The 55,336-nt window shown below is 65.6% G+C and carries 58 protein-coding genes (2 of these 58 running past the window's edge); 35 read left to right on the top strand and 23 right to left on the bottom strand.

Going from position 1 to position 55,336, the window contains the following annotated elements; genetic code table 11:
• Together lpdA and E5675_RS17325 are read left to right on the top strand one after the other, a co-directional pair.
• Positions 1–1,085 carry the 3' portion of a dihydrolipoyl dehydrogenase gene (lpdA, locus tag E5675_RS17330; protein WP_136175593.1) on the top strand. It extends 313 nt beyond the left edge of the window, so 1,085 of the gene's 1,398 nt are visible here — the last part of the coding sequence; the start codon falls outside the window, past its left edge; it ends in the stop codon at positions 1,083–1,085.
• Between the two features lie 23 nt (positions 1,086–1,108).
• Entirely contained in the window at positions 1,109–2,449 is a 1,341-nt protein-coding gene (locus tag E5675_RS17325; RefSeq protein WP_247594669.1) for an amidohydrolase, read from the top strand.
• A 4-nt stretch (positions 2,450–2,453) separates the two neighbouring features.
• On the opposite strand, the gene E5675_RS17320 is transcribed toward E5675_RS17325, so the two are convergent.
• On the bottom strand, positions 2,454–2,915 hold the full coding sequence (locus tag E5675_RS17320; protein WP_136175592.1) for a GFA family protein: 462 nt from the start codon (positions 2,913–2,915) through the stop codon (positions 2,454–2,456).
• A 53-nt stretch (positions 2,916–2,968) separates the two neighbouring features.
• On the opposite strand from E5675_RS17320, the gene E5675_RS17315 reads away from it, so the two are divergent.
• Genes E5675_RS17315 through E5675_RS17305 form a run of 3 tightly spaced genes read left to right on the top strand, consistent with a single transcriptional unit; the run spans position 2,969 to position 5,876 of the window.
• Complete coding sequence (locus E5675_RS17315) at positions 2,969–3,586, top strand: trimeric intracellular cation channel family protein (RefSeq protein WP_136175591.1); 618 nt, start codon at positions 2,969–2,971, stop codon at positions 3,584–3,586.
• Between the two features lie 54 nt (positions 3,587–3,640).
• Positions 3,641–4,951 (top strand): oxygenase MpaB family protein, encoded by a 1,311-nt coding sequence (locus E5675_RS17310; protein ID WP_210727555.1) that lies wholly within the window; start codon positions 3,641–3,643, stop codon positions 4,949–4,951.
• A gap of 22 nt (positions 4,952–4,973) precedes the next feature.
• A complete protein-coding gene (locus E5675_RS17305; RefSeq protein WP_136175589.1) occupies positions 4,974–5,876 on the top strand; it encodes an alpha/beta fold hydrolase in 903 nt (300 codons plus the stop codon).
• 120 nt (positions 5,877–5,996) lie between these two features.
• Here the strand turns inward: E5675_RS17305 and sppA are convergent, their stop codons facing one another.
• The 3 genes from sppA to proB all read right to left on the bottom strand — a co-directional run bounded on the left by sppA (position 5,997) and on the right by proB (position 10,078).
• Positions 5,997–7,979: a signal peptide peptidase SppA gene (gene sppA / locus E5675_RS17300; RefSeq protein ID WP_136175588.1), complete on the bottom strand. Its 1,983-nt coding sequence runs from the start codon at positions 7,977–7,979 to the stop codon at positions 5,997–5,999.
• Between the two features lie 78 nt (positions 7,980–8,057).
• On the bottom strand, positions 8,058–8,954 hold the full coding sequence (locus tag E5675_RS17295; protein WP_136175587.1) for an NAD(P)H-binding protein: 897 nt from the start codon (positions 8,952–8,954) through the stop codon (positions 8,058–8,060).
• Between the two features lie 17 nt (positions 8,955–8,971).
• The gene (gene proB / locus E5675_RS17290) at positions 8,972–10,078 is read right to left on the bottom strand and encodes a glutamate 5-kinase (RefSeq protein ID WP_136175586.1); all 1,107 of its coding nucleotides are present in this window, start codon (positions 10,076–10,078) and stop codon (positions 8,972–8,974) included.
• A gap of 969 nt (positions 10,079–11,047) precedes the next feature.
• Between proB and E5675_RS17285 the strand changes: the two genes are divergently transcribed.
• Positions 11,048–12,211: a helix-turn-helix transcriptional regulator gene (locus E5675_RS17285; protein ID WP_136175585.1), complete on the top strand. Its 1,164-nt coding sequence runs from the start codon at positions 11,048–11,050 to the stop codon at positions 12,209–12,211.
• 10 nt (positions 12,212–12,221) lie between these two features.
• Here E5675_RS17285 and E5675_RS17280 read toward each other — a convergent pair whose 3' ends face one another.
• The 3 genes from E5675_RS17280 to E5675_RS17270 all read right to left on the bottom strand — a co-directional run bounded on the left by E5675_RS17280 (position 12,222) and on the right by E5675_RS17270 (position 14,905).
• Positions 12,222–13,016: a MipA/OmpV family protein gene (locus E5675_RS17280; protein ID WP_136175584.1), complete on the bottom strand. Its 795-nt coding sequence runs from the start codon at positions 13,014–13,016 to the stop codon at positions 12,222–12,224.
• 64 nt (positions 13,017–13,080) lie between these two features.
• Positions 13,081–14,121, bottom strand: coding sequence for a GTPase ObgE (gene obgE, locus E5675_RS17275; RefSeq protein WP_136175583.1), 1,041 nt, complete (start codon positions 14,119–14,121; stop codon positions 13,081–13,083).
• 175 nt (positions 14,122–14,296) lie between these two features.
• Positions 14,297–14,905, bottom strand: coding sequence for a TetR family transcriptional regulator (locus E5675_RS17270; RefSeq protein ID WP_136175582.1), 609 nt, complete (start codon positions 14,903–14,905; stop codon positions 14,297–14,299).
• 58 nt (positions 14,906–14,963) lie between these two features.
• On the opposite strand from E5675_RS17270, the gene E5675_RS17265 reads away from it, so the two are divergent.
• The 3 genes from E5675_RS17265 (at position 14,964) to E5675_RS17255 (ending at position 17,111) form a co-directional block, all read left to right on the top strand.
• Entirely contained in the window at positions 14,964–15,854 is an 891-nt protein-coding gene (locus E5675_RS17265) for a metal-dependent hydrolase (RefSeq protein WP_136175581.1), read from the top strand.
• Positions 15,855–15,988: 134 nt separating this feature from the next.
• Complete coding sequence (locus E5675_RS17260) at positions 15,989–16,549, top strand: hypothetical protein (protein ID WP_136175580.1); 561 nt, start codon at positions 15,989–15,991, stop codon at positions 16,547–16,549.
• Positions 16,550–16,580: 31 nt separating this feature from the next.
• A complete protein-coding gene (locus tag E5675_RS17255) occupies positions 16,581–17,111 on the top strand; it encodes a GNAT family N-acetyltransferase (protein ID WP_136175579.1) in 531 nt (176 codons plus the stop codon).
• Here the strand turns inward: E5675_RS17255 and E5675_RS17250 are convergent.
• Entirely contained in the window at positions 17,108–17,554 is a 447-nt protein-coding gene (locus tag E5675_RS17250; RefSeq protein ID WP_136175578.1) for an NfeD family protein, read from the bottom strand. The genes E5675_RS17255 and E5675_RS17250 overlap by 4 nt on opposite strands.
• A 1-nt stretch (position 17,555) precedes the next feature.
• On the bottom strand, positions 17,556–18,470 hold the full coding sequence (locus tag E5675_RS17245; protein WP_037555968.1) for an SPFH domain-containing protein: 915 nt from the start codon (positions 18,468–18,470) through the stop codon (positions 17,556–17,558).
• 84 nt (positions 18,471–18,554) lie between these two features.
• On the opposite strand from E5675_RS17245, the gene E5675_RS17240 reads away from it, so the two are divergent.
• On the top strand, positions 18,555–19,376 hold the full coding sequence (locus tag E5675_RS17240) for a CoA ester lyase (protein ID WP_136175577.1): 822 nt from the start codon (positions 18,555–18,557) through the stop codon (positions 19,374–19,376).
• Between the two features lie 101 nt (positions 19,377–19,477).
• Positions 19,478–20,980 (top strand): M28 family peptidase, encoded by a 1,503-nt coding sequence (locus tag E5675_RS17235; protein ID WP_247594668.1) that lies wholly within the window; start codon positions 19,478–19,480, stop codon positions 20,978–20,980.
• A 114-nt stretch (positions 20,981–21,094) separates the two neighbouring features.
• Here the strand turns inward: E5675_RS17235 and E5675_RS17230 are convergent, their stop codons facing one another.
• Positions 21,095–22,468 carry a 3-deoxy-7-phosphoheptulonate synthase class II gene (locus tag E5675_RS17230; protein ID WP_136175575.1) on the bottom strand — a complete coding sequence of 458 codons (1,374 nt, stop codon included), beginning with the start codon at positions 22,466–22,468 and terminating at the stop codon, positions 21,095–21,097.
• Between the two features lie 268 nt (positions 22,469–22,736).
• Here E5675_RS17230 and E5675_RS17225 point away from each other — a divergent pair, with 268 nt between their 5' ends.
• Genes E5675_RS17225 through E5675_RS17210 form a run of 4 tightly spaced genes read left to right on the top strand, consistent with a single transcriptional unit; the run spans position 22,737 to position 25,819 of the window.
• Positions 22,737–23,414 carry a cyclic nucleotide-binding domain-containing protein gene (locus E5675_RS17225; RefSeq protein WP_136175574.1) on the top strand — a complete coding sequence of 226 codons (678 nt, stop codon included), beginning with the start codon at positions 22,737–22,739 and terminating at the stop codon, positions 23,412–23,414.
• Between the two features lie 55 nt (positions 23,415–23,469).
• Positions 23,470–23,820 carry an ArsC family reductase gene (locus tag E5675_RS17220; protein WP_136175573.1) on the top strand — a complete coding sequence of 117 codons (351 nt, stop codon included), beginning with the start codon at positions 23,470–23,472 and terminating at the stop codon, positions 23,818–23,820.
• Positions 23,817–24,893: a glycerophosphodiester phosphodiesterase gene (locus tag E5675_RS17215; RefSeq protein ID WP_136175572.1), complete on the top strand. Its 1,077-nt coding sequence runs from the start codon at positions 23,817–23,819 to the stop codon at positions 24,891–24,893. The genes E5675_RS17220 and E5675_RS17215 overlap by 4 nt, the downstream gene beginning before the upstream one ends.
• On the top strand, positions 24,890–25,819 hold the full coding sequence (locus E5675_RS17210; RefSeq protein WP_136175571.1) for an aldo/keto reductase: 930 nt from the start codon (positions 24,890–24,892) through the stop codon (positions 25,817–25,819). Before E5675_RS17215 ends, E5675_RS17210 begins: the two co-directional genes overlap by 4 nt.
• A gap of 59 nt (positions 25,820–25,878) precedes the next feature.
• On the opposite strand, the gene E5675_RS17205 is transcribed toward E5675_RS17210, so the two are convergent.
• The 3 genes from E5675_RS17205 to E5675_RS17195 are packed head-to-tail and all read right to left on the bottom strand — an operon-like array spanning position 25,879 to position 26,728.
• Positions 25,879–26,043: a helix-turn-helix transcriptional regulator gene (locus tag E5675_RS17205; RefSeq protein WP_348769830.1), complete on the bottom strand. Its 165-nt coding sequence runs from the start codon at positions 26,041–26,043 to the stop codon at positions 25,879–25,881.
• A 49-nt stretch (positions 26,044–26,092) separates the two neighbouring features.
• Positions 26,093–26,302, bottom strand: coding sequence for a hypothetical protein (locus E5675_RS17200; protein WP_136175569.1), 210 nt, complete (start codon positions 26,300–26,302; stop codon positions 26,093–26,095).
• Positions 26,303–26,305: 3 nt separating this feature from the next.
• Entirely contained in the window at positions 26,306–26,728 is a 423-nt protein-coding gene (locus E5675_RS17195; RefSeq protein WP_136175568.1) for a hypothetical protein, read from the bottom strand.
• A gap of 126 nt (positions 26,729–26,854) precedes the next feature.
• On the opposite strand from E5675_RS17195, the gene panB reads away from it, so the two are divergent.
• The 6 genes from panB to E5675_RS17165 all read left to right on the top strand — a co-directional run bounded on the left by panB (position 26,855) and on the right by E5675_RS17165 (position 32,126).
• Positions 26,855–27,718 carry a 3-methyl-2-oxobutanoate hydroxymethyltransferase gene (panB, locus tag E5675_RS17190; RefSeq protein ID WP_136175567.1) on the top strand — a complete coding sequence of 288 codons (864 nt, stop codon included), beginning with the start codon at positions 26,855–26,857 and terminating at the stop codon, positions 27,716–27,718.
• Between the two features lie 113 nt (positions 27,719–27,831).
• Complete coding sequence (locus tag E5675_RS17185) at positions 27,832–28,605, top strand: tetratricopeptide repeat protein (protein WP_136175566.1); 774 nt, start codon at positions 27,832–27,834, stop codon at positions 28,603–28,605.
• A gap of 1 nt (position 28,606) precedes the next feature.
• Entirely contained in the window at positions 28,607–29,941 is a 1,335-nt protein-coding gene (locus E5675_RS17180) for a PQQ-binding-like beta-propeller repeat protein (RefSeq protein ID WP_136175565.1), read from the top strand.
• A 46-nt stretch (positions 29,942–29,987) separates the two neighbouring features.
• Complete coding sequence (der, locus tag E5675_RS17175) at positions 29,988–31,373, top strand: ribosome biogenesis GTPase Der (RefSeq protein ID WP_136175564.1); 1,386 nt, start codon at positions 29,988–29,990, stop codon at positions 31,371–31,373.
• 13 nt (positions 31,374–31,386) lie between these two features.
• Positions 31,387–31,605 (top strand): sulfurtransferase TusA family protein, encoded by a 219-nt coding sequence (locus E5675_RS17170; protein WP_136175563.1) that lies wholly within the window; start codon positions 31,387–31,389, stop codon positions 31,603–31,605.
• 116 nt (positions 31,606–31,721) lie between these two features.
• On the top strand, positions 31,722–32,126 hold the full coding sequence (locus E5675_RS17165) for an Hpt domain-containing protein (RefSeq protein ID WP_210727554.1): 405 nt from the start codon (positions 31,722–31,724) through the stop codon (positions 32,124–32,126).
• On the opposite strand, the gene E5675_RS17160 is transcribed toward E5675_RS17165, so the two are convergent.
• The gene (locus E5675_RS17160; RefSeq protein WP_136175562.1) at positions 32,120–33,379 is read right to left on the bottom strand and encodes a DUF418 domain-containing protein; all 1,260 of its coding nucleotides are present in this window, start codon (positions 33,377–33,379) and stop codon (positions 32,120–32,122) included. The two genes, E5675_RS17165 and E5675_RS17160, sit on opposite strands and share 7 nt — an antisense overlap.
• A gap of 30 nt (positions 33,380–33,409) precedes the next feature.
• Positions 33,410–34,084 carry a nitroreductase family protein gene (locus E5675_RS17155; RefSeq protein ID WP_136175561.1) on the bottom strand — a complete coding sequence of 225 codons (675 nt, stop codon included), beginning with the start codon at positions 34,082–34,084 and terminating at the stop codon, positions 33,410–33,412.
• A gap of 112 nt (positions 34,085–34,196) precedes the next feature.
• Between E5675_RS17155 and E5675_RS17150 the strand changes: the two genes are divergently transcribed.
• Positions 34,197–34,976, top strand: coding sequence for a Coq4 family protein (locus E5675_RS17150; protein ID WP_136175560.1), 780 nt, complete (start codon positions 34,197–34,199; stop codon positions 34,974–34,976).
• A gap of 53 nt (positions 34,977–35,029) precedes the next feature.
• Here the strand turns inward: E5675_RS17150 and E5675_RS17145 are convergent, their stop codons facing one another.
• Positions 35,030–35,677 carry a flavodoxin family protein gene (locus tag E5675_RS17145; protein ID WP_136175559.1) on the bottom strand — a complete coding sequence of 216 codons (648 nt, stop codon included), beginning with the start codon at positions 35,675–35,677 and terminating at the stop codon, positions 35,030–35,032.
• A gap of 135 nt (positions 35,678–35,812) precedes the next feature.
• Here E5675_RS17145 and E5675_RS17140 point away from each other — a divergent pair, with 135 nt between their 5' ends.
• A complete protein-coding gene (locus E5675_RS17140) occupies positions 35,813–36,151 on the top strand; it encodes a helix-turn-helix domain-containing protein (protein ID WP_136175558.1) in 339 nt (112 codons plus the stop codon).
• A gap of 6 nt (positions 36,152–36,157) precedes the next feature.
• On the opposite strand, the gene E5675_RS17135 is transcribed toward E5675_RS17140, so the two are convergent.
• The 4 genes from E5675_RS17135 to E5675_RS17120 form a co-directional block, all read right to left on the bottom strand.
• Positions 36,158–36,895, bottom strand: coding sequence for a DUF72 domain-containing protein (locus E5675_RS17135; protein WP_136175557.1), 738 nt, complete (start codon positions 36,893–36,895; stop codon positions 36,158–36,160).
• Positions 36,896–37,028: 133 nt separating this feature from the next.
• Positions 37,029–39,272, bottom strand: a complete 2,244-nt coding sequence (gene purL, locus E5675_RS17130; protein WP_136175556.1) for a phosphoribosylformylglycinamidine synthase subunit PurL — start codon at positions 39,270–39,272, stop codon at positions 37,029–37,031.
• Between the two features lie 349 nt (positions 39,273–39,621).
• Positions 39,622–39,918, bottom strand: a complete 297-nt coding sequence (locus tag E5675_RS17125; protein ID WP_136175555.1) for a hypothetical protein — start codon at positions 39,916–39,918, stop codon at positions 39,622–39,624.
• Between the two features lie 131 nt (positions 39,919–40,049).
• On the bottom strand, positions 40,050–40,703 hold the full coding sequence (locus tag E5675_RS17120) for a metal-dependent hydrolase (RefSeq protein WP_136175554.1): 654 nt from the start codon (positions 40,701–40,703) through the stop codon (positions 40,050–40,052).
• A 73-nt stretch (positions 40,704–40,776) separates the two neighbouring features.
• Here E5675_RS17120 and E5675_RS17115 point away from each other — a divergent pair, with 73 nt between their 5' ends.
• The 5 genes from E5675_RS17115 (at position 40,777) to queA (ending at position 44,437) form a co-directional block, all read left to right on the top strand.
• Positions 40,777–41,040 (top strand): exodeoxyribonuclease VII small subunit, encoded by a 264-nt coding sequence (locus E5675_RS17115; RefSeq protein WP_136175553.1) that lies wholly within the window; start codon positions 40,777–40,779, stop codon positions 41,038–41,040.
• A gap of 6 nt (positions 41,041–41,046) precedes the next feature.
• On the top strand, positions 41,047–41,967 hold the full coding sequence (locus tag E5675_RS17110) for a polyprenyl synthetase family protein (protein ID WP_136175552.1): 921 nt from the start codon (positions 41,047–41,049) through the stop codon (positions 41,965–41,967).
• Positions 41,967–42,473 carry a pantetheine-phosphate adenylyltransferase gene (coaD, locus tag E5675_RS17105; protein ID WP_136175551.1) on the top strand — a complete coding sequence of 169 codons (507 nt, stop codon included), beginning with the start codon at positions 41,967–41,969 and terminating at the stop codon, positions 42,471–42,473. The genes E5675_RS17110 and coaD overlap by 1 nt, the downstream gene beginning before the upstream one ends.
• Positions 42,474–42,560: 87 nt before the next feature.
• Complete coding sequence (locus E5675_RS17100; RefSeq protein ID WP_247594667.1) at positions 42,561–43,367, top strand: peptidylprolyl isomerase; 807 nt, start codon at positions 42,561–42,563, stop codon at positions 43,365–43,367.
• Positions 43,368–43,390: 23 nt separating this feature from the next.
• Positions 43,391–44,437: a tRNA preQ1(34) S-adenosylmethionine ribosyltransferase-isomerase QueA gene (gene queA, locus E5675_RS17095; protein ID WP_136175550.1), complete on the top strand. Its 1,047-nt coding sequence runs from the start codon at positions 43,391–43,393 to the stop codon at positions 44,435–44,437.
• Here the strand turns inward: queA and E5675_RS17090 are convergent.
• On the bottom strand, positions 44,416–45,168 hold the full coding sequence (locus tag E5675_RS17090) for a MerR family transcriptional regulator (RefSeq protein ID WP_136175549.1): 753 nt from the start codon (positions 45,166–45,168) through the stop codon (positions 44,416–44,418). The genes queA and E5675_RS17090 overlap by 22 nt on opposite strands.
• 84 nt (positions 45,169–45,252) lie before the next feature.
• Positions 45,253–45,945, bottom strand: coding sequence for a helix-turn-helix domain-containing protein (locus E5675_RS17085; protein WP_136175548.1), 693 nt, complete (start codon positions 45,943–45,945; stop codon positions 45,253–45,255).
• A 525-nt stretch (positions 45,946–46,470) separates the two neighbouring features.
• On the opposite strand from E5675_RS17085, the gene E5675_RS17080 reads away from it, so the two are divergent.
• The 6 genes from E5675_RS17080 to E5675_RS17055 all read left to right on the top strand — a co-directional run bounded on the left by E5675_RS17080 (position 46,471) and on the right by E5675_RS17055 (position 52,921).
• Entirely contained in the window at positions 46,471–46,995 is a 525-nt protein-coding gene (locus tag E5675_RS17080) for a hypothetical protein (RefSeq protein WP_136175547.1), read from the top strand.
• A gap of 140 nt (positions 46,996–47,135) precedes the next feature.
• Positions 47,136–47,942, top strand: a complete 807-nt coding sequence (locus E5675_RS17075) for a hypothetical protein (protein ID WP_136175546.1) — start codon at positions 47,136–47,138, stop codon at positions 47,940–47,942.
• A 94-nt stretch (positions 47,943–48,036) separates the two neighbouring features.
• On the top strand, positions 48,037–48,840 hold the full coding sequence (locus E5675_RS17070) for a fimbria/pilus periplasmic chaperone (protein ID WP_136175545.1): 804 nt from the start codon (positions 48,037–48,039) through the stop codon (positions 48,838–48,840).
• A gap of 185 nt (positions 48,841–49,025) precedes the next feature.
• Positions 49,026–51,464: a hypothetical protein gene (locus E5675_RS17065; RefSeq protein ID WP_247594666.1), complete on the top strand. Its 2,439-nt coding sequence runs from the start codon at positions 49,026–49,028 to the stop codon at positions 51,462–51,464.
• Between the two features lie 8 nt (positions 51,465–51,472).
• Entirely contained in the window at positions 51,473–52,390 is a 918-nt protein-coding gene (locus E5675_RS21820) for a hypothetical protein (RefSeq protein WP_247594665.1), read from the top strand.
• Between the two features lie 117 nt (positions 52,391–52,507).
• Positions 52,508–52,921, top strand: coding sequence for a hypothetical protein (locus E5675_RS17055; RefSeq protein WP_136175544.1), 414 nt, complete (start codon positions 52,508–52,510; stop codon positions 52,919–52,921).
• Between the two features lie 57 nt (positions 52,922–52,978).
• Here the strand turns inward: E5675_RS17055 and E5675_RS17050 are convergent, their stop codons facing one another.
• Positions 52,979–53,647 carry a helix-turn-helix domain-containing protein gene (locus E5675_RS17050; RefSeq protein ID WP_136175543.1) on the bottom strand — a complete coding sequence of 223 codons (669 nt, stop codon included), beginning with the start codon at positions 53,645–53,647 and terminating at the stop codon, positions 52,979–52,981.
• A 217-nt stretch (positions 53,648–53,864) separates the two neighbouring features.
• Here E5675_RS17050 and E5675_RS17045 point away from each other — a divergent pair, with 217 nt between their 5' ends.
• Positions 53,865–55,336: the 5' portion of an EAL domain-containing protein gene (locus E5675_RS17045; RefSeq protein WP_136175542.1), read on the top strand. 718 nt of this gene lie beyond the right edge of the window; 1,472 of the gene's 2,190 nt are visible here — the first part of the coding sequence; the start codon lies at positions 53,865–53,867; its stop codon lies off the right edge, out of view.

Below are 55,336 nucleotides of genomic sequence, written 5' to 3'. Positions count from 1 at the left end.
TCAAGAAGAACAAGGTCGACTGGCTGAAGGGCTATGCCCAGTTCACGTCGAAGGACAGCGTCGAAGTCGCGGGCAAGACCTATCGCGCCAAGAATATCATCATCGCGACCGGATCGTCGGTGACCCCGCTTCCCGGTGTCGAAGTCGATAACGACAAGCAGATCATCGTCGATTCGACCGGCGCGCTTGAACTCGCAAAGGTCCCCGGCCATATGGTCGTGATCGGCGGCGGCGTGATCGGGCTCGAACTCGGCAGCGTGTGGCGCCGCCTCGGCGCGAAGGTCACCGTCGTCGAATTCCTCGACCAGATCCTGCCCGGCATGGACGGCGACGTCCGCAAGGAAGCGAACAAGATCCTCAAGAAGCAGGGCATGGAATTCAAGCTCAAGACCAAGGTCACTTCGGCTGCGGTCAAGGGCAAGAAGGCCGTGCTGACGCTCGAACCCGCCGCCGGCGGCGATGCCGAGACACTCGAAGCCGATGTCGTCCTCGTCTCGATCGGGCGTCGCCCGAACACCGACGGCCTCGCCCTCGACAAGGCGGGCCTCGCGGTCAACCAGCGCGGCCAGATCGAGACCGACCATGATTTTGCAACGCCGGTCCCCGGCATCTGGGCGATCGGCGACGTCGTCCCGGGCCCGATGCTCGCGCACAAGGCCGAGGACGAAGGCATCGCTTGTGCTGAGAATATCGCGGGGCTGACCGGCATCGTGAACCACGACGTCATCCCGTCGGTCGTCTACACTTGGCCCGAAATCGCCGGCGTCGGCCTGACCGAAGAACAGGCGAAGGAAAAGGGCGAGGTCAAGGTCGGCAAATTCCCGATGATGGCGAACAGCCGCGCCAAGACCAACCACGAGCCGGACGGTTTCGTCAAGGTCGTTGCGGATGCGAAAAGCGACCGCGTGCTCGGCGTGTGGTGCATCGCGAGCGTCGCGGGCACGATGATCGCGCAGGCCGCGCAGGCGATGGAATTCGGCGCCACGTCCGAAGACATCGCTTACACCTGCCACGCGCACCCGACGCACAGCGAGGCGATCAAGGAAGCCGCGATGGCGGTGACGGGCAAGCCGATACACATCTGACACGGATAAAATTGGGGGAGAGTATGATGGCGAAGCACGGGCTCTGGGCAGCGGCTTCGCTGACCCTCTCCCTCATGGCAACCAGCGCGCAGGCGGCGCCCGACCTCGGCGCCGCCCAGACGCGGCTGAGCGCGTTGCTCGACACAAATTATCCGGCGCTCGAGGCGCTTTACAAGGATCTGCACCAGCATCCCGAACTCGGGATGCAGGAGGTCCGCACCGCGGGTATCCTGGCAAAGCATCTGCGCAGCGCGGGCTTCACCGTCACCGAAAAGGTCGGCGGCACCGGCATCGTCGGCGTGCTCAAGAACGGCGAGGGGCCGACGATCCTCGTGCGCGCCGACATGGATGCGCTGCCGATGGAGGAAAAGACCGGGCTCGCATGGGCGAGCAAGGCGCGCGCGACCTATGAGGGCAAGGATGTGCCCGTCATGCACGCGTGCGGGCACGACACGCATGTCGCCTATCTGGTCGGGGTCGCGCAGGCCTTGAGCGCGATGCGCGATAGCTGGTCGGGCACCGTAGTTCTGATCGGCCAGCCCGCCGAAGAACCGCTCAGCGGTGCGCGGGCGATGCTCGACGACGGGCTGTTCAAACGCTTCCCGAAGCCCGATTTCGGCTTTGCCGCGCACGTCACCAATCTTCCCGCCGGCGTCGTCGCGATCAAGGCGGGGCCGTCCTCTTCGGCTTCGGACAGCTATGCGATCACCTTCCACGGCCGCGGCGGTCACGGCTCGATGCCCGCGGCGACGATCGACCCGATCCCGATCGCCGCGCGCTTCGTCACCGATACGCAGGTCGTGATCAGCCGCGAGAAAGACCCGGCGGCGTTCGGCGTCCTGACGATCGGTGCGATCAATGCGGGCAGCGCGCCCAACATCATCCCCGACAGCGCCGAGGTGAAGGTCAACCTGCGCTCACAATCGCCCGACGTGCGAAAATTGCTTCAGGACGGCACCGCGCGCGTCGCCAAGTCGGCGGCCGCGATGGGCGGGGCACCCGAGCCGACGATCCGCTATCTCGGCGGCACCGGCATCATGATGAACGACGCGGCGATGGCGAAAGCCGCGGTCGCGGCCCTGACGCCCGCATTCGGCAAGGGACTGGTCTTCGCGCCCGAAAGCGCAACGCCGATGTCGGGAAGCGAGGATTATTCCGAATTTGTCGATGCGGGCGTGCCGTCGCTTTTCTTCGGCATCGGCGGTTACGATCCCGCGGTGCTCGCCGACCTCAAGGCGAAGGGCGAACCCGCACCGACGAACCACTCGCCCTTCTTCGCGCCGAAGGCCGAACCGGCGATCCGCAACGCCGTGACCGCAATCATGTTGTCGATCATCGGCGGCGTGCGCCCGGCGGCGAAATAGGGCTTCAGCCGGCCATCATCACCTGCCACCGGCGCCGCGCGTCGGTGGTCCACACGCCTTCGGGCGACGGGTAGAAATCGGGAAAGACTTTCGCATCGGCGGGCAGGACCACCCACGGCTGCTTGCTGCGCGTGAAGATATGCACGTCGGGCGGGTATCGGTCGGGGGCGTCGAGCGTCCCGACACGGACGAAGGAAGAACGGCGGCCCGAGAGGGGATAGTGGCTCCACAGCGCGACCCGGCACGTCGGACAGCGGATGATCTCCTGCCCCTGGCCGCTTTCGGAAGGGGTCATCACATATTCGAACGCGCCTTCGACCTCGATCCGCTCGCTCTCGATCACCGCGTTGACGACAAAGGCGCTGCCGGTCTCGCGCTGGCACCAGCGGCAATGACAGCAGTGGACGATCATCGGCGCCGCGGTCATCCGGTAACGAACCGCACCGCAAGTGCATCGGCCTTCCATCGCTGCTTCCTCTCCATTGTGCCGTATCGCGGGCGATGATAGCTCCGCGCGCAATGGATACACAAACGCTCGTTCGCCTGCTCGATCTGGTCGGCATCGGCGTCTTTGCGCTGTCGGGCGCGCTGATGGCGGTGCGGCTGCGCCAGACGCTCGTGACCGCCGCCTTCTTTGCGCTGGTGACCGGCGTTGGCGGCGGCAGCGTGCGCGACCTGTTGATCGGGGCGCCGGTGTTCTGGGTGCAGGACGGTGCGATCGCGGCGGTGTGCATCGCGATCGCGCTGATCGTCTGGATCACGCCCGAACGCTGGTGGCAGGGGCAGTTGCTCGAATGGGCCGACGCGGTGGGACTTGCCGCCTATGCCGTGTTCGGGACAGCCAAGGCGATGGCATGGGGCGTCCCGCCCGCGCCGGCATTGTTGATGGGCGTCATCACGGGCTGCGTCGGCGGCACGATCCGCGATATCCTCGCCGGCGTCCCCTCGATCATCGTCCGGCCCGAAATCTATGTCACCGCGGCGGCGCTCGCGTCGGGGCTGTTCCTGATCCTGCTGTGGCTTGGCGCGGGGACGCCGGTCGCGGCGGTGACCGGGGCGGTCGCGGGTTTCATCCTGCGCGGGGCGGCGATCCGCTGGTCGCTCGCGCTCCCCGCGTACCGCGATCCCAAGGCTTAGGCTTGCCAAATCGCGAATCTGTGGCAGGTTCGCCTTATGAACAATGATGTCAGCATGATCGCCCGTCGGGTGCGGGGCCAGGCCGACGCCTTGCCCGAGCTGTTCGGCCGCTTCGATTTCGACAAGGCGCCCGAACGCTGGGCGCCCGAGGCCGATGCGGTGAGCGAGCTCAGCCGCGTCCGCAGCATCGATCGTACCGACTATCTGGACGATCCCGACCTGCTCGGCCGCATTCGCGAATATACGATGCTCGGCGACCGGGCGGGCGATGCCTATGCCGCGCTGATGCCGCGCTACGGTTTCCAGCGCACCGTCGCGATGCTGGTCGATGCGTGCGACAAGGGCATCGAAGCGGTTGCAGACGCACCACCCGAGCTGGTCGCGCTGATCCGCGAAATGGAACAGAAGCCCGACTGGCTCGACATGGGGCTGGTCGAGGAGGGCGCCGCCTATGAGCGCAACGCGACCGCGAACCTCTCGCCCTTCCTGATCCGCGGCGCGTTCATCGCGACCTTCCTCAACAAATATTCGGCGCTGCCAATGGCGCTGACCGGCACGCTCGGTCATGCGACCGCGGCGCGGCGGGTGAAGGAAACCGCGACCTTCTTCGCGACGACTGCGCTCCCCGGCGCGCTCGACCGTTATGGTGCGGGCTTCAAGGCGGCGGCGATGGTGCGGCTGATGCACTCGATGGTGCGCATCAATGTGCTGTCGCGCCCCGGCATGTGGGACGCCGACACCTATGGCATGCCGATCCCGCAGCTCGACCAGATGCCCGCCGGGCTGATCCCGGTCTATTTCCTGTCGCAGGAGGTGCTGGCGAAGGGTCGCACCAGCTTTACCCGGCTCGAACGCGGGCGCGTCGAGCTCGCGCGTTATCGCTGTTACCTGCTCGGGCTGCCCGAGGATCTGCTCGCCGACACGCCGCAGGAGATCGTGCGCATCTGGCGCACGCGCAGCGCGACGCTGCGCTACGAATATGACGACCAGGTCTGCGGCGGGCTGCTGCGCGCGACGATGGATGCCGAACTGTCGAAGGATCGCTCGCCGAAGGGACAGGTGAAGCGCCGTCTCGAATATTCGGTCAGCCGCGTCTTCTTCGTCAAAGCCTTCCTTGCCGGCGACGAGGAGCGCGCAGCGAATGTCGGCGTGCCTGTGCGGCGCCGCGATCACCTGATTTATGGCGCGACGATGCTCGGCATCGCGGGGCGCATGGCGGCGTACCGCATCGCCTCACGCATGCCGCTCATTCGCCACCTCGCCGATCGCCGCCTCGTGCATCGGATCGAGCGCCAGCTGGCCGAATATGGTCGCGCCGAATTCACATCCGACGCCGCGCATTACAGGCCTGCAACGGCGAGCTAGCGTTTCGAACCAAAGGATTTTCATGCAGACAGAGCAGGCGGCCGTTAACGGCATCAGCATCACCTATGAGGACAAGGGACCGCGCGATGCGCCGGTGATCCTGCTGGTCATGGGGCTCGGCGGTCAGTTGACGCTCTGGCCCGACGAGTTCGTCGATGCGCTGAACGCGCGCGGCTTTCGTACCATCCGCTACGACAATCGCGACGTCGGCCTGTCGACGCGTTTCGAGGCGGCGGGCATTCCCAATGTGAAATGGATGATCGTCAAGTCGGTGATCGGCCTGCCGGTGCGTCCCGCCTATACGCTTGCCGACATGGCCGCCGACGGCATCGGCCTGCTCGACCATCTCGGCATCGACCGCGCGCATGTCGTCGGCGTGTCGATGGGGGGCATGATCGCGCAGCATATCGCGGCGCGCTACCCCGAGCGGGTGCTGTCGCTGACCTCGGTGATGTCGACGACGGGTAACCGCCGCCTGCCGCGCGCGCAGAAGGAGGCGATGCGCGTGCTCGCGAACCGGCCGATGAGCGGCGACAAGGAGGCGCTGATCGCCTATTCGGTCAATGCCGCGCGGGTGATCGGCAGCCCCGGCTACCCATCCGCCGAAGACCGGCTGCAGCGCCGCGTGCGCGCCGACTTCGAGCGCGGGTGGTATCCGCAGGGCGTCGCGCGCCAGATGGCGGCGATCGTCGCTGATGGCGACCGGCGTCCGATGCTGAAGGACATCGAGGCGCCGACGCTCGTCATCCACGGCGAGGACGATCCGCTCGTGCCGCTGCCCGGCGGGCGCGACACGGCGGACAATATCGCGGGCGCGCAGTTGCTGACGATCCCCGGCATGGGGCACGACCTGCCGCTGGCGCTCGTCGACAGGCTGGCCGATGCGATTGCGGAGCATGCGAAAGCGGTTGCGGTCGCGGCCTGACTCTCCCCTCCCGCTTGCGGGAGGGGTCGGGGGTGGGCAGCAACCTTGCAGTTGCCCACCCCGCTGCGACTAGCGAGCAAGCTCGCTAGTCTCGTTGCCCCTCCCGTGAACGGGAGGGGATTACTTCAGCAACAAGGCCAGCGTCGCAAAGAAACCATTTGCCTCGGCCTGGCCCGGCCGCGGGACGGCGGGCAGATAGGCGCGGCAGTCGAGGCATGATGCCTGCACCGATCCCGCCTGCGTCAGCATCGTCAGATCCTGTACGAGACGCCGCTCGGTGAGCTGGCGGTTCATCGCCGCGATGCCGAACCAGCCACGCGGGAGCGCTGCCGTTTCTTCCTCGGCGCCCGACCAGCTTGCGAGCATCTTTGAAAATTCGCTCGGTTCGTCCTCGAAATATTTGGCGTGGAACTCGCCGTCGACCTTGGCAAGCTTCGCCGCCGCCTTCATCGCATCGGGCAGCCCGCCGAACTGGTCGACTAGGCCGATCTGGCGTGCGGTACCGCCCGCCCAGACCCGGCCTTCGGCGATCGGCAATATCTTGTCGAGCGGTTGCTTGCGGCTCTTGGCGACGAGGCCGGTGAAGCGCGCGTAGATGTCCTCCACGCTCGCCTGCGCCAGCGCGTTGAATTCGTCGTTCACGCCGCCGAACACGTCGGGCTGACCCGATAGCGGGGTGGTCGCGATCCCGTCGGCGTTGACGCCGATCTTGGCGAGCGCCTGATCGAAGCTCGGCAGTATGCCGAACACGCCGATCGAGCCGGTGATCGTCTCGGGCTCGGCAAAGATGCGGTCGGCAGGGGTCGAGACCCAATAGCCGCCCGACGCCGCGACATTCGCCATCGACACGACGATCGGCAGCTTCTTCGCCTTGGCGGCGAGCAAAGCCTGGCGGATTTCTTCGGATGCGAGCACCGATCCGCCGGGTGAGTCGACGCGCAGGACGATTGCCTTGACCCCGCTGTCGGCGGCGGCGTCGAGGATATGCTGCGCGACGGTCTCGCCGCCCGCGACGCCGCTCGGCGCCTCGCCGTCGACGATTTCGCCGACGATCGGGACGACCGCGATTGCGCTGCCGTTCGTTGCGGGCGGATTTGCGGCGACCCAGTTTTCGAGCGGGATCGCATTATATTCCCAAGGGCGGCTGTCGTCGGCCGTGCCGCTGATCTCGGCGACGCGGCGGTCGAACGCCATGCGGCTGCCGACCTTGTCGATCAGCCCGGCGTCGAGCGAGGCCTTGGACAGATCGTTGCCCGCGGCCTTTACCGCGCCCGATGTGTCGGCGATGAACGCATCGACCTTGGCAGCAGGGCGCGCTTTCCTGACGTCGGTCAGCCAGTTTTCCCAGAGGACGCTGGCATAGGCGAGGTCGGCTTCTTTTGCCTCGGGCGACTGGTCGCTACGCAGGAAAGGCTCGACCGCGCTCTTGAAAGTGCCGACGCGGTAGATGTGCGCGGTGACGCCCAGACGGTCCATCAAGCCCTTGTAATAGAGGCGCGAACCGCCCGGCCCGGCGATCGCGACGCCGCCGACGCCGTCGGCCCAGATTTCGCTCGCGTGCGAGGCGACCTGATAGCTGTCGGTAGTATAGGCGGTGGCGAAGGCGAGCACGGGCTTTTTCTTCGCGCGCACCTTGTCGACCGCAGCGCCGATCTCGGCGAGCGAGACCTGCCCGCCGCCGAGGAAGCGGTCGAGATCGAGCACGACCGAGGTTATGCGATCGTCGCCGGCGGCGACTTCGAGCGCGTGGACGACGTCGCGGACGCGAACTTCCTTGAGCTGGGCGCCGCCCGAGAGCGCCGCGAACGGGTCGACTTCGGCGGGCTGTTCGCTGACGATCCCATCGAGCTGGATGACGAGCGCACCCTTGCTGACCGGCAGGCCCGCATTGGGGCGCCCGGCGAGCAGGCCGAACAGCGCGACGAAGAAGAGGAGCAGGAAGATGAGCGCGAGCGCATCCTTGATCCCGACGAGCAGGTTCCAGACCTTGCGCGGAAAGCTGGTCGACGATTTGGGCTTGTCGTCGCCGGGCAGGGGGCGACGGACGGGGATGGCCCAGGGGCCGGCGGGATCGTTGGGTGTGTTCGCGGTGCTGTCGGTCATGCGGGCGAATCTAGGGACACGCCTCGCCCTTGGCAATGCACGCTTCGACGGGCGAACGGTGCAGCCATACAGGCGAAGTCACAGCCAGCCCTCGCGGCGGTACCAGCGCACCGTTTCGGCCAGCGCCTCGTCGGTGCCCAGTTCGGGGCGCCATAGTGCGGCGGGCGGGCATTTGCCCACGGTCGCGACCCAGTCGGGGTGCGCGATATAGCGCGCGCGGTCGGGGGTGAGCTTGGCGCGGCCGCGGCGCACGAGCGTGTCGAGCCGCCCGCCGGCGCGGAGGAGCAGCGTCGGCGTGGCGAGCGTCGAAAGACGCTGGCGTCCGACCGCACGCGCGACGGCGCGGGCGAAGCCGCGGTGCGACCAGCCCGTCGGTTTTCCGTCGTCGGGCTCGTAAATCTGGCCGATGCTGACGGTGCGGTCGGCGGCGAGCGTGACGAGCAGGCGCGCGAGTTCGTCGACGTAGATCGCCGACATGCGCCCGCTCGGCACCAGTGCGATGCCGCGCCGCGCCATGCGGAACAGGTCGAGCATTTCGGTATCGCCGGGGCCGAAGACCGCGGGCGGGCGGACGATCGTCCAGTCAAGTCCGCTTGCCATGACGACGGCCTCGGCGCGTTCCTTCGACCAGCCATAGTTGGATAGGCCGGGTTCTCGTGCCGCGAGCGAGGAGACGTGGACGAAGCGGGTCACGCCGGCGCCGCGCGCGGCATCGACGACATTGGCGGTTGCGGTCGCATTGCCCGCTTCGAAGGCGGCGCGGGTGGGCACGTTGACGACACCCGCGATATGCATGACGACATCGGCGCCGGTCGCCATCTCCGCCAGGCTGTCCTTGTCGTCGAGCGCGCCCGCGATCCACGTCACGCCGTCGCGCTCGGGCTGCGGACGGCGGGTGAGCGCGCGGATCTGCCAGCCCGCCGTGACCGCCTGCCGCATCGCTGCGCCGCCGACGAAGCCGGTCGCGCCGGTCATCGCGAGGGTGGGCGGGGTCAGAGCAGCACCATATGATCGCGGTGGACCATCGCGCTTCTGGGGGCATAGCCGAGCGCGGCTTCCTGCGCCTCACGGCCGAGGCCGACGATGTTCGCGGCGTCGGCGCCCGGATATTCGGAGAGGCCGCGCGCGATGACGCGTCCGTCCGGACCGGCGATGTCGAGGATATCGCCGCGCGCGAAGCTGCCGCTGACCGCGGTCACGCCCGCGGCGAGCAGGCTTGCGCCGCCTTGCAGCGCCTTCGCCGCGCCCGCATCGATTTCGACCCGGCCCTTCGCGGTGAGCCCGCCCGCGAGCCACGCCTTGCGCGCGCTCGCGCCCTTTTCGGCGACGAACAGGCTGTGCCGCGCGGCGGTCGACAGCGGCCGGTCGATGCGACCTGACGCGATGGCGAGATGCGCGCCCGCGGCATTGGCGATGCGCGCCGCGGCGATTTTCGACACCATGCCGCCCGATCCCATGCCCGACGCCGAACCGGTGTCGGCCATCGCCTCGATCGCCGCGTCGATCCGCTCGATGCGCGCGACATGGACGGCGTCGTCCTGCGCCGGGTTGCGGTCGTAAAGCCCGTCGATGTCGGAGAGCAGGATCACGCCGCCCGCCGCCGCGGCCTGCGCGACGCGCGCGGCGAGGCGGTCGTTGTCGCCAAAGCGGATTTCCTCGGTCGCGACGCTGTCGTTCTCATTGATGATCGGTACGACGCCGAGGCTGAGCAGCCGGTCGAGCGTCGCTGCGGCATTAAGGTAGCGGCGGCGATGCTCGAGGTCGTCCAGCGTCACGAGCATCTGCGCCGCGGTCAGCCCTTCGGCGCCGAGCACTTCGGCCCAGACCTGGCTCAGCGCGATCTGCCCGGTGGCGGCGGCCGCCTGCGCATCCTCCAGCGTCCCGCGTCCGCCTTTTGCGAGCCCGAGGCGCCGCGCGCCGAGCGCGATTGCGCCGGACGACACGACCGCGACCTGCTGGCCGGCGCGCCTCCGCTCTCCGATATCGGCGGCGATCCCGGCAAGCCAGTCGCGCCGGACCGCGCCCGACGGATCGACGAGCAGCGCCGATCCGATCTTGACGATCAGGCGGGGGCAGGAAAGGGGCGGAAACAGGCTCATGGCGCCGCCGATAGCGCGATGCGCGCGTTCCGCCAATGCGAATGTCCCGGCGATCGACGCCGCTGCGAGGTGGGACGGAAGTTGACGAAGTTGACGCTCCTCGCGCGCGAGGAGCGAAGGGCGGAGGAGTGCGTGGAAGGGGAGGGCGGCGTCATGGAGGCAGGCTAGTCCGGCCCGATTTCGTAGGACAGCGTTTTTCGACGGCGCGGAATGGGCGGTTTTGGGGTGGAAAGCTGTCGTTGCTCTCCTCCACTTCCGTCATCCCGGGCTTGACCCGGGATCCCGCTTTTTGGGGCGTCGACCGGCCTTCGGCATCAAGCGGGACCCCGGATCAAGTCGAACGAGCCACGTGTCCCGTTCGAGGGTGACGGGGAAAGACACATCCTCCCTGTCGCGAAGCGATGGGGAGGTGGCAGTGCGAAGCACTGACGGAGGGGCCTATGGCGCACCGTCGTGGCCCCTCCACCACCGCCTGCGGCGGCGGTCCCCCTCCCCATGGCTTCGCCACAGGGAGGATTTAATGGCAGCTTTCGGTCGAACCAGCCAACCGAGAAAGGCCGCCTTCGCAGGGTCGTGTCGAGAGGCTTGCTCGTTCGGTGGAGCCGACGGAGCAGGCTCCGGAAGGAGCGAACGTTCCGCGCAGGTGGACGCGAATAGCTCAGGCTTTGCATTTTCCGTTCCAAGCGGCCCCAATCCCGACCGCGATATTGCCGATACGCCGAATGGCCGCAGCCGGTCCATCGCCCAAAAAAATGAAGTCCGCCGGCAAGCCGACGGACTTCAAGAGAGCAAGATGGCCTTGGTTCCACCTTCCTCGGGTCGCAGGTCATTCATGACCGATTCGGACGCTTGTTTCGCTACCCACCTGGGTAGGGAGCGGATTTTTTTCATTTTGTCGCATTGCGCTTGCCATTGCGGTTCGGCTCCCCTCAAATGCCGGGGCTGCGTATCTTCTGTGGGGAGAAGTGCATGCAGGGCGAACAGCGACCGGCCTTTCCGACCGACCATAATGCGCCGGCCGAATGGGAGGTGCTCAACGCGCTGATCGGCGAAATCTATGATTCCGTCCTTCATCCCGAAAGCTGGAACGAGACCCTTGCCCGCATCACCGGCACGCTTTGCCCGCTGAACTGGGACGCGGCTTTCATCCTCTGGGAAAGCAGCAATCCGCCGAGCGCACGCTTTGTCGCGGCGAGCGGCCTCGCCGCCGGTGTGCAGGAAATCTATTCGGCGGTTTACGCCGGCAACCATCCGTGGTCGCGCAAGCTGATGCGCTATGGTAATGGCAGCGTTGTCGACAGTTTCGACATCATGACGCGCGCGGAGTTCGCCGAAACCGAATTTTTCCGCAATTTCCTGCAACCATGGGGCATCGACCGGCTGGTCGCGGTGCTGCTCGACCGACGCGAGGGCGAGCGGCTCGGACTGATGCTACCGGGCCCGGGCGACCGCGACGTCGAACGGTTGAAGCGCGGTCTGCGCGTGCTGGCGCCGCATATGCAGCGCGCGATGCGGATCAGCGACCGGATCGCGACGCTCGACCTTGCCGCTGGCGCCGCGCGGGCGGCGGCCGACGCCGCGCCCTTCGCGATCTTCAGCCTCGACGATCAGCTGGGCATCCTCGCCGCGAACGCCCGCGCCGCGCGTTACGAACGCGCGGGGTTCATCCGCACCGCGCAGGATCGTTTCGCCTTCACCCATCCGCCGAGCCAGAAACAGCTGCTCGATCTCGTCAGACGCCCCGATCCCGCCGGCCTTGCCTTTCAGACCGTCGCGCCTTCGGGCAAGGAATGCCCGGTGCTCGTCGCGCGGGTGACGCGGCAGTCGGCGCAGCAACTCGGCGGCGTCCGCCTTGGCGCCTCGTTGATCGTCACGCTCGGCAGCGCGCCGGGCGAAACCCCGGTGGTCGAGATCGACCGCGTCGCGCAATGGTTCGGGCTGACCCCGGCCGAAGCGCGCCTCGCCGTCGCGCTGGCCGCAGGCGATACGCTGCGCGATTACGCCGCGCTTCGCGCCGTCAGCCTCAACGCGGTGCGCTTCCTTTTGAAAGGCATTTTTCGCAAGACCGGAGCGGGGAGCCAGGCGCAGCTCGTGGCGCTGCTCGCGCGGCTGCCGGCACCGGGTGAAGTTTAGGGTCGCCGGTTCAGCGGCCGCCGCCGAAGGTGTAGCTGAGCGCGATACCCCCCGAAGGCTGGCTGCGTGATCCGAGCTGGCGTGTGACGGGCGAGTCGGCGGCATCGCCGACGAGCCGGTCGTAGCGGCCGTAGACCGCGATGCCCCAATTCCGGCCGAGCATGCGGTGATAGCCGGCGGTGACGCCGACCGACTGGACGCCGCCGCCGGGATCATAGGCGGGCAGGCCCGATGTGGCGGCTGCGGCGGGGTCCACGCCGAAATAGGCGCGGTGATATTTGGCGTCGCCGAGCGTGACGCGCGGGCCGATCGAGAAGAGCCAGTCGTCGCCCTGACGCGCGATATAGTCGGCGCTGATTTCGCCGGCCCAGCCCTTGTGACCGCTGAGGCCCTTGCGTCCTTCGACGCGAACGCGGAGCGAAGGCGTCAGATAAGCCTGCGCAAAGGCGCCTGCTTCGACTGTGAAGCCGACTTTGGGCAGGTCGGCGCCGATGTCGGACGCCTTGCGCTTGCCGATGAAGCCGAGCGCGGGGCCGAAGGCGAAATTGCCCGTATGGACGAGTGGCTGGCCGAAGCTTTCATCGGGCGCCTCATATTCGAACTCGCTGTCGCGGGTGCGCGTGACGTCGATATAGGGGCCGACGCTGAACTTGTCCGCGCCCGGCCACGATGGCGAAAGCTGCGGGCCGAGGATGACGCGCGTGCGCTTTCCGACATTTTCGTCGCCTTCCTGCGCATTCGCCGGGGCGGCGGCCGCGGCGAGCGCGACGAGGAGCAGGGCGTGAAGCGGCTTGCGTTCGGTCATGCGAAATCCTTGTTGTTCCGCATGAAATTCCCTGCGGCGGCATTTCGTTCCCGGGGGACAGGCGCTAAATCGGCGACCAATCAGTCGATTCTTCGCTTTCGTCCTCGCCGGGTTCGGGGTGGCCGATCGCCTCGAGCAGCTTGTCGAGCACCGCGGGCACGCCCGCGCCGCTCGCGCCCGAGAGCGCCATCACCGGATGGCCGCTTTCGGCTTCGAGCTCGGCCGACAAGGCGGCAATCAGCTCGTCGTCGAGCGTGTCGGTCTTGTTCAATGCGACGATCACCGGCTTGTCGATCAGGTCGGCGCCATAGGCTTCGAGCTCGTCGCGGACGATGCGGTAGCTGGTCGCGACATCCTCGTCGTTCGCATCGACGAGGTGGAGAAGCACGCGGCAGCGCTCGATATGGCCGAGGAAGCGATCACCGACGCCGGCGCCTTCCGCGGCGCCCGCGATCAGGCCGGGGATGTCGGCGATGACGAACTCGTGCCCCTTGTGGCTGACGACGCCGAGCTGCGGGCGAAGCGTCGTGAAGGCATAGGCGCCGACCTTGGCCTGCGCGTTGGTCACCGCGTTGATGAAGGTCGACTTGCCCGCGTTGGGCAGGCCGACGAGTCCCGCGTCGGCGAGCAACTTCAGCCGCAGCCACACCCAAGCTTCCTCGCCCGGCCAGCCCGGGCCGTGCTGGCGCGGCGCGCGGTTGGTCGAGGTCTTGTAGCTCGCATTGCCGCGCCCGCCGTCGCCGCCGCGCAGGAAGACGAGCCGTTCGCCTTCCTTGGTGAGGTCGGCGAGCAGGCTGCGCTCCTCGTCGTCGCCGAGGATCTGGGTGCCGATCGGGACCTGGATGACAAGGTCGGGGCCGCCCGCACCGGTGCGGTCGCGCCCCGCGCCGGGAGTGCCGCGCTTCGCCTTGAAATGCTGGGTGTAGCGAAAGTCGATCAGCGTGTTGAGGCCGGCGACGGCTTCGAAAACGATGTCGCCGCCCTTGCCGCCGTTGCCGCCGTCGGGGCCGCCATATTCGACATATTTCTCGCGCCGGAACGAGACGGCGCCGGGGCCGCCGTCGCCGGACTTGATGAAGATCTTGGCTTGGTCGAGGAAGTGCATGGCGGGGCCTTTAGGGGCGGGGAAGCGAGACTAAACCTCTAGACCCGCTCGTGTCGAGCGAAGTCGAGACACCCTGCAGCACGGCGTCAAGCCGAGAGGCATCTCGACTTCGCTCGATGCGAACGGAGACAGGGGATGCGCGCCCTTAGCGCCAGCGTAACAAAATTACCAGCCTTTACGCTTGCGGCTTGCCGCCATGCTCTGCCCAGAATTTGGCGATCCGCCCCGTGATCAGTTCGGTCGCGAGCACGCGCGAGGTGTCGCGCGGCAGGCCGAGCGCTTCGGCCATCGGGCCGCCGAGCTGCGCATCGCCGAGCGCCATCAGCACCAGCGCCAGCGTATCTTCGTGCATCAGCCGTTTTTCGTGCGCGTCGGGCGCCATGCCGTCGATCAGCCGGTGGATCGCATCGACGATCGGATCGAGCGCGTCATCGTTGCCCGTGGCCGCCATCCAGGTCGCGAGCGCGCCCGCGCCCCCCTCGTTGAAGGCATCGAAGGCGAGGTCGACGATCTCGCGGACATTGCGTTCTCCCGGCGGCGATTCGGCCATTTTCCTGCCGATCGTGTCGCACACCGTTTCGGCCTGATAGGCGGCGAGCGCCTTTTGCAGCCCCGCAGCGCTGCCGAAATGGTGGAGCAGGTTCGCGTGCGTGCGGTCGACCCGCGCGGCGACGGCCTTCAGCGTCACCGCGGCCGGCCCCATTTCGACCAATATCTGGCGCGCGGCCTCGAGCGCTGCCGACCGGCTTTCCTCGGGACTCAAACGCTTCTTCACTATTGACATATATGTAAGTAAACCCTATTTGCTGGCCCCGACAACCCTTTTCGACGGTATGAGCCATATGTCCAGCCTTTCCCGGTCGCCGACCCCCGCCGATCTTTCGATCACGCCGCGCGATATGCGCTTTGGCCGCGACGACCGGCAGGGGCGCTGGTGGCTGAACGGCGATCCGATCGCCTCGGCCTTTCACACCGCCTTGTCGGTGACCTTTCCGCGCGGCGAGGCGATGTTCATCGAGGCGGTGAAGGCGCATCGCGACGGCGTCCCCGACAAGCTGGCGCGCGAAATCCGGGCCTTTACCCAGCAGGAGGTGATCCACAGCCGCGAGCATGTCGTCTTCAACAAGAAGGCGGCCGAAGCGGGATATGATCTTTCCGAGCTCGAGGACGACGTCAACCAGGTGCTCGACCTGATCAAGACGCGCCCGCAGATCGTCAACCTGATGGCGACGATCGCGCTCGAACATTATACCGCGATGATGGCGGCGGTGATGCTGCGCGAAGAGAGCATGTATGCGGGCGCCGAGCCCGAATGGGCCGCGCTGTGGAAATGGCACGCGATCGAGGAGATCGAGCACAAGGGCGTCGCTTACGACACCTGGCTGCATGCGACGAAGGACTGGAGCCGTTTCAAGCGCTGGCGCGCCAAGTCGCTGATGATGCTGCTCGTCACCATGCGTTTCTGGCCCAAGCGGGTCAAGGGCATGAAGGCGCTGCTCAAACAGGACGGCCTGACCGGCTGGCGCGTTACGGCGCGCATCTGGTGGTATCTGCTCGGCACGCCGGGCGTGCTGCGCAAGAGCTTCTTTCCCTGGCTTTCCTATTTCATGCCGGGTTTCCACCCGTGGAACCACGACGACCGGTCGCTGATCCAGAAATATGAAAGCGACTATGCCGACGCGATCATGCCGGCGCATTCATCGAAACCCGAGCTGGCTGCGGCGGCAGCCTGACCCGCGAAGGCGGGCACCCGGAGCGGTCTTCTCTCTCCCCTCTCCGGGAGCCCGCCTTCGCGGCGATAATATGCCGATCGCGGCTGGACGCCGCGGCGCCCGTCCCATATCGCTGAGCGCGTGGGGAGGGGACCATGCGACCACATTTGACCGCCGCCGAAATCGCGCAGATCGAGCTGCAACTTGCGGGGCTGTCTTCGCTGCTCGAATTCGGCTGCGGCGAAGCTACGCTGGTTGCGGCGCGGCAGGTGCGGCGGATCGTCAGCGTCGACGGCGATCCCGCGCAGCTCGGCCGGATACAGGACGAGGTCGCGCGCGAAGCGGTCGAATTCACGCCCGTCCATATCGACATCGGGCCGGTAGGCGAGGGGGGCTATCCCGCGGGCGAAAGCCGCATCCGCGACTGGCCGCGCTATCACAGCCATATCTGGCGCGGCATGGGCGGCAGCCCCGATGCGGTGTCGATCGCCGGGCGTTTCCGCGTCGCCTGCCTGTTGCAGGCGATCATCCACTGCAAGCCCGACTGCGTTTTCCTGTTCCGCGATTTCAACGACGAGCCGCATTATCATGCAGTGCTGCGCCATGTGGAGGTGCTGGCGCGGGTCGACGGACTGGGCGTGTTGCGCGCAAAGCGGCAGGTCGACGGGACGGCGGTGCTGCACGACCTGTTCGACCATTATCTCGACCCCGATTGACCGCTTCGCCGCGCTTCGGCACACCCGCGCCATGTTTACCGCACCCCCCGTCATCGAAACCGACCGCCTGCGCCTGCGTCCCGGGCGCCTCGCCGACAAGGATGTTCACATCGCGATGTGGGCCGACGTGCGCGTCACGCGCTTCATTGGCGGCGAACCGCGCGCCCCCGACGTCAGCTGGGGCAAGTTTCTGAGTTCGGCGGGGCTGTGGCCGGTGATGGGTTTCGGTTACTGGGTGTTCGCCGACCGCGCGAGCGACGCGCTGATCGGCATGGGCGGGCTCAGCTATTTCTGCCGCGGCATCCCCGAGCTCGAAGGGCGGCCCGAGGCGGGCTGGGCGTTCGACGCCGACCATTGGGGGGCGGGCTATGCGACCGAGGCGATGACCGCGGCGCTGAACTGGGCCGACGCGAATCTCGATGCAAAGGATGTGCGCTGCATCATCGACCTCGGCAACGAGGCATCGGAGCGTGTCGCGGCCAAGCTGGGGTTCCGGCGCATCGGCGACAGCGACGCACTGGGGCATGTGGTGGCGATCTATTCGCGGCCGCAGGGCGGCTAGGCCGGCTCGACCAGCAGCACGCCGCCGTCGGCGCTGACGACACGGACCTTCGCACCCTCGGCGACGTCGGGACCGCGCACCGGCCATTCGCCATCGCCGACCCTGGCGCGGCCGCGGCCGTCCTCGATCGCCCGGGTCACGGTCAGCACCTCGCCGACGAGGCGGCCGCCGCGCTGGTTGAGGTGCGGGTCGGCCGTGGTGATCGGGTTCGCCTTCAGCCAGCGCCGCCCGCCGTAAAGCGCAACGAACGCCAGCACTGCGAAGATGCCGAGCTGGAGCGGGACGCTGAGCGGGACGATCCACGCGATGACCCCGGTGACGATCGCTGCCGCACCGATCCAGATGAGGAAGAAGCCCGGCGCGACGATCTCGGCGGCGGCGAGCAGCACGCCGAGCGACAGCCACGCCCAGTGCGGTTCCATATTGGCGAGCCAGTCGGGCATGTCAGGCTCCCGTCTTGCGTTCGAGCGCGTCCTTGGCGAGTTCGCCGATGCCGCCCAGCGTCCCGATCAGCTGCGTCGCCTCGACCGGGAAGAGGATCGTCTTGCTGTTCGGGCTGGTCGCGAACTGACTTACCGCCTCGACATATTTCTGCGCGATGAAGTAATTGATCGCCTGCGCGTTGCCGCCCGCGATCGCGTCGGACACCATCTGCGTCGCCTTCGCTTCGGCCTCGGCCTCGCGTTCGCGCGCTTCGGCGTCGCGGAAGGCGGCCTCGCGGCGCCCCTCGGCTTCGAGAATCTGGCTCTGTTTCTGCCCCTCGGCGCGCAGGATTTCGGACGCGCGGCTGCCTTCGGCTTCGAGGATATTCGCACGCTTTTCGCGCTCGGCCTTCATCTGGCGTGCCATCGCGTTCGAAATGTCGGCGGGCGGGCGGATGTCCTTGATCTCGACGCGCGTGATCTTGACCCCCCACGGCGTCGTCGCATCGTCGACGACGTGCAGCAGCCGCGTGTTGATCTCGTCGCGCTTCGACAGCGTTTCATCGAGGTCCATCGAGCCCATGACGGTTCTGAGGTTCGTCGTCGTCAGGTTCATGATCGAGAGGTAAAGATCGCTGACTTCATAGGCCGCCTTGGCGGCGTCGAGCACCTGGAAGAAGACGACGCCGTCGACCGCAACCATCGCATTGTCCTTGGTGATGATCTCCTGCCCCGGAATGTCGAGCACCTGTTCCATCATGTTCACTTTGCGACCGACGCGGTCGAAGATCGGCATGATGAAGTTGAGGCCAGGCTGCGCGGTGTGCGTGTAGCGGCCGAAGCGTTCGATCGTATAGGCATAGCCCTGCCGCACGGGCGTCAGCGCCCAGATCAGGAACACCAGCGCCAGAACCACCAGTGCGAGTGCGAATTCCATCGATCATCCCCTCTTTGCAAATTGCGTCTCTGCAAACCCGCTTCCTTATTGCGGCAACGTCAGGGTTGCGCCACAGAAAAGCGCATGACCCCAAGCGACTATTCCGCCGACTATCCGCCGCGCTCCTTGCTCTATGTTCCGGGATCGAATGCGCGCGCGCTCGAAAAGGCGGGCGGGCTTACCGCCGACATGCTGATCATCGATCTGGAGGATGCGGTGCCCGCCGATCGCAAGGCCGAGGCGCGTGAGGCGATGCGCGGCGCGGTGACAGCGGGCTTTCCGGGCAAGCGCGTCGCGGTGCGCGTCAATGCGACGGGCAGCGCCGAGCAGGCCGACGACATCGCCGCGCTCGCCGGATTGGCGCTGGATGCCGTCGTGCTACCGAAGGTCGATGCGCCGCCTGATCTCGACCCGCTGTGCGATCTTGGCCTGCCCATCCTCGCGATGATCGAAACGCCCGTGTCGATCTATGCCGCGCGCGATATCGCCGCCGATCCCGCCGTGACGGGTCTGATCGCGGGGCTCAACGATCTGGCGCACGAACTCAAGCTGCCCGATGGCATGGACCGCGGCGCGATGAGCCATGCGATTCAAGCGATCATACTCGCGGCGCGCGCGGGCGAGGTCTGGGCTTTCGACGGCGTTTATAACGCGATCGACGACGCTGCGGGTTTCGCGACCGAGGCTGCGGAAGGACGCCGGCTCGGCTTCGATGGCAAGACGCTGATCCACCCGTCGCAGGTCGACCCGTGCAACATCGCCTTCGCGCCGTCGGAGCGCGAGATCGCGGCGGCGGAGGCGCTCGTCGCCGGGGCAACGGGCGGGGCGCAGCGGCACGACGGCCGGATGATCGAGGATATGCACGTCGCGGCGGCAAGGGCGTTGCTGGCGCGGGCGGGGCGGTAGCTAACGGCCCTCTCTTTCAGGGGAGGGGCTCATAGACCCGCCGTTCGTCGTTCGACGAACCGCCTTGCCTGCTTGCGGCGGAAATGTCATGCCGCGCGCCCATGAAAGCTGCTTCTTTCCGCGCCGCCATTGCGGCCGTCGCCCTACTTTCCTTCACGTCGAGCGTTTCGGCCGCGCCCGCCAAGGGCGATGCCCCGGTCACCGAGGCCGAGCTTGCGGCGCATATCAAGATACTGGCGGACGACGCGTTCGAGGGCCGCGCGCCCGGCAGCGAGGGTGAGGATCGCACGATCGCCTATGTCGTCGGCGAATGGGCGAAGGCCGGGCTCGAAGCCGTTCCGGGCAGTGCGACGCCGTGGCTTCAGCCGGTGCCTTTTGTCGAGACGCAAGCGCTCGGCAGCAGCGCGACGTTCAAGGCGGGCGGCCGCGATGTCGCGCTGGGCGACGACGGGATCGTCGTGACCGGCCGCGATGCGTCGGTCGCGCTTGCGGACCTGCCTGTGGTTTTCGTCGGCTATGGCGTCGACGGCGCGGGCAAGGTCAATGCCGAGGTCAAGGGCAAGCTCGCGATCATGCTGTTCGACAATGCCCCCTTCGGCGACAAGCTGCCGCGCTACCGCGAGCGGCGGCAGATGCTGGCGGATGCGGGGGCGAGCGCAGTGCTGGTGATCGCGACCAATGCGGTACCGTGGACGACGCTGCGCGAAAGCGCGGGCGGCAAGGCCGTTCGCCTTGCCAGCGCCAAGTCGGGTGCGCCGGTGAGCGGTTTTCTCTCGCCCGAAGCTGCCGACACGCTGCTCAAGGCGGCAGGACAGGATAGCGCCGCGCTGCGCGATGCCGCCAAGTCGCCCGATTACAAGGGTGCCGCGCTGCCGGTCACGGCGGACTTTACCGCGCAATCGGCGGTCCGCCCCTTTGCCAGCCACAATATCATCGCCAAGCTGCCCGGCGCGAAACCCGACGGCAAGGCGGTGCTGTTCCTCGGCCACTGGGACCATCTCGGGATCTGCGAACCCGAAGGTGCCGCCGACCGCATCTGCAACGGCGCGGTCGACAATGCGAGCGGGATCGCGGTGCTGATCGAGGTCGCGAAGCGGCTGGGCAAGGGCGCGCGGCCCGATCGCGACATTTATTTCATGGCGACGACGGCCGAGGAGAAGGGCCTGCTCGGCGCGCATTATTTCGCCGATCATCCGGTGGTGCCGTTGTCCGACATCACCGTGGCGCTCAACGTCGATACGATTGCCATCTCGCCGCGCGGCACGCCGGTGGCGACGATCGGGCGCGGCAAGCCCACCTATGACGCGGTGGTGCGCGAGGTCGCGACGAAGCTCGGCCGCACGCTCGACGAGGATGGCGAGGCCGATGCCTTCATCCAGCGGCAGGATGGCTGGGCGCTGGGCGCGAAGGGCGTGACGTCGCTGATGGTCGGTGGCAGCTTTTCGGACATGAAGCTGCTCGAAGCCTTCCTCGGCAGCGACTATCATCAGGCGGCCGACAATTTCTCCGACAAGATTCCGCTCGGCGGCGCGGCGGAGGATGCCGATTTGCATGTCGCGCTGGGGCGGGCGTTTGCCGATACCAAGCGGTGGCCGGGGAAGTAATCCGCGCTGAGAATATACGTCGCCCCCGCGAAGGCGGGGCCGCCATCGGCCTAACTCAAGCTTGCCAGCGGTCCCCGCCTTCGCGGGGGCGACGTTATTTTATCGAACGAGCTGTTACGCCGCCTGCTTCGCCCGGTCCGCCATTTCCTGATTGAGCATCTCGGCGAGCAGGAACGCCAGTTCAAGGCTCTGCCCCGCGTTGAGGCGCGGGTCACAATGCGTGTGGTAACGGTCGGCCAGATCCATCTGGGTCACGTCCATCGCGCCGCCGGTGCATTCGGTGACATTCTGGCCGGTCATTTCGATATGGATGCCGCCGCCGTGCGTACCCTCGGCGCGGTGCACGGCGAAGAAGCCGCGCACTTCGGCGAGGATCCGCTCGAAGGGGCGCGTCTTGTACCCGGTCGAGGTCTTGATGACATTGCCGTGCATCGGGTCGCATGACCAGACGACCGGATGCCCCGATTCCTTCACCGCGCGCACCAGCTTGGGCAGATGCGCCTCGATCTTGTCGTGGCCGTAACGCGTGATCAGCGTCATGCGGCCCGCGACATGATTGGGGTTGAGCGTATCGAGCAGGCGCAGCAGCGCGTCGGGCTCGAGGCTCGGCCCGCACTTCATCCCGACCGGGTTGCCGATCCCGCGGAGATACTCGATGTGCGCCGAGCCCTCGAAGCGGGTGCGGTCGCCGACCCACAGGAAGTGGCCCGAGGTGTCGTACCAACCGCCGGTCAGGCTGTCCTGCCGGGTGAGCGCCTGTTCATAGGGGAGCAGCAGCGCCTCGTGGCTGGTGTAGAAGCTGGTGCCCTTGATCTGCGGCACCGTTTCGGGGGTCACGCCGCACGCTTCCATGAAGGCGAGCGCTTCGGAAATCCGCGCGGCGGTTTCCTGATATTTCTTGGCCCAGGGGCTGCGGTCCATGAAGTCGTGCGTCCAGGCGTTGACCTGGTGCAGATTGGCATAGCCGCCATTCGCGAAGGCGCGCAGCAGGTTCAGCGTCGCCGCCGACTGGTTATAAGCCTTGACCATGCGCGCCGGGTCGGGCTCGCGGCCCGCTTCCTCGAACGCGATGTCGTTGATGATGTCGCCGCGATAGCTCGGCAGCGACACGCCATCGATGTCCTCCATGTCGGCCGAGCGCGGCTTGGCGAACTGGCCCGCCATGCGGCCGAGCTTCACCACGGGCATCTTCGAGGCAAAGGTCAGCACGACCGCCATCTGGAGCAGCACGCGGAAGGTATCGCGGATGTTGTTCGGGTGGAATTCTGCAAAGCTTTCGGCGCAGTCGCCGCCTTGCAGCAGGAAGGCCTTGCCCTCCGCAACGCGCGCGAGCTCGCTCGTCAGTTCGCGCGCTTCGCCCGCGAAGACGAGCGGCGGATAATTTGCGAGCTCGCGTTCGGCGGCCGCGAGCGCGTCGGCGTCGCGATAGGTGGGAAGCTGGCGGGCCTCGTGCGAGCGCCAGCTATGCGGTTGCCAATTTTTCGTCATCTGCTTGTCTTTTCGCTTTCGAATCCAGCGCCCCATGGCGCGGATGCCCGCCCGAAGCAATGTTTCCGGAACGGGCAAACCGGAAAATTAGCATTATCGTGACATTTGCGCACCTATGCTTTTCTTCGGGGCCAGGAACTGATAGTTTATTGCGGATCTTGGAGCGGCGATGGGCGCGCGTATCCAAGGTTTTTGGCTATCGGTAACGTCAACCACCCAATGACCGAGGCTCCAAGGCGGGGCAGGGTCGGGATGCGAGCGATCGGCTGTGACGAATTTCGATTCCGCGTGGTTCCTCTATGGGGCGCTGTTGCTCCTTTTGGCGACGAGCTTCGTCGTGCGCATCGACTATGCGCGCATCGGCCTCGCCGCGGCCGCCCTCCTCGCACTGCCGCTGACGCTCTTTCGCGGGTCGGACCTCGGCTACAGCCTGCTCGTGCTCGCGATATTGGCGGTCAATATCGGCATATTGGCGCGCCTGTGGCTGCGCGGAACGAATATCGGCTTTTCGGCCGAGGAAGAAGCGCTACGCCGCGAGCATTTCACGGGGCTGGGCGCGGGGGCGGCGCGCGACCTGATCGACCAGGGGCACTGGATTTCGGCGAAGCGCGGCGAAGTGCTGATCCGCGAGAATCAGGCGGCGCCGAGCCTCTTCTATCTTGCCGAGGGGCAGGCGGCGGTGCTGCGCGACGGCGTCGAGGTGGGGAAATTGTCGGGCGGCGCGTTGATCGGCGAAGCGACCGCGCTCGACGGCGCCCATGCGACGGGCACGGTCGTCCTCGGCAGCAACGCGCGGCTGTGGTTCGTGCCCGCGACGGCGCTGCGCGCCTATCTCGCCGCCAATCCAGCGGTCGCGGGTGCCCTCCACGAGGGCTTCGCACGCGCGCTCCGCGGCAAACTCGCCAGCGCGAACACCCGCATCGCGGACCCGCCGCCGATTTCTTGAGCGCGTCCGTCTCGCGGCCTCGAATCCGCAATCATGGCCTGCTAGGCTTCGATCCATGACGATGATTCTCTATGGCATTTCGAACTGCGACACGGTGAAGAAGGCGCGGCGCTGGCTCGACGAGCAGGGCGTCGCCTACCGCTTTCACGACGTCCGCAAGGACGGGCTTGACGCGGCGCGGCTACAGGGCTGGATCGACGCAGTGGGCTGGGAAAAGCTGCTCAATAGGGCCGGAACGACCTTTCGCAAGCTGCCCGACGAGCAGAAGCAGGGGCTCGACGCCGCCGCGGCGAAGGCGTTGATGCTCGAGCAACCGGCAATGATCCGGCGGCCGGTCGTCGAAGCCGGTGACGACGTGAGTGTCGGCTTTTCGCCGGCGGACTGGCAGGCGCGGTTTGCGGCATGATCCGGCCGGTTTTGGCTGTGGCGGCGCTGATGCTGTCCACGGGCTGCACGGCTGACGACGTGACCGCGCAGCCGACCCTCGATGGCAAGCCGCCGATCGTGATCGCGCATCGTGGCGCATCGGGCGAGCGGCCCGAGCATACGCTCGCGAGCTACGCCCTCGCGATCGAGCAGGGCGCCGACTTCATCGAGCCCGATCTGGTGCTGACCAAGGACGGCGTGCTCGTCGCGCGGCATGAGAACGAGATTTCGGAGACTACCGACGTCGCCGATCATCCCGAGTTCGCGGGCCGAAAGGCGACGAAGACGATCGACGGACAAAAGGTCGAGGGCTGGTTCACCGAGGATTTCACGCTCGCGGAATTGAAGACGCTGCGCGCGCGCGAACGCCTGCCGCAGCTGCGCAGCACTGACTTTGACGGACAGTTCGAGATTCCGACCTTCGAGGAGATTTTGACGCTGCTCGCCGAGGTGAACAAGGGTCGCGACCGGCCCGTGGGCGTCTATCCCGAAACCAAGCACCCCGGCTATTTCGTCTCGATCGGCTTGCCGCACGAGGCTCCGCTGCTCGCGATGCTGGGTCGCTTCGGCTATCGCGGCCGCACAGCATCGGTGTTCATCCAGAGTTTCGAGGTCGGCAATCTGATCGACCTGCGCGCAAAGAGCGACCTGCCGCTGATCCAGTTGATGGACGCGGGCGGCGGGCCCGCCGACCGGCCGGGCACCAGCTATGCCGCCATGGCGTCACCCGCGGGGCTGAAGATGATCGCCGGCTATGCCGACGGCATCGGCCCGAACAAGACGATGGTGATCCCGCGCGCCACGCTGGGCCGGCTTGACAAGCCGACCGCGCTGGTGCGCGACGCCCACGCCGCGGGGCTCAAAGTGCATCCTTGGACGTTTCGCCGCGAAAATTACTTCCTGCCGCTCGGCGGCAAGGCCAGTATCAATCCTGCGGGCCATGGCGACCTGAAGGGCGAGATCACCGCTTATCTTGCAACCGGGATAGATGGCCTGTTCAGTGACAACCCGCGCGAGGCGGTGGCCGCGGTGGCAAAAGGAGTTTCGCGATGACCGAACGCGCGCTGGGCCAAAGCGGCCTCTCGATCCGGCCCTTCGTCCTTGGCGGCAACGTCTTCGGCATGACGGCGGACAAGGCAGCGAGCTTCGCCGTGCTCGACCGCTTCGTCGAGCGTGGCGGCGGGATGATCGACACGGCCGACGTCTATTCGGCGTGGGTCCCTGGGCACAAGGGCGGCGAATCCGAAAGCATGATGGGCGCATGGCTGAAGGAAAGCGGCGCGCGCGACAGGGTGTTGATCGCGAGCAAGGTCGGGATGATGCCCGGCGGCCTCAAGCCCGAACGGATCCGCGAGGCGGTGCAGGGATCGCTCGACCGGCTCGGCACCGACGTCATCGACCTTTATTTCGCGCACAAGGACGACCCCGACGTGCCGCTCGACGAGGTGCTTGGTGCCTTTGCCGAACTGGTCGATGCGGGCATCGTGCGCGCGATCGGCGCGTCCAACTATTCGGCCGAGCGGTTGGCGGAGGCACTGCGCGTTGCGGATGACAAGGGTCTGCCGCGTTTCACCGCGATGCAGCCCGAACTCAACCTAATCGACCGAACGCAATATGAGGGTCCCTTGCAGCAGCTTTGCATCGACGAGGGGCTGGGCGTCGTCACCTATTTCAGTCTCGCCTCGGGCTATCTGTCGGGCAAATATCGTGAGCCAGACGACCTCGGGAAAAGCCCGCGCGGCGCGCGCGTCAAACCCTATCTCGAAGGAAGAGGCCCGGCGGTGCTCGCGGTGATGGACGGCATTGCCGCCGAGACCGGCGCGACGCTGTCGCAGATCGCGCTCGCCTGGGTCGCCGCGCAGCCGGGTGTCACCGCACCGATCGCCAGCGCGACGACGGTGGCGCAGCTCGACGAACTGATAGGCAGCCTCGATCTCGACTTGAGCGACGGGCAGCTCGCGGCGTTGAGCGAAGCCTGAAGCCCGGACCGGCGCCACCGGGGGGAGGCGCCGGTCCGGGCCCGCGCGGCCGCGCTGTCTCAATCGCCGCCTTCGTTCCACTGAAAGACCGTATCGAGCGGCCTGCCGAAGACGCGCGCGATGCGGAAGGCGACCTCGAGCGACGGGGAATATTTGCCCTGCTCGATCGCCGCGATCGTCTGGCGGGTGACGCCGACGCGGTCGCCGAGTTCGCCCTGCGTCATTTCGCCTGCGAGGAAACGCAGCGTGCGGATGTCGTTGGTGAAGGGCGGTCTAGCCATGCCAGCCCTTTCGGTAGCTGAGGAGGACGACTGCGCTGTTCACCAACTCGGCCGCGACGATAGCGCGCCCGGCGGGACGTCCGGAGAGGAGAAGCCCGAAATAGAGGCTGTAGGCCGCGACCATGGCGATGACGTTCAGCCAAGCGGTCTTTTCGCGGAAATTCATCTGGTGGTCTCCGGCATCTGCGATGAGATAGGCCATGGCTCAATAGCCCCGGCGATAGAGATAGAGTTGCGTACCGATCCGCACGAGTTCGGCCAGGACGAGCGTCGCGATCATCAGATTGAGCTGCTCGGCCTGCCCCATGCCCCAGAAGATCAGGAAGATGTTGATCCAGATGCCGACGACGAGCGGATAATAGCCGAAATGCGTGCCCCGCATGTGGAAGCTGCGGTCGCGTTCATCCTCGCGCGCATGGACCTCGCGCGGGCTGCGGATTGCCAGAAAGGCGGTCGCGACGGTCATCGCCACGATGATCGCGATTGTCACGGGCACCAGCATGCCGGCGGTCGCCATCACCCCCGCCGGGCTCCCGATGATCCGCCACGGGTAAACGAGGAAATACCAACCGAAAGCCAGAATCATCGTCACCAGCGTGACCCAATGAATCTTTTCCCGAAAGGACATCGCTCAGCTCCATGTCATATGATTCGAACCTTATGTATAATATTTTTAACATTGAGTCAATCAAAGATAACATGGTCGGGCTTTGCCGCTTTCGCGTACGATCGTTAGGCGCTAAGTCCCCGCGCCATGTCCACGCTCCCCAAAACGCTCACCCTCGACACCTCGACCAGCCGCGCGAATCCGACGCCGCAGCCGATGAAACGCCTGACCGTGCCGCGGATTCGCCAGCGCAAGGGTGGCGAACCGCTCGTGATGCTGACCGCCTATACGGTCCGCATGGCGCAGCTGCTCGACCCGCATTGCGACATGCTGCTCGTCGGCGATTCGCTGGCGCAGGTGATTTACGGCCTGCCGCACACGGTCGGCGTGACGATGGATATGATGGCGCTGCACGGCGCCGCCGTGGTACGCGGCAGCTATCATGCCGCGGTGATCGTCGACATGCCCTTCGGCAGCTATGAAGGGAGCCCCGAGCAGGCGTTCGACAATGCCGCGCGACTGCTCAAGGAAACCGGCGCTGCGGCAGTGAAAGTCGAGGGCGGTAAGGTGCTCGCGCCGACGATCGAGTTCCTGACCCAGCGCGGCATCCCGGTGATGGGCCACGTCGGGCTGACCCCGCAGGCGGTCAACATCCTCGGCGGCTATGGTGTGCGCGGCAAGAGCGAGGAGGAGGCGCGCTCGATCGTCGAGGACGCCGTCGCCGTCGCGCAGGCGGGCGCCTTTTCGATCGTCATCGAGGGTGTGCTCGAATCGATCGCGATCGAGATCACGAACAAGGTCGATTGCCCGACGATCGGCATCGGGGCGTCGGCGCAGTGCGACGGCCAGGTGCTCGTCACCGACGACATGCTGGGCATGTTCGAACGCGTTCCGAAATTCGTGAAGCGGTATCAGGACATGGCGGGCGTCGTGAGTGGCGCGGTGAAGGACTATGCCGACGAAGTCAGGTCCCGTTCATTCCCCACCGAGGATCAGACCTACGCAGGTTGAAGGCGCGGACCGACGGCGCGGCGACGACCCAAAGTGAAACGCTTGGCCTTTCCCCGCGCCATCGCTAAGGAAGCGGGCCGGCCCAGCGCCGCTATTGAGTTATGGAGGTTTGATTGGCCCTGAGCCCGACGAATGACGCTGCGCTGTTGCAGGAAGTCGACGAAGCCGTCCGCAAGGACCGGCTCGACACGATCATGCAGCGTTACGGCCGGTGGATCATCGGCGGCGTGGTCGCCGCGCTGCTGGCGTTCGGGGGCTATCTCTTCTGGGATCACAGGCAGGATGCCGCGCGCGGCGAGCAGGCCGAGGAATTGATCGCGGCGTTCGAAAAGCTCGGTACCAACCAGCCGCGCGCCGCGACCGCCGACCTGCAGAAGATCGCGGTGGAGGGCGATCCCGCCTATCGCGCGGTGGCGCAGATGCAGGAAGCGAACATCAAGGCGCAGGCCGGCGACCTCAAGGCCGCCGCCGCGCTGATGGCAAAGGTCGCCGCCGACACCAAGCTCGATCAGGCGCTGCGCGACCTCGCACTGATCCGTCAGACCGCTTTCGAATATGACACGCTGAAGCCCGAGACGGTGATCGCGCGCATGAAGCCGATGGTCGATGCCAAGGATCCGGCGTCGAGCTGGTTCGCGAGCGCCGCCGAACTGTCGGCGACGGCGCATTATCAGCTCGGCCAGTTCGATCAGGCCGGCGCGCTCTATGGCCGCATCGCCAAATTGCCCGACGTGACGCGGTCGCTGCAATCGCGTTCGGTGCAGATGGCAGGCATGCTCGGCGTCGACGCGGTTGCCGACAGGGCGGCGGAAAGCGCCGCCGCCGAAAAGAAAGGCGATGCTGCGCCCAAGGCAGCGGCAACCGCGAAGACTGAGGAAGCCAATTAATATGCGGAACACGCGTTACGGGATCTATGCGGCGCTGCTGGCGCTGCCGCTTGCTTCATGCGGGGTGTTCAAGGGCGACGGCGGGCCGAAGACGCCGACGATCGGCGATCGCGTGTCGATCCTGTCGAACGACAACAGCATCAAGGTCGATCCGGCCACCGCGGCGATGGCGGTCGTCCTGCCCGAACCGGCGGTCAATGCGGCCTGGGCCCAGTCGGGCGGCAATGCGTCGAAATCGATGGGCCATCCGGCGCTCGGTGCGACGCGCGCGAAGCTGTGGGAAGCGAGCATCGCGGGAAGCACCAACAAACAGCGTCTCGCCTCGTCGCCGGTGGTCGCCGACAACCGGTTGTTCACCGTCGATACCGATGCCGTGGTTTCGGCCTTTGCCGCCGATACCGGCGCGAAGTTGTGGAGCGCGGCGATCGGCAGTACCGGGAAGGACTTCAAGGATTCGCTGTTCGGCGGCGGCGCCGCGGTCGACGGTAATGTCGTCTATGCGACGAGCGGCGTTGGCGATGTCGCGGCGCTGAATGTCGCCGACGGCTCGGTGATCTGGAAAGTGAAGCCGACCGGTCCGCTGCGCGGCGCGCCGACCATCGCGTTCGGCGGCGTTTATGTGATCAGCCAGGACAACCAGATTTACGCGCTCAATGCAGCCAATGGCGCGGTGCAGTGGCAGGCGACGGCATCGACCGAGGCCGGCAGCGTGTTCGGCGCGGCGTCGCCCGCGGCGGGACAGGGGACGATCGTCGCCGGCTTCTCGTCGGGCGAAGTGCAGGCCTATCGTTACGAAAATGGCCGCGACCTTTGGGAAGACGCGCTCGCGCGCACGTCGATGGCGCTGTCGGTGTCGACGCTCACCGACGTCGATGCCGATCCGGTCATCGACCGCGGTCATGTCTTCGCGCTCGGCCAGGGCGGCCGCATGGCGAGCTATGAGCTCGTCACCGGCCAGCGCAGCTGGGAAATCTCCATCGCGGGCATCTCGACCCCCTATGTGGTCGGCGAGTGGGTCTATGCGATGACCGACGACGGCAAGCTGCTCTGCGTCGCGCGCTCGTCGGGCAAGGTCCGCTGGCTCCAGCAACTCGCGCGTTTCCGCGTCGAAACCGAAAAGAAGAAAAAGGACCCGATCCGCTGGACCGGGCCGATCCTGGCCGGCGGGCGGCTGATCGCGGTCAACAGCGAAGGGACGCTGGCGGAATATTCGCCCACCGACGGATCGCTGCTCGGATCGACCGAATTCAAATCGTCGCTGTCGCAGCCCCCGGTGGTCGCGAACAATATTTTGTACGTCCTCGCGGACGACGGGACGATCACGGCCTGGCGCTGACATAGCGTCCGGGCCGGGGCGGCCCGGATAGGATAGGAAGCAAGCCATGTCGCGACACGCGACGATCGCCATTGTCGGCCGGCCCAATGTCGGCAAATCGACGCTGTTCAACCGGCTCGTCGGCAAGCGCCTGGCGCTGGTCGACGACCAGCCGGGGGTGACGCGCGACCGCCGCGAAGGCGATGCCAAGCTGCTCGGGCTCGAATTCCGCATCGTCGACACCGCCGGCTTCGAGGATCAGGACGCGGCGACCCTGCCCGGCCGTATGCGCGTCCAGACCGAAAAAGCAGTGCGCGAGGCCGATGCGGCGCTGTTCATGATCGACGGCCGCGCCGGGGTCACCCCGCTCGACGAGGAAATCGCGCGCTGGCTGCGCAGCGAGGACACACCGATAATCCTTCTCGTCAACAAGGCGGAGGGGAAACAGGGCGAAAACGGCCTGATGGAGAGCTATTCGCTCGGCTTCGACAATCCGATCGCATTGAGCGCCGAACATGGCGAAGGTGTCGTCGATCTGTTCGATGCGCTCCGCCCGATTGTCGAGGGATATGGCGCCGAAGAGGCCGAAACCCTTCCGCTGGCGCACGGCGAAGAGGATGAGGATGCGCCGCTCGGCCCGATGAAGCTGGCGATCGTCGGCCGCCCGAACGCGGGCAAGTCGACGCTGATCAACCGCATGATCGGCGAAGACCGGCTGATCACCGGGCCCGAGGCCGGGATTACCCGCGATTCGATCCGCGTCGACTGGCAGTGGGAAAAGGACGGCGAGGTCCACGAGATCCAGCTGTTCGACACCGCCGGCATGCGCAAGCGCGCAAAGGTCGTCGACAAGCTGGAGAAACTGTCGGTCGCCGATGCCCTGCACGCGGTCGATTTCGCCGAGGTGGTCGTGCTGCTGCTCGATGCCACGAAAGGGCTCGAGGCGCAGGATCTGCGTATCGCCGACAAGGTGCTGCAGGAAGGCCGCGCGCTGATCGTCGCGCTCAACAAATGGGATATCGCCGAGGATCCGTCGTCGCTGTTCAACGGCGTCCGCACCGCGCTCGACGACGGGCTGAGCCAGGTCAAGGGCGTGCCCGTGCTCAGCATTTCAGGCGCGACGGGTAAGAGCATCGACACGCTGGTGCGCGTCGCGTTCGAACAGCGCGAGATATGGACAAACCGCGTGTCGACCGCGCGGCTCAACCGCTGGTTCGAAGGCGCGGTTACCGCCAACCCGCCACCGGCACCCGGCGGCAAGCGGATCAAGCTGCGCTATATCACACAGGCGCGCACGCGGCCGCCGACCTTCGTGGTATTCGGATCGCGCACCGACGCGCTGCCGGGAAGCTATGAACGCTATCTGGTCAACGGGATGCGAAAGGAACTGGGGTTCCAGGGCGTGCCGGTGCGGCTCAACTTCCGCAACTCGCGCAATCCCTATGACGAGTGACAGGGCTTAAGCGATGGCGCCGCCGGTGACCGTCGATGCGCGCGGGATGCGCTGCCCCTGGCCTGCGCTGCGCCTCGCCCGCGCGATGCGCGACGCGCACGAGGTGCTGCTGATCGCCGACGATCCGCAGGCGGGGCGCGAAGTCGCCGCTTTGGCCGATGAACATGGCTGGCTGGTCGAAGGCGACGCGGTTGCTGCCGATGCGGGGCGCTGGCGCGTGCGGCGCGGTTGATCCAAAACGGGGCGGCTTTGGCCGCGCGCGATCCGTCATTGTAACGTCTTTTTTACCCAAGTTGGGCATGGAACGGCCGGGACCACGGCCGAATATGAATACCAAGGGACAGAACATTGGACGAAATTCTGGTCGATTGGGATGAGTTCCGCGCGACGCGCACCCAGTTGGGCGCCGCTTTCGTACGGATTCTCGGCTATTTTCGTGAGGACGGCACCAAATCGGTCGCCGCCATCGAGGAAGCGATGCGCGCCCGCGACGCGCGCGGCCTCGTCATGCCCGCGCACACGCTGAAGAGCGAAGCGCGCCAGTTCGGCGGCGAGAAGCTCGGCGCGCTGGCCGAGGATATCGAGATGTTCGCGCGGGCTTGCGTCGAAAGCCAGACCAGTCCCGACGAATATTTGCCGCGCGTCGTCGACCTGCGCCGGCTGTTCGAAGAAACGCTGGCCGCGCTCGAGCGCGAAGCCAATCCGCTCGTCCAGCGGCGTCCTTCGGGCTTCGGCCGCGCCGTAAGTTACTGAGCGATCGCGACCCTCTTCATCGGCTGAACCCGCCAGCGCGACAGGCTGCGCCACAGCCATTCGAGCGGCCCATAGTGATAGCGTTCGAGCCAAGGCTTCGACCACAGCAGCATCGCGGCCCACATGCCGAAGCAGAAAAGATAGAGCGGCAGGCGGCCGACGCTTCCGAAGAGGCCCAGCCCATAGCCGTAGAAGATCGTCGTCATCACGATCGAAGTGACGAGATAGTTGGTGAAGGCCATGCGCCCCGCCGCGGCGAGGCGAACGCGCACGGCGTCGTTCGTCGCGGTCTTGATCAGGAACATGATCAGCGCCGCCCAGCCGACGGTCATCAGCGTGTCGAACGGGATCGACAGCGCGATCGTCGACCCGAAGATCGCCACCGCGTCATAGCCCGCGCGCGTTTGATATAGGGCGAGGCCGATCAGCGGCGGCGCGGCCACGAGGAAGCAGGTCAGCGCCCATTTGCGGTAGCGGGCGGCCCCCCATTCCCCGGTCAGCATGCGCGATTTGAACAGCGCCATGCCGATCAGCATCAGGCCGATCGTTTCCCAGGCGAACAGCCCGAGAAAGAAGAGGGGATCGCTTCCCATCTCGCCGGTGCGGTGCGCGACGATGCCCGCATAGCTGCCGAGATAGAGCGCCATCTCCTTTGCATAGGCGGGCGTCGACGGGCCCATGTCGGCATTCATCTGCGCGAGCGCCTCCTTCATGCTCGCCGCGACGTCGGGCGGCAGCGTGCCCGCTTGCGCCATCGCGAGCGACGTCCACAAGCTGCCCGGTACGGCGATGCCGATCAGGAAGAAGGGGATCGACCAGAGCAGCAGCGCCTTCACCGAAAGATTGCGGAACAGGAAGAGCAGCAGTCCGCACATCGCATAGAGGAAAAGGATGTCGCCGAACCAGATCAGATAGAAGTGGATGAGGCCGAAGATCGCGAGCCAGAACATCCGCGAATAATGCGCGCCCGCCGCGCTGCGCCCGGCCGCGGCGGCGCTGTCGATCACGAGCAAAGTGCTTGCCCCGAACAGCATCGAAAACATGCCGCGCATCTTCGAATCGACAAAGACGAAGTTGAAGAACCACGTCGCAACATCGGCGCCGCTGGGCGGCCCGCCGGCGGCGGGGTTCGCATAGGCCGGAAAGGGCAGGGCGAAGGCGACGATGTTCATCGCCAATATGCCCATCACCGCAACGCCGCGAATGGCGTCGAGGGAGACGAGCCGCGCGCCGTCTTTACCAGTTTCGACCATGTCGCCCTTCCGTGCTGTATTATTTAAATATTACAGCCAGCTGCTGATCTGATCCAGCGATTTCTTGCGCATCGCATGGACGGGCACCGTCGCGTCGGGGGCTGGGTGGCCGGCGACCACCAGCATCACCGGCTTTTCGTCGGCGGGGCGCCCGCAAATGTCACGGAGGAAACCCATCGGCGAGGGAGTGTGCGTCAGCGTCGCGAGCCCCGCGTTGTGCAATCCGGTCAGGAGAAGGCCGCAGGCGATGCCGACGCTTTCGGTGACATAATAATTCTGCCGCGATTCGCCGGCCGCGATGCCGCCGCGCCGCTGGCCAAAGACGACGATCAGCCAAGGCGCAATGTCGAGGAATCGCTTGTCCTCATCGGTTCCGAGCGGCGCGAGCGCGTCGAGCCATTCCTGCCCGGCGCGGCTCGCGTAAAATTCGCGCTCCTCTTCCTCGGCGGCCAGGCGGATGCGGTGCTTGATCGCGGGCGATGCGATTGCGGCGAAATGCCAAGGCTGGTGGTTGGCGCCGCTCGGCGCGGTGCCGGCGGCGGCGATCGCCGCCTCGATCACGGCGCGCGGCACGGGTGCGTCGGTGAACATGCGGCAGGTGCGCCGCCGGGCGACATGGTCGCGAAACGCCTCGGCGGCGGCGATGCGCTCGGCATCATTCATCGCGGGCAGCGCGGTATAGGGGATGGTGGCGTGCGGTTTCATGACGCCGGTCTATCGGTGCTGCGGTGATCCCGCCAGCCCCGTTCACACACTATTGACATTTCTGTCAGTAAGACTAGTTTGAAAGCAACACACGATTCCATCGAGGCGAACCATGACCCCGACCATCTTCTCCCACCCCGATCGCCAGCCGCAGAAATTCCGTCCGTTCAAGGCGTTCCAGCACTTTCGCAAGCTGATCAGGGACAAGGAAGACACCGAACAGGTCTTCCACATCTTCGAGAATTTGCCGCGCAAGGGGTTCATGGACGACGCGCGCGCCTTTGTGACAAGCGATTTCGGGCAGAAGTTGATGGAGCGCGAGCCCTATCTGCCCGACCTGCTCGACGATCATGGCTGGATCGACGCTCTGCCCGAAGGCAGTGTGGGCCACGCCTATGTCACCTTCATGCGCCGCGAGGGCCTGTCGGCTGCGGGCCTCGTCGCCGAAAGCGAGAAGATGGGGCGCCCGCAATATGACGATCAGGTGCAATGGTATTCGAACCGCCTGCGCGACACACACGACCTGTTCCACATCCTCACCGGCTATGGCCGCGACGCGCTCGGCGAACAGTGCGTGCTCGGTTTCACCTATGGCCAGACGGGCAATTACGGCAATTTCTTCATCGCCTATGCCGGCGGTTACGAGGTGAAGCGCAGCATCAAGAGCGACGCCCCGGTGTTCGGCGCGATCCGCCAAGGGCAGCGCAACGGCAAGGCATCGAAGGCGATCATCGAACAGGATATCCGCGCGCTGCTCGCCGAACCGCTCGAAGCCGCGCGCGCACGCCTCGGCATCGCCAAGCCGACGCTCTATGAGGAAGCGCACCGTGCGTACCGCAACCGCGGTATCGACCCGTACAACTTCCTCGCTGCAAAGGCCGCGGCGGCCTGAATTCCCGACATCGGCCCGGCGAAGGCCGGGGACCGATGCCGAACCGCTGGCGATCAGGCCGCTTGTTCGGGCCAGACGCGCGGGCTGCGCGGCGTTTCCAGCCGATAGTCGGAATAGGACCGGGCGAAAAATTCCCTGCCTAGCCGTTCGGCGTCGCCGACGGGGTTCGCCGGATCGCGGCGGACCTCGCCGCGGCTGTTGCCAGCCCCGCGTACAACGCCGACGAAGTCCGAACCGGTGTAGCGGGAAAACTCCTGAATCTGGTGGACGATGCCGAGCGCGACGCCGGGATATGTTTCCTCCGACGCCAACACGACGCCGAGCCGTTTGCCGGCCATCGCCGCGAGCGCATCCTCGGACCCCGGATAGGAGGCCGCATAATAACAGAAGCTACGATCGAAGAACGCCTTGATCTGGGCGGACACGCCGTACCAATAGATGGGCGAGCAGAAAACCACCCCGCGCGCGGGCAGAAAATCTTCGAAGAACAGCGCGCGATAGGGGTCGTCGATCGTGCACTCGCCGTCGGGGCGACGGCATTGGCGGCAATCGCGCAGAAAGCCGGAAATATGATCGTCCAGAAACCGCAGCGTGACATCGCTGCCCGCTGCCTCGGCGCCGCGCCGGACGGCGTCGGCCAGTGTCGCGCTGTTACCATTCCGGCGCGGGCTTCCGACAAGAATGAGTAGTTTTTCGGACATATCGGCCAATCCTTTCGTGTTGGGCGCGGCACGGTTGCCGCGTCTTGTTGACGAAAGGGAGTGGCGTTATACTTTCTATCAATCAACTACCTACTATTTTGTTATATACTCACCATCAGGTAAGAATTGGCGATCGTGACGACACGCAATCAACCCTATAATGACGGTCTTGGGCCGGTGTTCGAGATCATCGGCGGGAAGTGGAAGGCGCTGATTCTCTGGGAGCTTCACGATACGCCCGTACGCTTCGGCGCGCTCAAGCGCCGCATCGCCGGGATCAGCGAAAAGATGCTGATCCAGCAATTGCGCGAAATGGAGGCCGACGGCCTTGTCCACCGCGAGATGTTCCATCAGGTCCCGCCGCGCGTCGATTATTCGGTCACCGCGCTGGGGGCTTCGCTCAACGAAGCGCTCACGCCGCTATGCGAGTGGGGGAAACGCAATCTGCAGCCGCCGAGCGCCGGCGGTCAGTGAGGTCGGTCAGCCGAGCTTCGCGATCAGCGCCTGCGCCGCGGCGGGGTTGCGCACCTTCGCGCCGGATATAAAGAAGAGGAAGACGTCGCGGTCGCCCCTGGCCCACTCGCGCGCCTGCTTCGCCCAATGGTCGAGTGCCTTGTCGTCATAACCCGTTTCGACATCCTCTTGGCTGCGCTGGAGCCGTGCGTAGGTGAAGTCGGCGGTCTGTTCGTCGATGCACGGGAATTCGTCGCTGTCGGCGTAGACGACTGCCATGTTGCGTTCTCGAGCCAAGTCGATGAAGGCCGGATCGCGGAAGCTTTCGTCGCGGACCTCGATCGCATGGCGCAGCTTGAGGCCGTCCTGACTGTCGGGAAGCAGGTCGAGGAAGCCCGCGAAATCGTCGCGGTCGAATTTCTTCGTTGCCATGAATTGCCAGTGGATCGGACCCAGCCGGTCGCCGAGCCGCGTCAGTCCCTGCGTCAGGAATTTCTCGATCGACGCCGCGCCCTCGGCCAGCACTTTGCGGTTGGTCGTGAAACGTGACGCCTTGACGCTGAACTTGAAACCGTCGGGCACCGAGGCGGCCCAGTTGGCAAAGCTCTCGGGCTTCTGGCTGCCGTAATAGGTGCCGTTGATCTCGATCCCGGTCAAATGCTGGCCGGCATATTCGAGCTCGCGCTTCTGCGGATGCTTGTCGGGGTAGAATGTGCCCCGCCACGGTTCGAAGGTCCAGCCGCCGACGCCGACATGGATGCTCATGAATCACCACCTATCCCGTTCGTTCCCGGACCTGATCCGGGGTTGTCGAAGCACTGTTCTTCCTTGCAACGGCTAAAGAAAGAACGGCTCTTCGACAAGCTCGGGGCGAACGGGTTAGAGTGTTCGGCGGGGCTTATGCCAGCGCTGCGTCGGCCCCCATCAGGTTCGGAAAAAAGCCCTCATGCGCCTCGCGCAGTTCGGCGAGCGTCACCTGATGGTCGCTTCCCTCGAGTTCGAAGACGATGCGGTCCTTGATCGTGCGACCGACCGGATCGACCGGCACGTCGGCGCGGCCCGCGGCGTCGAGGAAGTCGGCGAGGCAGGTGTCGCAGACGGTGACCAGATAAAGCCCCTGATCCTCGCCGAAGAAGCTTTCGGCGACGCCGAAGGGCTGTTCCTCGCTCACCAGCACGCCGATGTTCGACTTCAAGGCCATTTCGGCAAGCGCGACCGCCATGCCGCCGTCGGACACGTCGTGGCAGGCGGTGATCCAACCGGCGTTGATCGCCCCCCGGATGAAGTCGCCGGTGCGCTTTTCGGCCTTGAGGTCGACGGGCGGCGGCGGCCCTTCCTCGCGGCCCAGAATTTCGCGCAGCCAGACCGACTGGCCAAGATGGCCGGCGCGTTCGCCGACCGCGAGCACGATGTCGCCGGTGCGCTTGAAGCCGATGCCGACCGCCTTGTTCAGATCTTCGATCACCCCGACGCCGCCGATCGCGGGGGTCGGCAGGATCGCGCTGCCGCCGCCGGTCGCCTTGCTCTCGTTATAGAGGCTGACGTTGCCCGAGACGATCGGATAGTCGAGCGCGCGGCACGCCTCTGCCATGCCGTCGAGGCAGCCGGTAATCTGGCCCATGATTTCGGGGCGCTGCGGGTTGGCGAAGTTGAGGCAATTGGTGATCGCCAAGGGCGTGGCGCCGACCGCGCTGATGTTGCGCCAGGTTTCGGCGACCGCCTGCTTGCCGCCCTCGACGGGGTCGGCATAGCAATAGCGCGGAGTACAGTCGGTCGACATCGCGAGTGCGCGGTTGGTGCCGTGGATGCGGACGAGCGCGGCGTCGCCGCCGGTCTGCACCGTGTCGGCGCCGACCTGGCTGTCATATTGCTCCCAGATCCAGCGGCGGCTGGCGATGTCGGGCGTGCCCATCAATGTCTTGAGATCGGCGGCGACGTCCTGTGTCTCGGGGACGTTCGTCAGTTCGACCTGCTTGGGCGTCGCGACGTGCGGGCGGTCGTAGAGCGGGGCATCGTCGGCGAGCGGAGCGAGCGGGATGTCGCAGACGATCTCGCCATGATGTTCGAGCACCATCCGCCCCGTATCGGTGACGGTGCCGATGACCGCGAAATCGAGCTCCCATTTGTGGAAGATCGCTTTCGCAAACTCTTCCTTGCCGGGCTTCAGCACCATCAGCATGCGTTCCTGCGATTCGGACAGCATCATTTCGTATGCCGTCATGCCCGTTTCGCGCTGCGGCACATCGTCCATCTTGAGGTGGAGGCCGACGCCGCCCTTCGACGCCATCTCGACCGACGAGCTGGTGAGGCCCGCGGCGCCCATATCCTGAATCGCGACGATCGCGTCCGACGCCATCAGCTCGAGGCACGCCTCGATCAGCAATTTTTCGGTGAAAGGGTCGCCGACCTGCACCGTCGGGCGCTTTTCCTCGGCATCCTCGCCGAAGTCCGCGCTTGCCATCGTCGCGCCGTGGATGCCGTCGCGGCCGGTTTTCGAGCCGACATAGACGATTGGATTGCCGACGCCCGATGCGGCCGAATAGAAGATCTTGTCCTGCTCGGCGACGCCGACGGTCATCGCGTTGACAAGGATGTTGCCGTCATAGGCCTTGTGGAAATTGACCTCGCCGCCGACGGTCGGGACGCCGACGCAATTGCCATAGCCGCCGATGCCGTGGACGACGCCCGAAATGAGGTGCTTCATCTTCGGATGGTCGGGGCGGCCGAAGCGCAGCGCGTTGAGGTTCGCGACCGGACGCGCGCCCATGGTGAAGACGTCCCGCAAAATGCCGCCGACCCCGGTCGCCGCGCCCTGATAGGGTTCGATATACGACGGGTGGTTGTGGCTCTCCATCTTGAAGATCGCGGCGAGCTTCTTGCCGTCCGGGCCGGTGCCGATGTCGATGACGCCGGCATTCTCGCCGGGGCCGCAGATCACCCAGGGCGCCTCGGTCGGCAGTTTCTTCAAATGGATGCGCGAGCTCTTATAGCTGCAATGCTCGGACCACATGACCGAGAAGATGCCGAGTTCGACGAGGTTCGGTTCGCGCCCGATCGCGTTCAGGACGCGATCATATTCCTCGGGCGAGAGCCCATGCTCGGCGACGATTTCGGGGGTGATAGCGGGCGCTTGCTGAGTCATGGCGCGCCTTTAGAGCTTCCCCTCCCGAATTGGAAGCGCCGTGACGGAGTCGATTTTGACCCAGTGCAAGGCGCGAGGAGGGCGCAATGTCATCGCATTGTGACCGACGAGCAGCGCCGCAATGGGCCAAAATCGACCCGCCCCTCCGGGGTCGAGCCGGGCCGCCCGCTGGACGGCGTCGCGGCGCTTGCACGGGCTACCAGCCCGCGCGGCGCCCCACTCCTTGCCAGCGAACGGCCCGGCTCGATCACGGCGTTTCCAATTCGGGAGGGGAAGCTCTTGGCACAGGCGCAAAACGAACAGACCCCATGATGCGAAAACATCATGGGGTCTGCGGTCGGAGCTTGTTTTAGCGCGAAGCGAGCGTGGTCGTCTCGACCTTGAGCGGTTCGACGTCGCGGAGCGTGAAGCTGACCTGCTGCGAGCCGACGGTGCCGCGGACGCGGTGGCTGCCAACGCGGAGCGTGAACGGCTTGCCGGTGCGTTCCTCGACGCCGCTGATGACGCGGGTGTCGCCCACCTTGGTGACGGTATAGCTATAGGTCGAGCCTTCATGCTCGAAACGCTTGACCGGTTCGTCCTTGGCGAGCGCGGCGGTCGGCGCCAGCGCGAGCAAACCAAGGGCGGGGAGAATATAGTTTTTCATGGTGCAAGTCCTTGTCGGTTGAACAAAACTTGCCTTCGAGCCCCTCTCTTCTTGTGCGGTGCAACATGGCCGGCGAGGCGCGCGCCAGCAATTGCAAAAAACCGAAGCGTGATTGCGCTGAAGCGAAAGGGTCAGCGGGGCAGGCGCCGCCGGCCCGCTCCCGCCCAAGCCGCGGTACCGGCAAGCAACGCGTAAGCGAAGAGCATCGTCGCCGGGATGGCGAGCGAATAGACAGGCTCCTTTGGCCCGAACCAGTCGGTCGCCTGCGCAAAGGCGAGAAGTCCGGCGAGAATCCACAGCCGGCGATTGCCCGCGGAGGCTTCGGTACGGCGGGCATAATAGAGAAAGGCGGCGCCGATCAGCAGTATTTCCAGCGACATCGCAATCATCGGATGATTCCATAGTCCGAGCCCCAGCTTCGGCGGTGCGCCATAGAGCGTGAGATCGGGGATATGGACGAGCAGGTCGATAAACCAGTGCGAGACGACCACCAGCGCGGCGCCGATCGCAGCCTCGCGGCACTTCGTGGCGAGTTGGACCAGCAGGCCGAAGGCGACGGCCCAGAGCGCCGCGCCGAGCAGGCTATGCGTATAGGGCATATGATGGAGGTCCATCGGGTTCATCGCGGTGATGCCAGGGACGATGCGCATCGCCTCGATCCTGGGGGTCAGCAGCAAGGCGAAGCCGATGTCGACAAGCTGCGCCGCGACGAACAGCGTTCCGAGCCCCGCCGCCCGTGGGCGGGCTGCGGCGACCAGCGCCGGGGCGAAATGGCCGATGAACATGGTGCGACGCTATCGGGCAAAATCACCACGTCAAGCTTGACCGCGAGGGGGCGAAGGGGCCAAAGCAGGGGCCATGACGGACACCCCCGACCCAGCTGCCGCGCCCGACATCGCCTCGCTGTCGTTCGAAGCCGCGATGGGCGAGCTTGAAACGATCGTGCGGCGGCTCGAAAGCGGCGACGTCAGCCTTGAGGAATCGGTGACGCTTTACGAGCGCGGCCACGCGCTGCGCGGCCATTGCGAAGCGCGGCTTGCGGCGGCGCAGGCGCGGATCGAGCAGGTCAGCCTGGGTGCCGACGGCCGTCCTGCGGGAACCACCCCCTTCGGCGAAAGCTGATCGGTCATGGCGCTCGCCGACGACCAGCTTTCGCGGGGCACGAAATTGCTGCTTTCGACCCAGGCCGAGGTCGTGGCGGGGATCGACCGGTTGTTCGACCAGTTGCTGCCCGTGCCCGCCGACCCGCGTGGGCCGCTCTATGAAGCGATGCGCCACGCGGCGATCGCCGGCGGGAAACGGCTGCGTCCGATGCTCGTCCGCGCGGCCGGCGACCTGTTCCACGTCGATCGCGCGCTGACCCTGCGGGTCGGCGCGGCGGTCGAGGCGATGCACGTTTATTCGCTGATCCACGACGATTTGCCGTGTATGGACGACGACGATATGCGCCGCGGCAAGCCGACGGTGCACAAGGCGTTCGACGAGGCGACGGCGGTGCTCGCGGGCGATTCGCTCCACGCCCTCGCCTTCGAATGGCTGTGCGACCCGGCGACCAGCTCCGACCCGTTCGTGCGCGGCGAGCTTTGCTGCGAACTTGCGCGCGCCGCGGGGCCGGCGGGCATGGCGGGCGGGCAGATGATGGATCTCGCCGCCGAAACATCGGATTTCGACCTGCCGACGGTGACGCGGCTCCAGCAGCTCAAGACCGGCGCGCTGATCGCCTTTTCGGTCGAGGCGGGTGCGATACTCGCGCGCATCCCGCCCGAGGGGCGGCGCCCCTTGCGCGGCTATGCGCGCGACATCGGGCTGGCCTTCCAGATCGCCGACGACATCATGGATGTCGAAGGCGACGAGGCGCTGGCGGGCAAGGCGCTGCACAAGGACGAAGCCGCGGGCAAGGCGACCTTCGTGACGCTGATGGGGCTGGAGCGCGCGCGCGAACAGGCGACGCTGCTCGTCGAACAGGCGATCCAGCATCTTGCCGGCTTCGGCGAAGAGGCGGCGCTTTTGCGCGCGATCGCGCGCTATGTCGTGGAAAGGGACCGTTGATGCGGGTGGGGGTTTATCCGGGCACGTTCGATCCGATCACGCTCGGCCATATGGACATCATCCGGCGCGGCGCAAAGCTGGTCGACCGGCTGGTGATCGGGGTGACGACGAACATCACCAAGTCGCCGATGTTCGACGACGACGAACGCATCGCGATGGTGAAGGCCGAGGTCGCGTCGATCGAGGGCGACATCCGCGTCGTCGGCTTCAACTCGCTGCTGATGGATTTTGCCGAGCGCGAGGGGGCGAGTGTCATCGTCCGCGGGCTGCGCGCGGTCGCCGACTTCGAATATGAATATCAGATGGCGGGGATGAACCAGCAGTTGAACGACCGGATCGAAACGATCTTCCTGATGGCCGACGTCGGCTTGCAGCCGATCGCTTCGCGTCTGGTCAAGGAAATTGCGATCTTCGGCGGCGACATCCATAAATTCGTGACCCCCGCGGTGCGCGAGGCGGTCACCGCGCGTATCGCCGAACGCGGCCTTCGCCAGGGCGAAGGGTGATACCATCCATTGAGCGTTCAGCTTTTTCCAGCTAGGGCGCGCCGGACGGGGCGCAATTCCGGAATGTTACACAAAGGCCGATCCAGCATGAAATCTTCCTTCCGCCCCTTGGTATTGACGGCGATGGCGTTCGGTCTCGCGACGGCCGCCGTGGCGCAGGAAGCGCCGCCCGCGCCCTCGCCGAACCCCGAGGGAAGCCAGCCGGCGCCGCCGGTGGAAACACCCGCTCCGGCGCCGGCCGAAACGCCCGCCCCCGCGCCCGAGGCGGCCGACGGGACGCCGGCGGCGGACGCGCCCGCAGTTCCGGCAATGGCGCCCGAGCAATATATGGGCGTCCCCGAATATATGCTCAACCTCGACCTCTCGACGGGCGGGCGCGTGGTGATCCAGCTCTATCCCAACGTCGCGCCGAACCATGTCGAGCGCATCAAGCAGCTTGCGCGCGCGGGCTTTTACGACGGGATCAAGTTCCACCGCGTGATCGACGGATTCATGGCGCAGACGGGCGACCCGACCGCGACGGGGCAGGGCGGGTCGCAGCTTCCCGACCTCAAGGCCGAATTCAATCCGACCCCGCACCTGCGCGGCACGCTGTCGATGGCGCGCGCGCAGAGCGAGGACAGCGCGAACAGTCAGTTTTTCATCATGCTCCAGCCGCGCTTCTCGCTCGACCGCCGCTACACCGCCTTCGGCCGCGTCGTGTCGGGAATGCAGTATATCGATGCGATTCATAAGGGCGAGCCGCCTGAAGTGATGTCGCGCATGGTCCAGGTTTCGGTCGCCGCCGACAACAAGCCGATGCCGCCGGCATCGATGCTGACCGAGACGGTGCCCGCGCCTGCCGTAGTGCCCACCGTGACGGCTGACGAGCTCAACGCCCCGATCAGCCAGTAATCCGGGGAGGCGCGCGAACCATCATGCGCGTCGACGCCTTCGATTTCGAGCTGCCCAGTGAACGCATCGCGCTGCGCCCCGCGCGCCCGCGCGATGCGGCGCGCATGCTTGTCGTCGATGGCGGGGACATTAGGGATGCCGGGGTGCGCGATCTGCCGGCGTGGTTACGCCCCGGCGATTGCCTCGTCTTCAACGATACGCGCGTCATCCCGGCGCAGCTCGAGGGGCGTAGAGGCGACGCGAAAATCGGCGCGACCTTGCACAAGCGGATCGACCTCCGCCGCTGGCAAGCCTTCGTACGCAACGCCAAGCGGCTGCGCGTCGGCGAGACGGTCGATTTCGGCGCAGGCGTCCAGGCGCTCGCCGAGGAGCGGCTGGCCGACGGCAGTTTCATTCTCGCCTTCGCCGGCGACGAGCCGGTCGAACTGCTGCTCGAGCGCGCAGGCACGATGCCGCTGCCGCCCTATATCGCGGGCAAGCGCGCGACCGACGCCGACGACCGCCGCGACTATCAGACGATGTTCGCGCGCGAGGATGGCGCGGTTGCAGCGCCAACCGCCGCGCTGCACTTTACGCCGACGTTGCTCGAAGCCGTCGCGGCGGCCGGAATCCGAAGCGAGACGCTGACGCTTCACGTCGGCGCCGGAACCTTTCTGCCGGTGAAGGCAGACGACACCGACGACCATATCATGCACGCCGAATGGGGACGGATCGACGCCGCGACCGCCGCCCGCCTCAATGCGGTCCGCGCGGGCGGCGGGCGCGTGATCGCGGTCGGGACGACCAGCCTGCGCCTGCTCGAAAGCGCCGCCGCCGACGACGGCACCATCGCGCCCTTCGCGGGCGACACCGCGATCTTCATCACCCCGGGCTACCGCTTCAAGGCTATCGACGGGCTGATGACCAACTTTCATCTGCCGCGCTCGACCTTGTTCATGCTGGTCAGCGCGTTGATGGGGTTGGAGACGATGCAGGCGGCATACGCCCACGCCATCGAAGCCGAATACCGCTTCTACAGCTATGGCGATGCCAGCCTGCTGCTGCCGCGTCAGAGCGACCGGTCGGCATAGATCGCCATCGCCTCGGCGATGAATTCGGGGCAGCCAGGCAAGTCCCCGGCATCATAGGTACCCCGAAATTCTGGGTTTTCGACATAATAGCGCCCGAGGCCCTTGAACGCCGCGGCATCGGGCGTCCAGCTGTGCGAGACCCAGCGATAATGGCGGTCGGTCACCGCCTGCACCGTTTCGGAGGCGGGATCGGCGCCCTCGCGGAACAGGCGCAGGAAGTCGGCGCGGATCGCCTCCATTTCGGCCTGGATCGCGGCGACCTGTTCCTTGCTGAAGGTCCGTGCCTTTGCCTGGGCGGCTGCGACGGCATCCTTGCCCCAGAATTCCTCGGCCTCGCGCTGCCAGCGGTCGCGCGTTTCGGGGGCGATGCCAGCGTAATAGTCGTTGTCGTTCATGTCCTCGTCCTTTTCCAATGATGCGATCGTGCGATCGATGGTGCGGATGAGGGTCCGATAATGGCCGATCCGGCCTTCCAGAGCGGCGCGGTGCTCATGCAGCGCGGCCAGCGGGTCGAACGCCGGATCGTCGAGCACGGCGGCGATCTCCGCCAGCGGCAGGCCGAGTTCGCGGTAAAAGAGGATCTGCTGCAGCCGCAGCAACTCCTCCCTGCCGTAATAGCGATAGCCGTTGGTGCCAACATGGCCGGGCTTCAGCAGGCCGATGGCATCATAATGATGCAGCGTCCTGACGCTGATACCCGCTGCCTTCGCCACTTGCCGAACCGTCCGCATTCACCGTCTCCTCATTGCGGGACGGACCTATCGGGGATGACGCAGCGTAAGGGTCAAGCCCTAATGTGCGTGCAGCGAGGGGCGCTAATATTCTATCGTGATCCGGACCTTGTCGGGCTCTACGCCGGCCAACGTGGCGATTGCTTCGCGGCTCGTCTCGATCAGTTCATGCAGCCGGTTCGTCGTCGCCGACGGCTCGGGCGAAGCGGCGGCGGGCGCTCCGGCGAGCAGTTCGCGTTCGGATAGGCCAAAAACCTCGGCCAGCGCGATCAGGTTGCTGCGCCGCGGCATCGTCTTGCCGCTTTCCCATGCCCAGATGCTCGGCTTGCTGAAGCCCGTCCGGTTTGACAGCTCGACGCGGCTGAGACCGCGTTCCTGCCGCAACCGAAGCAGCCGGTCGGCCAGCAACTCGCTGTCCGCCGCGACGGTGGCGGGGTCCACGTCCTGCGGGAGTGGATTGCGCAGCTGCGCGGCGCTGAGCGCGGCGCGCGAGAGCGGCCGGTCGAAACGGCAACCGGCGAGTGCCTCGCTTCGCCACACGATGGACGCCGTGCAGTCGGGCGTTTCGGGCAAGCTCACCGTGATCCGTTGGCCGATGTCGAGATCGGAGGTGGTTTCGATCAGCATCCCGGTGGCCGACAGATTGTGGATGATGACGGCGGTGCCCTGCTGGCCGTCCAGCGACCCCGAGGTTTCCAGACGCATGTGCATGCGCGCGGCGCCGCGCGCTCCGTCGGCGGCGTCCTTTTCCTGTTCGATCATCGCGTGAATGGGCATGGGCCAGCCCTATGCGGGGCAATCGGTTGTGGAGTGGTTAAGGGCGGGGGCACACTATGGAGCCATGCTCTCGGGGATATGGCTCAGCAAGATCGATCCGCGGCACGCGAGCCGAAGCGTGCGCCGATTGCGACCGGTCAAGCACCGTCTTTCCGCGGATTTCCGGCGTTTTTCGATTTGCCGATCTGCTAAAAGTTAACTTATATCGAAATATGAAGTTAAGCTTTTTAAGCTTCTTGTCCCGATTTTGGACGCTGTTGGGCCCGGGCTCGCTGGCGCACGGGGGCAGTTAACCCTAGATAGCCGCCAAAATGCAGCATTTCCGTGGAAGTTGAAGGGCATCGGCGTCCGGCCGATTTTCCGTCGGTCCAATTTTATGGGTGTGAACCTAACTTAATCTCTGTAGTAAGTTTTTCTTAACGGAGGGGGGTGAGTCGGGTCGCGACTCCCCGGGCGTCGGGGGATGCCCAAAGGTCATCCGCAAAGCGGGGCCGGAAACCGTTTGGTTTTTTGGGGGGTTGAGTCATGAGGTTCATGCTCTTTGCGCTCGCCGCGGCGGCTGTCGCTGTGCCTGCGAACGCGAAAGAAATCCAGAACGTCCGATCACTCGACATCGCGGTCAGCGGTGCCATCCGCCAGCATTGCGCGATGGGTAGCGTCCAGGACATGGATTTCGGCAATCTCGAACGCCGCGGCCTCGGCATCGAAACGCGCGTCGCGTTCGATTGCAATGTCCCTTTCACGATGACGATCAAGGGCGCTCGCGGCGGCTTGACCCACACGACGATGCCGAACGGGCAGGGCCCGTACAGCGGTGTCCTTCCCTATAATCTGGCCGTCGAAATGCCGGTGCGACTGCCGTCGCAGCAGGTGGTGAGCCGGTCCTTCAACAGCCGTCAGCTTTTGGCGGGGGGCGTCATTTCCAGCAACGGCGGCATCGCCACCGACGGCATGCGCCTGGCGGTCGAACTCGGCGAGCCTTCGGGCGAAGCCGGACTGCTTGCCGGCGAATATTCGGAGACGATCACGATCACCGTTTCCCCGATTTAGCGAATTCGTCCGCGGGCGAACCGCGGACGGTAGCCGGAAGAGTAGGCACCGCTGCTCTCCCGGTCTCCGACCAGACCGGTGCAGGTATTGGGCCGCGATCGGCAAATGCGCCGGGGCGGTATAATAGAGGGAAGAAGATTATGAAGAAGATCCTTAGCGGCACCGTCGCCGCCATCGCGCTTATCGCGACGCCGGCCGTCGCGCAGACGAACCAGAAGCACTATGCTGGTACGGGTTCGGTCAGCATTCCGTTTCTTGGCAGCGTTCCCGTAAACTATCAGATCACGAACCCGCAGCCGGTGAACATCCCGTTCCTCGGCCCGGTCAACGTCGGTGAAGCTCTTGGCGACCTTGGCGTCGCGCTCCAGGTCGGCACGCGCTACCGCGCTCAGGCCGACGCTCCGAGCGACAGCGAAACGGCGACCCCGACCGTCAACGTCGAATTCTCGCTGAGCGGCACCGTCAACCGCGACTGCTCGTTCTATGCCGGCAACAACTCGAACGCCCGCAACATCGACTTCGGTGTCATCGGCGTTCGCACTGGCGACAACGAAAACGTCAACTCGGCGTTCGAAATGGTCGGCCCGGCCGAAGCCAACATCGACACGCTGACCGCCGGCTGCAACACCAACAATGTCGTCGAAATCAACAAGAACGACATCCGCGGCCTCGTGAACCAGAACCCGGGCGGTTATGACACCGACGAGTTCCAGGCGAACATCCCGTACGAAGTGACCGCTTCGTGGACCGGCGTTGCGCTGAACGCGCAGACCACCGGTACGCCGCAGTCGCTCAACGTTCCGACCACCGGCAACGCCGGCCAGAAGCAGCAGGGCGCATGGCGTTCGCGCATGGACATCGACATTGTCGCTCCGGCCGTGACGAACAAGGGCCTGGTCGCTGGTGATTACACCGGCACGACCACGCTGACGCTTCGCGCTCTCTAAGCGTAGCTGAATAGGGAAAGGGGAAAGAGCGATCTTTCCCCTTTCTTTATGGTTTGATGCGATTATGTCCGCAGATCGGGACAGGGGGATGATCATGACCGCTTTGGCGACGATGAAGCGTCATGCACGCACGCTGTTGGCTGCGTTTGCGGCGCTGGCATTGATTGTCACCCCGGCGCTGGCGATGCGCGTGTCGCCGATGGTCGTCGAGATGGAATCGCGCGGCACCAACGCGGTGGCGCGGATCGAGGTCCAGAATATCAACCCCGGTAATCTGGCGTTCCAGACGCGCGTTTTCCGAATGGAAATCGACAAGGACGGGAATATCGTCGAAACCCCCGCTGACCAGGATTTCCTGGTTTTTCCGCCGCAGGGCGTGCTGCCCGCTGGCGGTCGTCAGGTCGTCCGCCTGCAATGGGTGGGCGGCGCCGAATTGGCCGCATCGCAGGCCTATTATGTTTCGGTCGAGCAATTGCCGGTCGCCTTCGAACCCGGCGCTGCCGATGCGATCGGCGCACAGGTGCAGGTGCTCTATAACATGCGCGCGCTGGTCGTCGTGGCGCCCCCCGGAGCGAAACCCGACGTGAAGGCGACCACGGTCAAGCAGGTAATGTATCAACCCCCCGCGCCGCCGGGATCGAAAGAACTGCCGCCGATGCAGGACGGGGTGGAAATCACCCTGCGCAACGACGGCCGCCGCCATGCGATGATGTCGAATTTCGGCTGGCAGCTGGAAGGCACCGGCACCGACGGCAAATGGCTGCGCGTCGACATCTCGCCCGAAGAACTCAATCAGGCGGTCGGTACCGGCTATGTTCCCGCCCAGGGTGAGCGCGTCTTCCGCGTGCCCGTTCCCGGTTTCGGCCCCGGCCCGATCAAACTCTCGTTCAAACAGTGAAAGCCCGATTGACCCTGTGCTCGGTTGCGCTGTCGGCGCTGTGCGCAAGCACGGCCGCTGCGCAGGTGTCGATCCCCTTGCCGCAGGGCTCGCGGCCTTCGCCGCCGGCGCAAGACCCGGGCACGCCCACGACTATTCCGTTGCCGGGCACGCCGATCCCCCCGATCCCGACACCGACACCGGTGATGCCTCAGCTTCCGATCGGGGCTCATGGTCGTCCGGATATCAATCCCTACGACCGCGACATCGAAATGACGGTGCCGCTGACATTTCAGAGCAGCAGTCTGGGCGATATCCCGATGCTGCTCACCGCGGACGACCGCTTTCTGCTCGAATCGGCGACCTTCCTGCGCTTGATGCAGCCGGTGCTGAACGAAGAGGCGCATGCGGAGCTGTCGTCGCACCTCGTGTCGCTACCTAATTTCGGCCCCGACGATCTCGGCAAGACCGGGGTTCAGCTGACGTACGACCCCAGCACGCTGGCGGTGGTCGTGGTCGCGGTGTCGGCCGAACAGCGCGCGATCAAGGATATTTTCGCGCCGCCGCGCGAAGACGCGAACGATGTGTCGTTGCAGCCCGCGGGGTTTTCGGCCTTCCTGAACCTCAGCGCGATCCAGAGCTATTTGTGGGAGGGCGACCAGGCCGATCCACCGACGATCAACTTCGACGGTGCCGTGCGGCTCGGCCGCTTCGTTTTCGAGGGCGACGCACAGCTGGGGCAACAGTTCGGCGTGAGCGGGGACAGTTACAAATTCACGCGCAACTATGCGCGCCTGGTTTACGACGAGCCCGAGGATTTCCGGCGCTGGTATCTCGGCGATCTCGATCCCGAAATTCGCGGCCAGCAATCCTTCGTCGAAATGGGCGGGATCGGCGTGCTGCGCCAGCGCCGCCGTTTCAACAGTTTCCGCTCGGCGATCCTGCAGGCCAATCGCCAACTCGTGCTGCAACGCGAATCGACCGTTCGTTTCATGCGCAATGGGTCGCTCTATCGCGAGGTCCGGCTGCAGCCCGGCCGTTACGATTTCAGCTCGCTGCCGCTGATCGCGGGCAGCAACGATGTCGATATTCAGGTCACCGACAACAGCGGCGCGGTGCAGAACCTGTCGTATCAGCAATATCTCGACCCGATCGATCTCGATCCCGGCGATTATGAATATGGCGCCTTTTTCGGCCCGACCAGCCGGACCTTCGGCGGCGCGCCCGACTATCGCGGGCCGGTCGCTTTCTCCGGATTCTTTCGCAAGGCCTTTTTCAATCGCCCGGCGATCGGCGTCGGTCTTCAGGCGAGCAAGGATGTCCAGACGCTGACAGGGCAGACCCAGTTCGTCCTTCCCAACGGCGGTCGGCTGCTGCTCGATGCCGGCGGCAGCAATTCGAAAACGGCCGGAACGGGTTTCGCCGGCGGGGTCAGCTACGAACATTTCATCGATCGCGACGGACTGTCCGACAGTTTCACGCTGCGCGCCGATTATCTGTCGCCCCGCTTTGCCAATCTGGGCAACATCGACGGGATCAACACCACCTCGGCAACGGTGAGCGGGCAATATTCGCGGCAGCTTTCGATGCGCCTGACCGCGACGGCATCGGCCTCTTATCTCAAGGGTCGCGGCGACGTCGGCGACAGCTATCGCGTCGCGGCGACGGGCTTTTATCGGATCGACCGGCGCTGGACGATCCGCGCGGGCGTCGATTACGCCAAATTCCCGTCGGCCTTCTCGCGCGGGAACGGGGTCAGTTTCAACGTCGGTGTCGTCTTCCAGCCCGACTATCGCCGCCGGGCCGAGGCGCGGTACGAGAGCCGCGACAATCTCGGCGAGCTTTCCTACAACCAGAGCGGTCTGAACCAACTCAACAGCGTCGGCTTTGGCGGAGTCGTCACGCGCGACGACAACAGCGCACGTGCGCTCGGCTATGCGACCTACTCCGCCAATCGTTTCGATGCGTCGATCAGCCACGCGACGTTCGGGCCCAATCTGTCGGACGTGGCCGACCTCAACGTCACGACGGTCCGGGTCGGCACCTCGTTGGCCTTTGCCGACGGCAGCTTCGGCATCGGGCGGCGGATCAACGACAGTTTCATGCTGCTGTCGCCGCACAAGAACCTTGGCAAGCGCAGCGTGGTCGCCGGACAGTCGCTGGCCGAGAATAATTATATCAGCAAGAGCGGCCCGTTGGGGGCCGCGGTCAACAACTTCCTTGGCTCCTACGCCACCCAGTCGGTACAATATGACGTCGAGGATCCGCCGACGGGCTACGACACCGGTCCGGGCGTGTTCCGCGTCCATCCGCCGTACAAGAGCGGCTATGCGGCGCGTATCGGCACCGACGCGTTCGCGAGCGCGATGGGAACGTTGATCCTTGCCCCCGACAAGCCGGTGTCGCTGATCGGCGGGCGTGTGACGATGCTCGATGTCAAGGACGGCGAAAGCCCCAAGCCAATCCCCTTCTTCACCAATTCGATCGGACGCTTCGCGATTACCAACCTGTTGCCCGGACGCCGTTATCTTGTCGAAACCTATGGCCCCAATGGTACAATCGACCGGAGCTTCGAATTCACGGTTCCGGCGGACACCGACGGCCTGTTGAACCTTGGTACGGTTCGCCCCGGTTCGAAAAATTAGGAGGCATTATGCTGCGCCCAATCCTGTTCCTCGCTGCGACAGCACTGACGATGCCGCTTTATGCGCAGGCGCCGACGCCGGGCGCCGCTGTTCCCGGTGCGGAATGTCTTGTTCGGATCAACGCGACACCGCAAAGCTGGTTGATCCAGGGATATGACCCGTTTGACGGAGCCATTCCCGAGGGAACGTTCGGGATCACTTTCGTGAACGAGGGCACCGGCGAATGCCGCTTCTCGCCGGTGTTTGAACTCGTCCAGCCGCCGTTCGGCCTGTCGAAGGGCAGCGGAAAGCGGATCGGCTACGCGCTGCTCAACCTGACCGATACGCAGGATGTGACGCCGCGCGCGGGGCGTACGCAGCGCAATCCGTCGCAACGAATGCTGACACTCGGGGCCGGCGGGTCGCGCACCCTGTTGTACAAGCTCGTCGCCGACGCCGACGATGTGAAGGATTCGGGTATTTTTACCCAAGATGTGACGATCGAGGCGCAGGACGACAGCTTCCGTTCGCTCGGCGGCGCACAGCTCGTCCTCGGCATCAATGTCCTGCCCTCGGCGCGGATCGGCCTTGCCGGCGCCTACACGATGAGCGACGGGCATGCGGTAGTCGACCTTGGCGAACTGCGTCCCGGCGTCGCGCCGGTGCCGCTCCAGCTTCGTGTCGCCAGCACCGGTTCTTACGACCTCAATGTCACCTCGGCCAATTCAGGCCGTCTGCGGCTCGGTTCGAGCGACTGGTATGTGCCGTACAGCCTTGCGATCGGCGGCAACTCGGTCAATCTGACGGGCGTGCGCACGATATCCGGGCAGGCGAATGGCGGGCTGCGCCGCGAAGCACTGCCGATTCAGTTCCTGATCGGTGATACCTCGGATCGGCGCGCCGGGGTGTATAGCGACGTCGTCTCGATCTCGGTGACCGCACGCTGACGCGGCCTGCTTCGCCCGGCCTCGATTGTCAATTTTCTGACGCCCCTTAACTGAATGTTAGATTCGCGAGCCTAGATAATCATCCAAAGCTTCGGCCTACTGGCGGAAAGGTTACGGATGATCAGGAAATTCTCGCTCGGCCTTGCGAGTGTCGTGCTCGTTGCGGCGCCGACGACTGCCATGGCGGCGTCGTTCGGTTTCAACCTCCGCCTGACGGTGGCTGTGCAGTGCAAGGTGCAGCACCAGGCGACCGGATTCGGTGTCATCAGCGGTAACGCCGTGTCGCTCGGAACCTTCCGCGAATATTGCAACGCGCCGACGGGCTATGATCTGGTGATCAATTACGCGCCGGGCTCGCTGGAAGGAACCCGGATCATCGCGGGGAGCGACGAGATCATTCTTAACGGCTCGGGCCAGGCCGTGCTCAGCCGCGCGACGGGACCGCGGATCAGGGAGCGGCCGATTGCGGCTGTCCCGGGCGAACAGGGTTTCGATACCGATCGCTTCGAATTGCGGATCATTCCGACCTGACGCGATGCGTCCTGAATTATCGAAGCTATTACGGGGGCGTGGTCGCCGTGCTGCGGGCTAAATCTCGATAGTCAGCTTGATATTGGCAGGTGCGACGCCTGCGGCCTTCGCAATCTGCTCCTTTGCCCGGGCGACCAGATCGCGCAGGCTTTCGGTCTCTTCCAGCCCGAGAAGCTCGTGAATCTCGACGCCGAGCTCATTCGCCAGCACTTCCACCCGGCCGGCCTTGGGCCGGGCCTTGTCGAGTTCCCACGCCGAGATTGACGGTTCGCTGACGCCCAGCCGCGCGGCGAGCTGCCCCTGCGTCAAACCCTTTGCGGTGCGCAACCGCAGCAGTCGGGTTCCAAAACTCTCGGCGGACGATGCCGGGCGATTTTCGGCCGTATCAGGCTCGGATTCGGCGGTAACGCCGCGGAGCTGTGCGGCGCTCAGCGTCGCGGGCGAAATCGGCATTTCGAACTGGCATCCGGCGAGGCGGCCGCTGGTCCAGATGACTTTCGTCGCCATCTTCCCGCTGTGTGGCAAATTGACCTCGATCACCTCGCCGATTTCCAGCTGCGCGCCGCTTTCGACCAGCATCCCAGTCGCCGAAATATTATGGACCAGCGCCTCGATCTCGGCGCCCGTCGCCTTCGACCCGTGCAGCGGCAATCGCAGTTGCCGGCGCGATGCGCGGCCCTTGCCAGCGTATCGCGGAACTTCGTTCAGATAGACGGTCATTGCCATGGGCAATCCATCGCGAGACCGATATTAACATTTGGCTTCGCGGGAAGGTTAATAGGACGGATTGCGCGAAAGTCACCGCGGCGCGAGAGGAGGGTGCGATCACCCTCAAATTCCTTTGATGTTTCGCTTTGGGGCAGACCCTTGGATATTTACTGTATCGCAATCTGTTGCCGCGCATAGCGGCTGGGCAGTGGGGTTCAGATAAAGAGTTTGTTGGATGGATGTGCCATCGCGGATCGATTCCGGCTACCGGGGACAGGAGGATACCGAAGAAGGCCAGCGCGGCTTTTTCGGTAAGATCGGTTCCCGTATCGGCAAGCAGCGCGGCGAGGCCGCAGCGAATCTGCACATGCACGACGCGCTCATGCTGCTTCGCAATTATGAAGAAAGTGGCCAAGGCTGGTTCTGGTCGACCGATGCCAAGGGGCGGCTGACCTATATCACCGATTCGGTAGCGCGGTTGATGGGGCGAACCGGCGGCGCGCTGCACGGCACCGCCTTTACCGATCTGTTCCTGCCCGTCGACAGCCAGGGCGAGCGCCAGCGCACCTTGCCTTTCCTGCTGACCAAGCAATCGAAATTCCACGAACTGCCGCTGCGCAGCGCGTTCGAGGGCGACGATCGCTGGTGGGCTATCTCGGGCCGGCCGCAATTCGACGGTTCGGGCAAGTTCACCGGCTACCGGGGAAGCGGCACCGATATCACCGAACAGCGCCGTTCGGCCGAAGACGCGTCGCGGCTCGCGCTCTATGACTCGCTGACCGGTCTCGCCAACCGCTTCAACATCTCGAAAAAGCTCGACGCGACGCTCGCGGCCTTCGCTCAGCAGCAACGCTCGTGCGCAATCATGCTGCTCGACCTGGATCGGTTCAAGCAGGTCAACGACACGCTTGGTCATCCGGCCGGCGACGCGCTGTTGAAGCAGGTCGCGCAGCGTCTGCTCAAGATCGTCGGCGACCGCGAAATGGTTAGTCGTCTTGGGGGCGACGAATTCCAGATCATCCTTCCCGACGTCGAGGATCGCGGTAAATTGGGCGAGCTGGCGACCGACATCATCGCCAGCCTGTCGCAACCCTATTCGGTCGAGGGCAGTCGCTGCATCATCGGTGCCTCGGTCGGCGTCGCGATCGCGCCATTCGACGGGCAGGGCAGCGACGACCTCGTCCGCAACGCCGATCTCGCGCTCTATGCGGCCAAGGGCAACGGGCGCGGCCGTTTCGCTTTCTATTCGAGCGACTTGCATCAGGCGGCCGAGGATCGCCGCATACTCGAGGAAGATTTGCGCGACGCGCTGCCCCGCGGCGAAATCGCGCTTTGCTATCAGCCCGTCGTCAATTCCAAATCGAACATGGTGACGGGGGTGGAGGCGCTGATCCGCTGGACCCACCGCGACCGCGGCGTGATCTCGCCGGCGCTGTTCATTCCGATCGCCGAGGAAGCCAATCTGATCTGGAAGCTCGGCGAATGGGTGCTCCGCCGCGCGTGCGAGGATGCGGCGAGCTGGCCGGGGGACATGCGCGTCGCGGTCAACGTCTCGCCGATCCAGTTCGCGAACGCCGATTTGCCGAAGGTCGTCGCGCACGCGCTCGAGGCGTCGGGCCTCGCGCCCGACCGGCTGGAACTGGAAATTACCGAAAGCGTGTTCCTCGGGGACACCGCCGAAACAACCCGGATGTTCAAGGCGCTGAA

The organism is Sphingopyxis sp. PAMC25046 (assembly GCF_004795895.1).
Lineage (GTDB): Bacteria > Pseudomonadota > Alphaproteobacteria > Sphingomonadales > Sphingomonadaceae > Sphingopyxis.
This window is presented reverse-complemented; position numbering and strand designations above follow the sequence as displayed.

Coding starts and splice junctions, on each gene's coding strand:
- E5675_RS17325 (WP_247594669.1), top strand. CDS start 1,109: ATGATGGCGAAGCACGGGCTCTGGGCAGCGGCTTCGCTGACCCTCTCC.
- E5675_RS17320 (WP_136175592.1), bottom strand. CDS start 2,915: ATGGAAGGCCGATGCACTTGCGGTGCGGTTCGTTACCGGATGACCGCG.
- E5675_RS17315 (WP_136175591.1), top strand. CDS start 2,969: ATGGATACACAAACGCTCGTTCGCCTGCTCGATCTGGTCGGCATCGGC.
- E5675_RS17310 (WP_210727555.1), top strand. CDS start 3,641: ATGATCGCCCGTCGGGTGCGGGGCCAGGCCGACGCCTTGCCCGAGCTG.
- E5675_RS17305 (WP_136175589.1), top strand. CDS start 4,974: ATGCAGACAGAGCAGGCGGCCGTTAACGGCATCAGCATCACCTATGAG.
- sppA (WP_136175588.1), bottom strand. CDS start 7,979: ATGACCGACAGCACCGCGAACACACCCAACGATCCCGCCGGCCCCTGG.
- E5675_RS17295 (WP_136175587.1), bottom strand. CDS start 8,954: ATGACCGGCGCGACCGGCTTCGTCGGCGGCGCAGCGATGCGGCAGGCG.
- proB (WP_136175586.1), bottom strand. CDS start 10,078: ATGAGCCTGTTTCCGCCCCTTTCCTGCCCCCGCCTGATCGTCAAGATC.
- E5675_RS17285 (WP_136175585.1), top strand. CDS start 11,048: ATGCAGGGCGAACAGCGACCGGCCTTTCCGACCGACCATAATGCGCCG.
- E5675_RS17280 (WP_136175584.1), bottom strand. CDS start 13,016: ATGACCGAACGCAAGCCGCTTCACGCCCTGCTCCTCGTCGCGCTCGCC.
- obgE (WP_136175583.1), bottom strand. CDS start 14,121: ATGCACTTCCTCGACCAAGCCAAGATCTTCATCAAGTCCGGCGACGGC.
- E5675_RS17270 (WP_136175582.1), bottom strand. CDS start 14,905: ATGTCAATAGTGAAGAAGCGTTTGAGTCCCGAGGAAAGCCGGTCGGCA.
- E5675_RS17265 (WP_136175581.1), top strand. CDS start 14,964: ATGTCCAGCCTTTCCCGGTCGCCGACCCCCGCCGATCTTTCGATCACG.
- E5675_RS17260 (WP_136175580.1), top strand. CDS start 15,989: ATGCGACCACATTTGACCGCCGCCGAAATCGCGCAGATCGAGCTGCAA.
- E5675_RS17255 (WP_136175579.1), top strand. CDS start 16,581: ATGTTTACCGCACCCCCCGTCATCGAAACCGACCGCCTGCGCCTGCGT.
- E5675_RS17250 (WP_136175578.1), bottom strand. CDS start 17,554: ATGCCCGACTGGCTCGCCAATATGGAACCGCACTGGGCGTGGCTGTCG.
- E5675_RS17245 (WP_037555968.1), bottom strand. CDS start 18,470: ATGGAATTCGCACTCGCACTGGTGGTTCTGGCGCTGGTGTTCCTGATC.
- E5675_RS17240 (WP_136175577.1), top strand. CDS start 18,555: ATGACCCCAAGCGACTATTCCGCCGACTATCCGCCGCGCTCCTTGCTC.
- E5675_RS17235 (WP_247594668.1), top strand. CDS start 19,478: ATGAAAGCTGCTTCTTTCCGCGCCGCCATTGCGGCCGTCGCCCTACTT.
- E5675_RS17230 (WP_136175575.1), bottom strand. CDS start 22,468: ATGACGAAAAATTGGCAACCGCATAGCTGGCGCTCGCACGAGGCCCGC.
- E5675_RS17220 (WP_136175573.1), top strand. CDS start 23,470: ATGACGATGATTCTCTATGGCATTTCGAACTGCGACACGGTGAAGAAG.
- E5675_RS17215 (WP_136175572.1), top strand. CDS start 23,817: ATGATCCGGCCGGTTTTGGCTGTGGCGGCGCTGATGCTGTCCACGGGC.
- E5675_RS17210 (WP_136175571.1), top strand. CDS start 24,890: ATGACCGAACGCGCGCTGGGCCAAAGCGGCCTCTCGATCCGGCCCTTC.
- E5675_RS17205 (WP_348769830.1), bottom strand. CDS start 26,043: ATGACGCAGGGCGAACTCGGCGACCGCGTCGGCGTCACCCGCCAGACG.
- E5675_RS17200 (WP_136175569.1), bottom strand. CDS start 26,302: ATGGCCTATCTCATCGCAGATGCCGGAGACCACCAGATGAATTTCCGC.
- E5675_RS17195 (WP_136175568.1), bottom strand. CDS start 26,728: ATGTCCTTTCGGGAAAAGATTCATTGGGTCACGCTGGTGACGATGATT.
- panB (WP_136175567.1), top strand. CDS start 26,855: ATGTCCACGCTCCCCAAAACGCTCACCCTCGACACCTCGACCAGCCGC.
- E5675_RS17180 (WP_136175565.1), top strand. CDS start 28,607: ATGCGGAACACGCGTTACGGGATCTATGCGGCGCTGCTGGCGCTGCCG.
- der (WP_136175564.1), top strand. CDS start 29,988: ATGTCGCGACACGCGACGATCGCCATTGTCGGCCGGCCCAATGTCGGC.
- E5675_RS17170 (WP_136175563.1), top strand. CDS start 31,387: ATGGCGCCGCCGGTGACCGTCGATGCGCGCGGGATGCGCTGCCCCTGG.
- E5675_RS17160 (WP_136175562.1), bottom strand. CDS start 33,379: ATGGTCGAAACTGGTAAAGACGGCGCGCGGCTCGTCTCCCTCGACGCC.
- E5675_RS17155 (WP_136175561.1), bottom strand. CDS start 34,084: ATGAAACCGCACGCCACCATCCCCTATACCGCGCTGCCCGCGATGAAT.
- E5675_RS17150 (WP_136175560.1), top strand. CDS start 34,197: ATGACCCCGACCATCTTCTCCCACCCCGATCGCCAGCCGCAGAAATTC.
- E5675_RS17145 (WP_136175559.1), bottom strand. CDS start 35,677: ATGTCCGAAAAACTACTCATTCTTGTCGGAAGCCCGCGCCGGAATGGT.
- E5675_RS17135 (WP_136175557.1), bottom strand. CDS start 36,895: ATGAGCATCCATGTCGGCGTCGGCGGCTGGACCTTCGAACCGTGGCGG.
- purL (WP_136175556.1), bottom strand. CDS start 39,272: ATGACTCAGCAAGCGCCCGCTATCACCCCCGAAATCGTCGCCGAGCAT.
- E5675_RS17125 (WP_136175555.1), bottom strand. CDS start 39,918: ATGAAAAACTATATTCTCCCCGCCCTTGGTTTGCTCGCGCTGGCGCCG.
- E5675_RS17120 (WP_136175554.1), bottom strand. CDS start 40,703: ATGTTCATCGGCCATTTCGCCCCGGCGCTGGTCGCCGCAGCCCGCCCA.
- E5675_RS17115 (WP_136175553.1), top strand. CDS start 40,777: ATGACGGACACCCCCGACCCAGCTGCCGCGCCCGACATCGCCTCGCTG.
- E5675_RS17110 (WP_136175552.1), top strand. CDS start 41,047: ATGGCGCTCGCCGACGACCAGCTTTCGCGGGGCACGAAATTGCTGCTT.
- coaD (WP_136175551.1), top strand. CDS start 41,967: ATGCGGGTGGGGGTTTATCCGGGCACGTTCGATCCGATCACGCTCGGC.
- E5675_RS17100 (WP_247594667.1), top strand. CDS start 42,561: ATGAAATCTTCCTTCCGCCCCTTGGTATTGACGGCGATGGCGTTCGGT.
- queA (WP_136175550.1), top strand. CDS start 43,391: ATGCGCGTCGACGCCTTCGATTTCGAGCTGCCCAGTGAACGCATCGCG.
- E5675_RS17090 (WP_136175549.1), bottom strand. CDS start 45,168: ATGCGGACGGTTCGGCAAGTGGCGAAGGCAGCGGGTATCAGCGTCAGG.
- E5675_RS17085 (WP_136175548.1), bottom strand. CDS start 45,945: ATGCCCATTCACGCGATGATCGAACAGGAAAAGGACGCCGCCGACGGA.
- E5675_RS17080 (WP_136175547.1), top strand. CDS start 46,471: ATGAGGTTCATGCTCTTTGCGCTCGCCGCGGCGGCTGTCGCTGTGCCT.
- E5675_RS17075 (WP_136175546.1), top strand. CDS start 47,136: ATGAAGAAGATCCTTAGCGGCACCGTCGCCGCCATCGCGCTTATCGCG.
- E5675_RS17070 (WP_136175545.1), top strand. CDS start 48,037: ATGACCGCTTTGGCGACGATGAAGCGTCATGCACGCACGCTGTTGGCT.
- E5675_RS17065 (WP_247594666.1), top strand. CDS start 49,026: ATGCCTCAGCTTCCGATCGGGGCTCATGGTCGTCCGGATATCAATCCC.
- E5675_RS21820 (WP_247594665.1), top strand. CDS start 51,473: ATGCTGCGCCCAATCCTGTTCCTCGCTGCGACAGCACTGACGATGCCG.
- E5675_RS17055 (WP_136175544.1), top strand. CDS start 52,508: ATGATCAGGAAATTCTCGCTCGGCCTTGCGAGTGTCGTGCTCGTTGCG.
- E5675_RS17050 (WP_136175543.1), bottom strand. CDS start 53,647: ATGGCAATGACCGTCTATCTGAACGAAGTTCCGCGATACGCTGGCAAG.